Source organism: Mesorhizobium kowhaii (assembly GCF_042431665.1).
GTDB classification, from domain to species: Bacteria; Pseudomonadota; Alphaproteobacteria; order Rhizobiales; family Rhizobiaceae; genus Mesorhizobium; species Mesorhizobium kowhaii.
Genome location: NZ_JBHLYT010000044.1, coordinates 223,689 through 280,120 on the forward strand (window position 1 = coordinate 223,689; position 56,432 = coordinate 280,120).

General features: G+C 63.2%; 54 protein-coding genes (2 of these 54 cut by a window edge). 33 read left to right on the forward strand and 21 right to left on the reverse strand.

Annotated elements, in window-relative coordinates:
• From ACFFNA_RS25225 to amrB, 4 genes are all read left to right on the forward strand, one after another.
• Positions 1-152, forward strand: the final stretch of a protein-coding gene (locus ACFFNA_RS25225) for a hypothetical protein (protein WP_378922476.1). Its footprint begins 229 nt before the window's first position; 152 of the gene's 381 nt are visible here — the last part of the coding sequence; its start codon lies beyond the left edge, outside the window; its stop codon occupies positions 150-152.
• Positions 149-856: a DUF4760 domain-containing protein gene (locus ACFFNA_RS25230; RefSeq protein ID WP_378922478.1), complete on the forward strand. Its 708-nt coding sequence runs from the start codon at positions 149-151 to the stop codon at positions 854-856. The genes ACFFNA_RS25225 and ACFFNA_RS25230 overlap by 4 nt, the downstream gene beginning before the upstream one ends.
• A 50-nt stretch (positions 857-906) precedes the next feature.
• Entirely contained in the window at positions 907-3,885 is a 2,979-nt protein-coding gene (locus tag ACFFNA_RS25235) for a WD40 domain-containing protein (protein WP_378922480.1), read from the forward strand.
• A gap of 95 nt (positions 3,886-3,980) precedes the next feature.
• Positions 3,981-5,603 carry an AmmeMemoRadiSam system protein B gene (gene amrB, locus ACFFNA_RS25240; RefSeq protein ID WP_378922482.1) on the forward strand — a complete coding sequence of 541 codons (1,623 nt, stop codon included), beginning with the start codon at positions 3,981-3,983 and terminating at the stop codon, positions 5,601-5,603.
• Here amrB and ACFFNA_RS25245 read toward each other — a convergent pair whose 3' ends face one another.
• Positions 5,604-7,436, reverse strand: coding sequence for an MORN repeat-containing protein (locus ACFFNA_RS25245; protein ID WP_378922484.1), 1,833 nt, complete (start codon positions 7,434-7,436; stop codon positions 5,604-5,606). It abuts the gene before it with no gap.
• 150 nt (positions 7,437-7,586) lie between these two features.
• Positions 7,587-8,567, reverse strand: a complete 981-nt coding sequence (locus ACFFNA_RS25250) for a trypsin-like serine peptidase (RefSeq protein ID WP_378922486.1) — start codon at positions 8,565-8,567, stop codon at positions 7,587-7,589.
• On the opposite strand from ACFFNA_RS25250, the gene ACFFNA_RS25255 reads away from it, so the two are divergent.
• Together ACFFNA_RS25255 and ACFFNA_RS25260 are read left to right on the forward strand one after the other, a co-directional pair.
• Complete coding sequence (locus tag ACFFNA_RS25255) at positions 8,566-8,916, forward strand: hypothetical protein (RefSeq protein ID WP_378922488.1); 351 nt, start codon at positions 8,566-8,568, stop codon at positions 8,914-8,916. The genes ACFFNA_RS25250 and ACFFNA_RS25255 overlap by 2 nt on opposite strands.
• 116 nt (positions 8,917-9,032) lie before the next feature.
• On the forward strand, positions 9,033-10,127 hold the full coding sequence (locus ACFFNA_RS25260) for a S1 family serine peptidase (RefSeq protein ID WP_378922490.1): 1,095 nt from the start codon (positions 9,033-9,035) through the stop codon (positions 10,125-10,127).
• 78 nt (positions 10,128-10,205) lie between these two features.
• Here ACFFNA_RS25260 and mgrA read toward each other — a convergent pair whose 3' ends face one another.
• From mgrA to ACFFNA_RS25295, 7 genes are all read right to left on the reverse strand, one after another.
• On the reverse strand, positions 10,206-11,252 hold the full coding sequence (mgrA, locus tag ACFFNA_RS25265; RefSeq protein ID WP_378922492.1) for an L-glyceraldehyde 3-phosphate reductase: 1,047 nt from the start codon (positions 11,250-11,252) through the stop codon (positions 10,206-10,208).
• A gap of 121 nt (positions 11,253-11,373) precedes the next feature.
• Entirely contained in the window at positions 11,374-12,516 is a 1,143-nt protein-coding gene (locus ACFFNA_RS25270) for a Gfo/Idh/MocA family protein (RefSeq protein ID WP_378922494.1), read from the reverse strand.
• Positions 12,517-12,527: 11 nt separating this feature from the next.
• Positions 12,528-13,274, reverse strand: coding sequence for a sugar phosphate isomerase/epimerase family protein (locus tag ACFFNA_RS25275; RefSeq protein WP_378922496.1), 747 nt, complete (start codon positions 13,272-13,274; stop codon positions 12,528-12,530).
• 53 nt (positions 13,275-13,327) lie between these two features.
• Positions 13,328-14,425 carry an ABC transporter ATP-binding protein gene (locus ACFFNA_RS25280; RefSeq protein WP_378922612.1) on the reverse strand — a complete coding sequence of 366 codons (1,098 nt, stop codon included), beginning with the start codon at positions 14,423-14,425 and terminating at the stop codon, positions 13,328-13,330.
• Positions 14,426-14,430: 5 nt separating this feature from the next.
• A complete protein-coding gene (locus ACFFNA_RS25285) occupies positions 14,431-15,357 on the reverse strand; it encodes a carbohydrate ABC transporter permease (protein ID WP_378922614.1) in 927 nt (308 codons plus the stop codon).
• 2 nt (positions 15,358-15,359) lie between these two features.
• Positions 15,360-16,247, reverse strand: coding sequence for a carbohydrate ABC transporter permease (locus ACFFNA_RS25290; RefSeq protein WP_378922498.1), 888 nt, complete (start codon positions 16,245-16,247; stop codon positions 15,360-15,362).
• 81 nt (positions 16,248-16,328) lie between these two features.
• Positions 16,329-17,567 carry an ABC transporter substrate-binding protein gene (locus tag ACFFNA_RS25295; protein WP_378922500.1) on the reverse strand — a complete coding sequence of 413 codons (1,239 nt, stop codon included), beginning with the start codon at positions 17,565-17,567 and terminating at the stop codon, positions 16,329-16,331.
• 405 nt (positions 17,568-17,972) lie between these two features.
• Between ACFFNA_RS25295 and ACFFNA_RS25300 the strand changes: the two genes are divergently transcribed.
• Positions 17,973-19,025, forward strand: coding sequence for a LacI family transcriptional regulator (locus tag ACFFNA_RS25300; protein ID WP_378922502.1), 1,053 nt, complete (start codon positions 17,973-17,975; stop codon positions 19,023-19,025).
• A 59-nt stretch (positions 19,026-19,084) separates the two neighbouring features.
• On the opposite strand, the gene gnd is transcribed toward ACFFNA_RS25300, so the two are convergent.
• The 6 genes from gnd to ACFFNA_RS25330 all read right to left on the reverse strand — a co-directional run bounded on the left by gnd (position 19,085) and on the right by ACFFNA_RS25330 (position 25,018).
• Positions 19,085-20,512, reverse strand: coding sequence for an NADP-dependent phosphogluconate dehydrogenase (gene gnd / locus ACFFNA_RS25305; protein ID WP_378922504.1), 1,428 nt, complete (start codon positions 20,510-20,512; stop codon positions 19,085-19,087).
• A gap of 163 nt (positions 20,513-20,675) precedes the next feature.
• Positions 20,676-22,313 (reverse strand): copper resistance CopC/CopD family protein, encoded by a 1,638-nt coding sequence (locus ACFFNA_RS25310; RefSeq protein ID WP_378922506.1) that lies wholly within the window; start codon positions 22,311-22,313, stop codon positions 20,676-20,678.
• 56 nt (positions 22,314-22,369) lie between these two features.
• The gene (locus tag ACFFNA_RS25315; RefSeq protein ID WP_378922508.1) at positions 22,370-22,888 is read right to left on the reverse strand and encodes a YcnI family copper-binding membrane protein; all 519 of its coding nucleotides are present in this window, start codon (positions 22,886-22,888) and stop codon (positions 22,370-22,372) included.
• Between the two features lie 40 nt (positions 22,889-22,928).
• Positions 22,929-23,522, reverse strand: coding sequence for a copper chaperone PCu(A)C (locus ACFFNA_RS25320; protein ID WP_111548837.1), 594 nt, complete (start codon positions 23,520-23,522; stop codon positions 22,929-22,931).
• 97 nt (positions 23,523-23,619) lie between these two features.
• Positions 23,620-23,976, reverse strand: a complete 357-nt coding sequence (locus ACFFNA_RS25325; RefSeq protein ID WP_378922510.1) for a DUF2946 family protein — start codon at positions 23,974-23,976, stop codon at positions 23,620-23,622.
• A gap of 139 nt (positions 23,977-24,115) precedes the next feature.
• On the reverse strand, positions 24,116-25,018 hold the full coding sequence (locus tag ACFFNA_RS25330; protein WP_111548839.1) for a GntR family transcriptional regulator: 903 nt from the start codon (positions 25,016-25,018) through the stop codon (positions 24,116-24,118).
• Between the two features lie 229 nt (positions 25,019-25,247).
• On the opposite strand from ACFFNA_RS25330, the gene ACFFNA_RS25335 reads away from it, so the two are divergent.
• From ACFFNA_RS25335 to ACFFNA_RS25360, 6 genes are all read left to right on the forward strand, one after another.
• Complete coding sequence (locus tag ACFFNA_RS25335) at positions 25,248-26,753, forward strand: UxaA family hydrolase (protein WP_111548840.1); 1,506 nt, start codon at positions 25,248-25,250, stop codon at positions 26,751-26,753.
• 125 nt (positions 26,754-26,878) lie between these two features.
• Positions 26,879-27,877, forward strand: coding sequence for an aldo/keto reductase (locus tag ACFFNA_RS25340; protein WP_378922513.1), 999 nt, complete (start codon positions 26,879-26,881; stop codon positions 27,875-27,877).
• 339 nt (positions 27,878-28,216) lie between these two features.
• Complete coding sequence (locus ACFFNA_RS25345; protein ID WP_378922515.1) at positions 28,217-29,209, forward strand: ABC transporter substrate-binding protein; 993 nt, start codon at positions 28,217-28,219, stop codon at positions 29,207-29,209.
• A 158-nt stretch (positions 29,210-29,367) separates the two neighbouring features.
• On the forward strand, positions 29,368-30,921 hold the full coding sequence (locus tag ACFFNA_RS25350; RefSeq protein WP_378922517.1) for a sugar ABC transporter ATP-binding protein: 1,554 nt from the start codon (positions 29,368-29,370) through the stop codon (positions 30,919-30,921).
• Positions 30,918-31,883 carry an ABC transporter permease gene (locus tag ACFFNA_RS25355; protein ID WP_111548844.1) on the forward strand — a complete coding sequence of 322 codons (966 nt, stop codon included), beginning with the start codon at positions 30,918-30,920 and terminating at the stop codon, positions 31,881-31,883. The genes ACFFNA_RS25350 and ACFFNA_RS25355 overlap by 4 nt, the downstream gene beginning before the upstream one ends.
• Before the next feature lie 71 nt (positions 31,884-31,954).
• Positions 31,955-32,971, forward strand: a complete 1,017-nt coding sequence (locus ACFFNA_RS25360; protein ID WP_378922519.1) for a zinc-binding alcohol dehydrogenase family protein — start codon at positions 31,955-31,957, stop codon at positions 32,969-32,971.
• Between the two features lie 102 nt (positions 32,972-33,073).
• Here ACFFNA_RS25360 and phnF read toward each other — a convergent pair whose 3' ends face one another.
• Positions 33,074-33,823 (reverse strand): phosphonate metabolism transcriptional regulator PhnF, encoded by a 750-nt coding sequence (gene phnF, locus ACFFNA_RS25365; RefSeq protein WP_378922616.1) that lies wholly within the window; start codon positions 33,821-33,823, stop codon positions 33,074-33,076.
• 110 nt (positions 33,824-33,933) lie between these two features.
• Between phnF and phnG the strand changes: the two genes are divergently transcribed.
• The 13 genes from phnG to phnE (ACFFNA_RS25430) all read left to right on the forward strand — a co-directional run bounded on the left by phnG (position 33,934) and on the right by phnE (ACFFNA_RS25430) (position 44,781).
• Complete coding sequence (phnG, locus tag ACFFNA_RS25370) at positions 33,934-34,395, forward strand: phosphonate C-P lyase system protein PhnG (protein ID WP_378922521.1); 462 nt, start codon at positions 33,934-33,936, stop codon at positions 34,393-34,395.
• Positions 34,395-35,006, forward strand: coding sequence for a phosphonate C-P lyase system protein PhnH (gene phnH / locus ACFFNA_RS25375; protein WP_378922523.1), 612 nt, complete (start codon positions 34,395-34,397; stop codon positions 35,004-35,006). The genes phnG and phnH overlap by 1 nt, the downstream gene beginning before the upstream one ends.
• A gap of 1 nt (position 35,007) precedes the next feature.
• Positions 35,008-36,120 (forward strand): carbon-phosphorus lyase complex subunit, encoded by a 1,113-nt coding sequence (locus ACFFNA_RS25380; protein ID WP_378922525.1) that lies wholly within the window; start codon positions 35,008-35,010, stop codon positions 36,118-36,120.
• Entirely contained in the window at positions 36,117-36,536 is a 420-nt protein-coding gene (gene fosX, locus ACFFNA_RS25385) for a FosX/FosE/FosI family fosfomycin resistance hydrolase (protein ID WP_378922527.1), read from the forward strand. The genes ACFFNA_RS25380 and fosX overlap by 4 nt, the downstream gene beginning before the upstream one ends.
• A complete protein-coding gene (locus ACFFNA_RS25390) occupies positions 36,533-37,432 on the forward strand; it encodes an alpha-D-ribose 1-methylphosphonate 5-phosphate C-P-lyase PhnJ (protein ID WP_378922529.1) in 900 nt (299 codons plus the stop codon). The genes fosX and ACFFNA_RS25390 overlap by 4 nt, the downstream gene beginning before the upstream one ends.
• On the forward strand, positions 37,429-38,205 hold the full coding sequence (gene phnK / locus ACFFNA_RS25395) for a phosphonate C-P lyase system protein PhnK (protein WP_378922531.1): 777 nt from the start codon (positions 37,429-37,431) through the stop codon (positions 38,203-38,205). Before ACFFNA_RS25390 ends, phnK begins: the two co-directional genes overlap by 4 nt.
• A 2-nt stretch (positions 38,206-38,207) precedes the next feature.
• Complete coding sequence (gene phnL, locus ACFFNA_RS25400) at positions 38,208-38,915, forward strand: phosphonate C-P lyase system protein PhnL (protein WP_378922533.1); 708 nt, start codon at positions 38,208-38,210, stop codon at positions 38,913-38,915.
• Positions 38,912-39,529, forward strand: coding sequence for a DapH/DapD/GlmU-related protein (locus tag ACFFNA_RS25405; RefSeq protein ID WP_378922535.1), 618 nt, complete (start codon positions 38,912-38,914; stop codon positions 39,527-39,529). Before phnL ends, ACFFNA_RS25405 begins: the two co-directional genes overlap by 4 nt.
• 88 nt (positions 39,530-39,617) lie before the next feature.
• Positions 39,618-40,328 (forward strand): DUF1868 domain-containing protein, encoded by a 711-nt coding sequence (locus ACFFNA_RS25410; RefSeq protein WP_378922537.1) that lies wholly within the window; start codon positions 39,618-39,620, stop codon positions 40,326-40,328.
• Between the two features lie 121 nt (positions 40,329-40,449).
• Positions 40,450-41,298, forward strand: a complete 849-nt coding sequence (phnC, locus tag ACFFNA_RS25415; RefSeq protein ID WP_111548853.1) for a phosphonate ABC transporter ATP-binding protein — start codon at positions 40,450-40,452, stop codon at positions 41,296-41,298.
• Between the two features lie 92 nt (positions 41,299-41,390).
• Positions 41,391-42,299 (forward strand): phosphonate ABC transporter substrate-binding protein, encoded by a 909-nt coding sequence (phnD, locus tag ACFFNA_RS25420; protein WP_378922540.1) that lies wholly within the window; start codon positions 41,391-41,393, stop codon positions 42,297-42,299.
• A gap of 54 nt (positions 42,300-42,353) precedes the next feature.
• Positions 42,354-43,310, forward strand: a complete 957-nt coding sequence (gene phnE, locus ACFFNA_RS25425) for a phosphonate ABC transporter, permease protein PhnE (protein WP_378922542.1) — start codon at positions 42,354-42,356, stop codon at positions 43,308-43,310.
• Positions 43,311-43,413: 103 nt separating this feature from the next.
• Positions 43,414-44,781 (forward strand): phosphonate ABC transporter, permease protein PhnE, encoded by a 1,368-nt coding sequence (gene phnE / locus ACFFNA_RS25430; RefSeq protein ID WP_378922544.1) that lies wholly within the window; start codon positions 43,414-43,416, stop codon positions 44,779-44,781.
• A 158-nt stretch (positions 44,782-44,939) separates the two neighbouring features.
• Here the strand turns inward: phnE (ACFFNA_RS25430) and ACFFNA_RS25435 are convergent, their stop codons facing one another.
• The 3 genes from ACFFNA_RS25435 to ACFFNA_RS25445 form a co-directional block, all read right to left on the reverse strand.
• On the reverse strand, positions 44,940-45,791 hold the full coding sequence (locus tag ACFFNA_RS25435; protein ID WP_111548856.1) for a sugar phosphate isomerase/epimerase family protein: 852 nt from the start codon (positions 45,789-45,791) through the stop codon (positions 44,940-44,942).
• A gap of 40 nt (positions 45,792-45,831) precedes the next feature.
• On the reverse strand, positions 45,832-47,019 hold the full coding sequence (locus ACFFNA_RS25440; RefSeq protein ID WP_111548857.1) for a Gfo/Idh/MocA family protein: 1,188 nt from the start codon (positions 47,017-47,019) through the stop codon (positions 45,832-45,834).
• Between the two features lie 136 nt (positions 47,020-47,155).
• Positions 47,156-48,211: a sugar phosphate isomerase/epimerase family protein gene (locus ACFFNA_RS25445; protein WP_378922547.1), complete on the reverse strand. Its 1,056-nt coding sequence runs from the start codon at positions 48,209-48,211 to the stop codon at positions 47,156-47,158.
• A gap of 400 nt (positions 48,212-48,611) precedes the next feature.
• Between ACFFNA_RS25445 and ACFFNA_RS25450 the strand changes: the two genes are divergently transcribed.
• The 5 genes from ACFFNA_RS25450 to ACFFNA_RS25470 are packed head-to-tail and all read left to right on the forward strand — an operon-like array spanning position 48,612 to position 52,866.
• Positions 48,612-49,499: a sugar phosphate isomerase/epimerase family protein gene (locus tag ACFFNA_RS25450; RefSeq protein ID WP_111548858.1), complete on the forward strand. Its 888-nt coding sequence runs from the start codon at positions 48,612-48,614 to the stop codon at positions 49,497-49,499.
• Positions 49,500-49,559: 60 nt separating this feature from the next.
• Positions 49,560-50,729 (forward strand): mandelate racemase/muconate lactonizing enzyme family protein, encoded by a 1,170-nt coding sequence (locus ACFFNA_RS25455; protein ID WP_378922549.1) that lies wholly within the window; start codon positions 49,560-49,562, stop codon positions 50,727-50,729.
• Between the two features lie 2 nt (positions 50,730-50,731).
• Entirely contained in the window at positions 50,732-51,448 is a 717-nt protein-coding gene (locus ACFFNA_RS25460; RefSeq protein WP_111548962.1) for a FadR/GntR family transcriptional regulator, read from the forward strand.
• A 5-nt stretch (positions 51,449-51,453) separates the two neighbouring features.
• Positions 51,454-52,434 carry a hydroxyacid dehydrogenase gene (locus ACFFNA_RS25465; RefSeq protein WP_111548860.1) on the forward strand — a complete coding sequence of 327 codons (981 nt, stop codon included), beginning with the start codon at positions 51,454-51,456 and terminating at the stop codon, positions 52,432-52,434.
• Between the two features lie 42 nt (positions 52,435-52,476).
• Complete coding sequence (locus ACFFNA_RS25470; RefSeq protein ID WP_111548861.1) at positions 52,477-52,866, forward strand: hypothetical protein; 390 nt, start codon at positions 52,477-52,479, stop codon at positions 52,864-52,866.
• A 17-nt stretch (positions 52,867-52,883) separates the two neighbouring features.
• On the opposite strand, the gene ACFFNA_RS25475 is transcribed toward ACFFNA_RS25470, so the two are convergent.
• Positions 52,884-54,179, reverse strand: a complete 1,296-nt coding sequence (locus ACFFNA_RS25475) for an amidase (RefSeq protein ID WP_378922552.1) — start codon at positions 54,177-54,179, stop codon at positions 52,884-52,886.
• Positions 54,180-54,299: 120 nt separating this feature from the next.
• Between ACFFNA_RS25475 and ACFFNA_RS25480 the strand changes: the two genes are divergently transcribed.
• A complete protein-coding gene (locus ACFFNA_RS25480; RefSeq protein ID WP_378922554.1) occupies positions 54,300-54,647 on the forward strand; it encodes a GFA family protein in 348 nt (115 codons plus the stop codon).
• Positions 54,648-54,786: 139 nt separating this feature from the next.
• Here ACFFNA_RS25480 and ACFFNA_RS25485 read toward each other — a convergent pair whose 3' ends face one another.
• A complete protein-coding gene (locus ACFFNA_RS25485; RefSeq protein WP_111548864.1) occupies positions 54,787-56,001 on the reverse strand; it encodes an MFS transporter in 1,215 nt (404 codons plus the stop codon).
• Positions 56,002-56,186: 185 nt separating this feature from the next.
• Between ACFFNA_RS25485 and ACFFNA_RS25490 the strand changes: the two genes are divergently transcribed.
• Positions 56,187-56,432, forward strand: the start of a protein-coding gene (locus ACFFNA_RS25490; protein WP_111548865.1) for an AraC family transcriptional regulator. It continues 741 nt past the right edge of the window; the window shows 246 of its 987 coding nt (coding positions 1-246); the start codon lies at positions 56,187-56,189; the stop codon falls past the right edge of the window.

Genomic DNA, 56,432 nt, shown 5'->3' on the forward strand with positions numbered 1-56,432 from the left:
AGGCGTTGCCGTCGCCGAACAAGGGGGCGGCGGAGCCCGACGTGCAGTTCATGATTTCGCGCCTGCAGCTGGAATGCCTGAAAAAGAAGCTGGAGGCGCCAGGCATCGTGCTGGATCCTTCCGCCATCATCGATCTGGACAGCTGCCAATGAAAAAACCGGCGGGCAACACCAGGCAAACGGCAGCTGCCGCACCCGCAAAGGCGCCAGCCACGGAGCCGGCTTTGCCGGAAACCACAGAGGGTTTTCCCTGGCCGAGCAGCCACGAGATCAAGAAGGAATCGAACCCGTTCACCGACCGTGACTGGCGCATGCTGGTCTATGCCTGGTCGGGTATGCTGGTGCGCTTGGCCATCATCTTCACCTTGATGTTCTCGATCTACCAGTTCCTCGCCAACCAGGAGCAGAAGCGCGTCGAGCAGACCATGTCGCTGGTTGAGCTCTGGGAAACCAAGGACTACCAGCAGGCGCAAAGGGCGCTGAAAGATCGCCTTGCGGCCCTCAACGCCAAATACGACAATCTGCTCAGCGCCAACCCCTCGCCGACCGAGGAGCAGGTGTTCCGGCAGCGGATCGGCATCGAGGCGATGACCGCCAGCGGTGGCGACATGCCACTCGCCGATTTCAGCGAAAATTTCGACCGCATTGTCTATTTCCTCAACCGCCTGTCTTTCTGCATCGACGGCGATCTGTGTTCGCGCAAGGTGACCGACGCTTATTTCCGCGACTATGCCGTCTCGTTCTGGAGTTATTTTGCCGGCTATGTCGACAAGCAGCGCAAGGCGGGTTCACCCACTTTCGCCACGGCGATCGAGACCTATGTGCGCAATGGGCAGCCCGCGGCCGAAGTCAAATAGCCATGGGAGGAGCAGCTCGCCGCCTCATGTGTGCCTGCTGCTGGCTGGCCATGGCCGGTGCGCTTGCTGTCGCATCGGCTGCTCACGCCGAAGAGGCGGCCGACTTCCACCTCGATCTCGACACCGGCGGTCACAGTGCGCAGGTCACCGACCTCGCCTTCACGCCCGACGGCGATGACATCGTCTCGGCATCGAACGACAAGACCATCCGCATCTGGGATTGGCAGAGCGGGGTGACACTGCGCACCATTCGCGGTTATCTCGGCAATGGCAGCGACGGCAAGATCTTCGCGGTCGCGGTCTCGCCGGATGGCAAGACGATCGCCGCCGGCGGCTATTTCGGCGCCAGCCTCGGCGACAAGCCGCCTTATGGCGATGTCAGACTGTTCGACTTCGCCACCGGCAAGATGAAGGCCGTGTTGAAGGCCGCCGACTACGCGACCTACGACCTCGCCTTCTCTCCCGACGGAACGATCCTGGCCGCCGGTGGCGCCGACGGCGTGGTCTATCTCTGGCGGCTGGACGACAAATCCGTGACCGGCTGGACGCTGGACAAGAAGCTCGATGCCGATTCCTGGCACATCGACAAGCTCGCCTTCGTTGCCGCGGGGACCCGGCTGGCGGCGACCACGACCGACAACGGCATCCGGCTCTGGGACGTCGCGAAGGGCGAGGAGATCGCCTTGCCGGCCGAAGCCGAGCCGCTGCGGGATATCAGTGTCATGGCGCTGGCCGTGTCGCAGGATGGCAGCCTGTTTGCCACCGGCAGCAAGGACGGGCTGGTGCAGCTCTGGCACGCTGCCGACGGCACGCTGCTGCGCGCCATGCCGAAGCAGGATTTCCTCATCGGCTCTCTGACCTTTGCCAAGGGGTCGCGGCTGGTCGCCTCCTGCGGCTATCGCTGCGCCGACAGGCATCGCTCCATCGTCTGGAACACCGACACCGGCGAGAAGGCGCTCGACTACACCGGCCATGACGGCACGGTCTATGCCAGCACCGCCAATGCCGACGGCTCGCTGGTGGCGACAGCCGGCGGCACGCGCAACGCCATCCAGGTCTGGGACCCCGCAACCGGCGAGCGCAAGGCCCTGCTGCAGGGAGTGGGCGAACCGGTGACCGCCGTCGGCATCGATACGGCGAACGACGTCATCGCCTGGGGCAATGCCAACCCTTGCCCCGAGCGCGTGTCCTGTCCGGAGGAACAAGGCGCACTGGACAACAGGTTGGTGCTGCCCACCGCCGAGCGTTTCTTCGACGACCCGCAGCCGCTTGCGGAGCCGGACTCGTTTGCCCGCGCCGCGTCGACAGACGGCCAGTGGTCGCTGCGCACCAGGGAGGGAGGCAAGGACGCGCTGGAAAACGCGGTGCTGGAGATCGCCAATGGCGGCAAAATGGTGCGCAGCATCGAGAACGATGCCACCAAAGGTTTTGTCCATTCAGCCTACACGCTGATCGACAATGGCCTTGGCCTGATCACCGGCGGCAATGACGGCACGCTGATCGAATACAGGACGGCGACCGCGAAACTGTCGGGCGAATTCACCGGCCATACCGGCGAAATCAACACTATGGTGGCTTCCGAGAAAGCCGGCCTGCTGGTTACCGGCAGTGCCGACCAGACGCTCAGGCTCTGGAATCTGAAGACGCACGAGCTGATCGTGTCGATGTTCTTTGCCGGCTCGCAATGGATCGCCTGGATGCCGCAGGGCTACTACTATTCCTCCGATGAGGGCGACAAGCTGATCGGCTGGCAGGTCAACCAGGGCCGCGACCATGAAGGCCGCTTCATCCGCGCCGGCCAATTGAAGAAATATCTCTGGAGCCCGGAAATGGTGCGCCGCGCGATCATCCTCCGCAGCGCCAAACAGGCGGTCAAGGAGATGCGGCCGGGCGTCGACAATGAGCTGCAGAAGCTGCTGCAGCGCAAGCCGCCGGAATTCGACATCCGCCTCGCCGAAGACCAGAGCAAGGTCCGTGACGGTTATGTCGCCGTCGAGATCACCGGGGCCAGGCAAGCCGGGACCGATGTCGCCGGCTTCTCGATCCTGTCGAACAGCCGCAATGTCGGCGACGTCACCGCCCGCTCGGTGGACGGCAACAGCACCATTGTCGAGATACCGGTCGAGAATGGCGAAAACACCATCCGCATCACCGGCACCAACGAATTCGGTTATATGACCGAACGCAGTGTGACGGCGCTGGCAAGAAAGACCGAGAAGGCCGAGGCCAAGGGCAAGCTCTATGTCGCGGTCATCGGCGTCGACAAATATCCGTTCCTGACCGACGCCTGTTCGGGCCACGCCTGCGACCTGCGCTATCCCGTCGATGATGCCACCGAGTTTCTCAAGGTGATTTCGCAGAAATCGGCACCGCTGTTCTCATCGATGGAGACGCTGGTTCTGGTCAACCGTGAAGCGCTCGACGAGGCCCCCGACAAGGCCAAGCAGACCTACGCCGTCGCCAGCGCCGACACCGTCATGGAGCCCGACTCCGACACAATTGACGACCAGCTTGCCGATTTCCTCGACAGACCGGGCGAGCACGACACCACCATCACCTTCGTCGCCGGCCACGGCATCAACATCGACGAGGACTATTATTTCATCCCGACCGACGGCCGCAAACAGGATGCGGAGCGCTGGAAGCGCTCCTCGCTTGTCGACTGGTCGGACATCCAGAAATCGGTCGAGCGGGCCAAGGGCATGCGCTTCATGCTGCTCGACACCTGCCATGCCGCCAACGCCTTCAACCCGCGCCTGGAAAAGGACGCGCAGGACGCGCGCATCGTCGTGTTTTCGGCCACCGCCGCCAACAACACCGCAGCCGAACTGCCCGAACTTGGCCACGGCGTGTTCACCTATTCGATCCTCGAGGGCCTGCGCGGCAAGGCCAGGACGTCCGACGGCGGCGTCACGCTGTTCGGCCTTGCCGACTACATTTCACGCGAAGTGGTGCGGCTGACGTCGTCGAAGCAAAAGCCGTTCTATTATGTCGGCGGCGTGGAGAACATTGTGCTCGCCGAGCCATGAGGGGACTAGGGCTGCGCCCAGGCAAACTGCCGGTCAACGTTCTGCTGACCTTGATAATTATTCTGCTCGCCCTCCCTCCCTCTAAAGCTTTTGCCGTGCCTGTCGTATGCCCGCAAGGCACCAACAACTTCCCGCCCTTCTACGACGACGCCACGCTGTTCAAGGATGCCATCGCCAAGGTCGCGGATGTCGAGCCTTCCAACCAGCGGCTGACCGGCATCACCGTTCCGCATCACCTTCTGGCTGCCGACCTGGTGGCGCTGGGTTTCCGGGCGGCGTCCAGCTTCCGCTACAAGCGGATCGTCATCCTGTCGCCGGACCATTTCCACAAGACGCACAAATTGTACGCCACCACGCTGCGCGGCTTCGATACCGTGCTTGGCCCGGTGGCGGCCGACGCGCAAGCGGTGCGCCAGCTCGAAACGCACGGTGACATGGTCGAGGAGTCCTGCCTGTTCGACAAGGAGCATGGCGTGCGCGCCATGCTGCCTTTCCTGCACCATTACTTCCCCGAGGCGAAAATCGTGCCCGTCGCGATGTCGGTCAAGGCGCGGCGCGGCGACTGGGACAGGCTGGCCGAGGCTCTGAAGCCGATCGTCGACCAGGACACGCTGATCGTCGAATCCACCGACTTCTCGCACTATCTGCCGCAGCACGACGCACGGCGCTTCGACCAGCAGACGCTGAACATGCTGGCCGCCGGGTCGCTCGACGGCATCGCATCCCTTCGCCAGCCGGATCACGCCGATTCCGTTGGCGCGCTCTACATCCAGACCAGGCTGCAGCGCGAGTTGTTCGGCGCCCAGCCGCTGGTCGTCGCCAATGAGAACTCGCAGGAGCACACGTCGGACTATGTCGAGCGGACCACCAGCAATGTGGTGGCGCTGTTCGGCGCCTTCGCTCCCGGCTTCAACAACCCGACGCGACCGAAGGACAGGATCTACTATCTCGCCGGCGACGTGAATTTCGGCCGCGCGATGAAGAAGATTCTGGTTCGCGACGGCGTTGCCGACCGGATCGTCGACAGCGTTCTGGCCCTCACCGGCTCACGGCCGCTGATCGTCAACCTCGAAGGCGTCATCCTGCCCAACGTGCCGGAAGCGATCGACGATATGACGCTGGCGATGCCGCAAGACCTGGCTGTCGACATGCTGAAGAGGCTACATGTCGCCGGCGTCGGCCTCGCCAACAATCACGCCTATGATCTCGGCCCGTCAGGATATGCCGAGACGCTGCGCGCGCTGGACGAGGCCGGCATTGCCCATTTCGGTCAAGGCGAGACGCTGGCGCTTGCCGATCTCGATCTTGTCGGCCTGACCGACATCGACACCAACGGCTCGAAGAACACCGACCTGCTCACCCCTGCCCTGCTTGACCGGCTGCTGCACGAGGATGCCGAGCGGCCGGTGGTCGCCTTCGTCCATTGGGGCCGCGAATACAAGACCGAACCGTCGGCGCGTGAGGACATGCTTGCCGACCAGATGCGGCTGCGTGGCGTCTCGGCCATCGTCGGCGGCCATCCGCATGTGTCGAGTGAGGCGATTGTCCCGCTTGCCGGCGGCGATGTGGCGGAGGTCTATTCGCTCGGCAATTTCCTCTTCGACCAGAGCGCCGAGCGGTCGTCGGGATCGATGCTGGAACTGCGCGTCTTCGCCCAGGGCACAATCTTCACCCGGCTTTTGCCGCTGCCCAACTATTTCGAGATGGGCCGGAAATAGTTAGCCGCAGCCGACCATGTCGCGCGGCAGGTAACAGGCCGCCGGCTCGGTCTTGGTCTCGAACAACGACTGTTTCGGCCGGAAGTAGAAGAGGGTCACCGGCTTGCTCTCGCGCACGCTGCCGTCGGCAAAATGCGCGGCGATGCTGAAGCTATGGATCGACGACATCGACGACCACATCTTCAGCCGCGCCGTGTAGGCGCTGATCTTCTTGTTGCCACGCACCGGCATGGCGATGGTGTAGTCATGCTTGCCGATCGGGAACTCGATGTTCTGGTAGCGCATCGCTTCCGGCGTGCCACCGCCGCCATCGCCGCATTCGGCCATCGCTTCCGGCGTCTCCAAAACCGCCATGGTGATGGAGGTGCGGAACGGCTCGCTCTGCTGGTAGACATGACCTTCGTCATCCGCCCAGGAATAGTCGAACTTGCCGATCGCATTCAGCGTCATCGCCTGCTGCATATTGCCAAGATAGTCGGCGACCTCACCGAACTTGATCTTGTTGGTCAGCTGGCTGCGGCAGACATTGAGACTGTCCACCGAAGGACAGGGAAACCGCCCCGTCTCCAGGCTGGCGGTGTCGACGCCGGCCTCTGCGAGCACGCTCTTGATCGACACGTCGACGCCTTCGCCAAAACTGCCGACGTCCTTGCTGAACATGCGGCTGGGATCACCGGTCGGATTGCCTTCGTCATCGATCGTGGTGAACTGGATAGACATCTTCATGTCATTGGCGTCACCCCAGCCATTGTTGACGATCGAGAAATCCGGACGGAAGCCGACGCAGCCGAAATGCTCCGATATCGACAGCATCGGCTTGCGGTAGGCATCGCTGGCGGCGACCTTCATTTCCAGACTGTCGAGCTTGACCCTGGATTGGTCTGATGTCTTCAGGTCGACCTCGGCAAAGGCCGGCGCGTCCTCCCAGTCCTTGCCTTCATAGACATTGCTGGTGGTGACCTGGCCGGTGCCGTTCCAGCTGTCATTATACTGGTCCGCCTGCGGATAGATCGCGATATCCTCATCGCGCGCCAGATGCTGGTACTGCATATCGGATTGCTGGGTCATGCGCTGGTCGACCGCGACGCCGATCTCGACCTTGTCGGCGTCGCCGCCGCCGGTCTGCGCCTTGAGCAGCCCGCCGACCCTGGCATCGGCCAGCACGTCGGGGCGGGAGCCACCAACCTGCTTGCCCATTGCCCATTGCGACTCGTAGACGGTGCCTCCGGCCAGTCGCGTGCGGCCCTTGCCGTTCTTCAACCCGTCGACAAATGAGCCGGCAAATATCTCGCCGGTCTTCGACAGCAATCGGCCTTCACCATTCGGCACGCCGGCGACGAACTGCCCCTCATAGCGGTTGCCGTCGGCATCGACATGGATGCCCTTTCCGTTGAGTTCACCGGCCAGCCAATGCCCGTCGAAAACCTCGCCCGAGCGCAGCTCGAGCCGGCCTTGCCCGTCGGGCCGGCCATTCCGAACGTCACCGAAATAGCTGGAATAGATGGTTTTGGGATCATAGCTCGCCGAGCCGCGCACCCGCCAGACCAGCCTGCCCTTGCCGTTGATGGTGCCGTCTTCGGCGATCGTCCGGTCAGGTGACTGGCCGGCCGCCGGCTCCCAGACGAAGTCGAGATTCTTATCCGGATGAAAGTCCCACACACGGACCATCCTGCGCAGCACCGAGCGCGTGTCTGCCTGGTAGAGGATCTGCACCCGTACCGCCCACGCGCCACCGGCAGGTGCGGTCGCCGGATCGGCGAAAGCCGGTGAAAGGATCAACGCGGCCAGCATCGATGCGGTCGCGATCCCGAACACTGCCCTTGCCCGCGCCATCCCTTGAGCCCCTTTGGATGCCAACCCCTTGGCCCCTTAAGCGTAGTCGGCGAGCCGGCCTCGTGCAAGAGAAGCCGCATGGGAAGCATCAGCATGAAAAAGGCGGCGGGATTGCCCCGCCGCCTTATCTCCACAGTGAATGCGCAGCGATTATTTATACAGGCTGTTGATCCACTGGATGTTGGCGGCGTTCAGGCGCACGGCGGTGTTCGCGTCGGGGCTTTCCGCCACGTTGACACCGGTGATGATGCGCTGCTTGGAGTTGTTGTCATAGGCATAGACCGAGCTGCCGCTCGACCCCGGGAACGTGTCGCAGTCATACTGGAAATATTCCGGGGCGATGTTTTCGGCGTGCACCTCGCAGTTCGCCTTCCACATCGTGCCCATCGGCTTGTCGCCGGGATAGCCGACGAGGTTGGCAGTGAAGTCCCCAAGATCGTCATAATTGGCATAGCCCAGCCAGCCGAGGTTGGTGCCGACGTCCTGCTTGAGGGTTATGATGCCGAGATCCCACGGGATGACCGAACCATAATAGCCCTGGTAGTTGTCGATGAAGCCCTGCAGCACATAGGCGCTTTCAAAGGTGAAGGCACCGAACGGTGCGTCGTCGGCAGTGCTGCCGTTGAGGCCTGGCACGAACAGATACTCGGAGAGCCAGTCCTTGTCCTCATGGCTGTAGAGGCAGTGCGCCGCGGTGAGCACGGTACGCGGGCCGATCAGCGTTGCCGAGCAGCTGCCATAGCTGCCTGTCTTCGCCGATTTGGCTTCGAGATATCCGATTGCCGAGAACGGATAGGTCTTGGTGTTCTTGACCTGCTCGCGATCGTCGGCGCCGAAAACCTGACGACCGGCTTCGCCCTCGCCAAGGTCAGGATCTTCGGTCTTGCGCGGAGCCGCGTCTTTTCCGTTGGCCGGCGCATTCAGTTCCTTGATGATAAGGTCCCGCAACGCTTCGCTCGGCTCGATCTTGATCTCCTTGCCATCGGCGGAACGTCCGACGATGCCATAGGATTTGACAGCCGTTGCCTCGTCAGCAAGCGGCGCAGCGCGGCTGTCTTCGTCAGTCAGCTTCGGCGACGCGATTGGTTTTGCCCGCCCGGGCTTGTAGTCGCCTGAAGTTACGTCCCGCATGCTTTCACCATTACCGGCGCTGGCGGAGCCAGGATCGGCGGCGAAAACAGGGACTGTCCACATTGCAGTGGAAAGCAATGCGGACGCAATGATAGCGTTTGTCAGTTTTGTCATGGTGAGACTCTCCCAAAAGTCAGCAAGGACTGGATCAAAATACAGAAATATTGTCGAGATCGTGGTGAAGTCGAAAAATGAGTTTGGTTACCGGTACCTGAACCTGATCATCACCCCATGCGGTCTGTCGAAGGCCCCCGCCAAAGACATCCGCGCCGGTATACTGCCTAAATTAATACAACATTGGAATGACAATTCGCTTCCACGTAGCCCGTGGGGGGCTATAGGGTTTTGAACGGGTTCCGCACGGGAACGCAATCCGCGAAGCAACGCCTGACTTGCCGGCGACTGTTTCGTTGATCATGCGCCGGGGGCTGGCTCGTTCGGGAACGTGTCTCAGGAGGATTTCAGGTGCACATCATCCATCGGTTCAGGCCGATCGCCGCCGCGTCGGCGTTCGCCATCGCCTCGGCTCTTGCCACCGTCAGCGCCAGCCAGGCGGATGACACAGCCAGGCCCGAAGCGGCGGTCTCGCCGATGAAACGCGTTGCAGATGCCAAGGCGAAGGCTGCGGCGGAAAATCCCGACGGCGCCGATCGCGTCTATGGCGGCAACCAGGCCGAAAAGGGCGCCTATCCATTTCAGGTCGCGCTGCTCACCACCGACAGGCTGGACGAGAACCCGGCCTCGCAGGCCAACGCACAATTCTGCGGCGGCAGCCTGATCGCGCCGCAATGGGTGCTGACGGCAGCCCACTGCCTCAACGACAAGGGCCAGCCGATTTCGCCTGACTCCGTCACCGTGCTGACCGGCGCCACCGATCTCAGCGAGGGCAAGCGCCACAAGGTGGTGGAGGTCATCGTCAACGAGGGCTACAGCGAGCAGACGCTCGACAACGACCTCGGCCTGCTCCGGCTTGCCGAACCAGCCGACGCGCCGGTCATCAAAGTCACCCGTGACGCCACACCCGATGCCGGCAAGACCACCGTCACCGGCTGGGGCAAGATGGAGGATGGCACTTTTCCAACCACACTGATGGTTGCCGACCTCGACCTGCAGCCGAACCAGGCCTGCAACAGCGGCATCAAGGCCATCTATGCGCATGATCTGAAGGCCGCCCTTGGCGATCTCTCTCACCGTATGCGTTATTCGGAGAAAGGCATCGACGCGGCCGCCACTGCGATTGCCGCCGACATGACCGACCCGCTGACCGGCAACATGATCTGCGCCGGCACCACCAGCGGCGTGCGCGATGCCTGCAATGGCGACAGCGGCGGCCCGCTGTTCATGACCGGCGCCGACGGTCCGGTCCAGGTCGGCGTCGTCAGCTGGGGCGAAGGCCCGGCGGACGGGAGTGCGGCCTGCGGCCACAAGGACGCCTACGGCATCTACACACGGCTGGCCAACTACACCGGCTGGATCGAGGCGAAGATGAAGACCCCAGCTCCAGCGCCGACCAAACCCAAGGCGGGACTAGGCACCGCCCAGAAACCAGCCACACCCTGAAGCGAGAGCATTTCGCTTCACATGAAAAACGGAGGGATGGGTTCCCGCCGTTTTATTTTGCCAGCTTAACGAGCGAGCTTACTTTCTCGGCGGACCTTTGCGCTCGGCGGAAGCCGCCCACAGGTTGATGTCGGACTCGCGCGCATAGCTATCGATCTCGGCAAGTTCGGCATCGCTGAAGTCGAGCACCTTGAGCGCGCCAACGCAGTCCTCGACCTGCTCCGGCCGGCTGGCGCCGATGAGTGCCGAGGTCACCTTGCCCTTGCGCAGCACCCAGGCCAGCGCCATCTGCGCCAGTGTCTGGCCGCGCTTGCCGGCGATGGCGTCGAGCGCCTTGATGTTGGCGATGGTCTTGTCGTTGATGAACGCCGTCTTCAGCGACTTGCCTTGTGAGGCGCGGCTGCCTTCGGGGATGCCGCCAAGATATTTGTCGGTCAGCATGCCTTGCGCCAGCGGCGAGAACACGATCGAGCCGACGCCGAGCCCTTTGAGCGTATCGAGCAGGCCGTCTTCCTCCACCCAGCGGTTCAGCATCGAATAGCTCGGCTGGTGGATGACGCAAGGCGTGCCAAGCTGCTTCAAGATATCGGCGGCCTCACGCGTGCGCTGCGAATTGTAGGACGAGATGCCGGCATAGAGCGCCCTGCCCGAGCGCACGGCATGGTCGAGTGCGCCCATCGTTTCTTCCAGCGGCGTATCGGGATCGAAGCGGTGCGAATAGAAGATGTCGACATAGTCGAGCCCCATCCTCTTCAGGCTCTGGTCGAGGCTGGCCAGCATGTATTTGCGCCCGCCCCATTCGCCGTAAGGCCCAGCCCACATCTCGTAGCCGGCCTTGGTCGAGATGATCAGCTCGTCGCGATAGCCGGCGAAATCGGTGCGCAGGATCTCGCCGAAAGCGGTCTCGGCCGAGCCGGGCGGCGGGCCGTAATTGTTGGCGAGGTCGAAATGCGTGATGCCGAGGTCGAAGGCCTTGCGCGCGATCGCCTGCTTGGTCTTGTGCGGTGTGTCATTGCCGAAATTGTGCCACAGCCCCAGCGAGATCGCCGGCAGCTTCAGGCCGGAGCGACCACAGCGGTTGTAGATCATGTTCTCGTAGCGGTTTTCGGCGGGGGTGTAGGGCATGGGAAAATCCTCAAATGGAAGCGAGCCAGTCGGCTGCCATCACGACAACGCGGCGAGTCGGCTCTGCCCCTCACCCTTACCCTCTCCCTGCCGGAACGGGGAGAGGGTTGAGGTGCGCGGTCTACTTCTTCTTCGCCAGCAGCGCCTTGGCTTCCTCGACGCCAAGTGCGGCCGGCCGTTCGCAACTGGTCTGCATGGCGACGAACTTGCCGGTTTCACCGGAGCGCAACAGGCCGGTCATCACGTCGACGGCATGCAGCGCGAGTTCCATGGAGCAACGGTGCGGCCGGCCTTCCGCGATCGCCACCGCCATGTCGGCGAGGCCGGCGGTACGGTAGTTGGCCATCATGCCTTGCGAATGCATCTCGTTGGGAACGCCGAACGGGTGCTTCCATTTCGGCAGCTTCTTGACCGGCTTACTGTCTTCGGTGAAGCGCACGTCGCCGCCGAAGAAATTCGGATCCGGCACGAACACCGTGCCCGCCTCGCCATACAGTTCCATCGGCGCGTGACCATGGGCCCAGACGTCCCAGCTGGTGTTGAGCGTGATCACGGCGCCGTTCTCGAACTCCAGCAAGCCGTGGATGGTCGTCGGTGTGTTGACCGGGATCTTTTCGCCCGCGCGCGGCTTTGAGCTGATGGTGCGTTCCTTGGCTGGCGTCGACGCGAAGGCTGCGACCTGTTTCACCGGCCCGATCAGCTGGATCAGATTGGTGATGTAGTAAGGCCCGATGTCGAGCACCGGTCCTGCGCCCGGTTGGAAGAAGAAGTCAGGATTGGGGTGCCAGTGCTCCATGCCGTGGCCCATGACGTGGCAGGTGCCGCTGGTGATCTTGCCGAGTTTGCCGGTGTCGATCAGGTCGCGGACCAGCTGATGCGCGCCGCCCAGGAACGTGTCGGGCGCCGAACCGATGCGCAGGCCTTTCGCCTCGGCGCGTTTCTTCAGGTCGAGCCCTTCCTTGACCGACAGCACGAAGGGCTTTTCCGAATAGACGTGCTTGCCCGCGTCGAGCACCTGCTTCGACACCTCATAATGTACCGCAGGGATGGTCAGGTTGACGATGATGTCGATGTCATCGGCCTTGAGCATATCGTCGACGGTTTCAGCGCGCAGCTTGAACTCCTTCGCGCGCGCCTTCGCCGCATCCATGTTGATGTCGGCGCAGGCACGCATCTCGATGCCGCGAAACAGCGGCGCCAGCGAAAAATACGCCTTCGAGATGTTGCCGCAGCCAATGACGCCGATGCCAAGTTTCTTTGCCATGCTGATTGCTCCTAGTAGGTCTTGACGGCTGCGATCGAGCGGCGGGCGAAGCGCTCGATGTCGTTCGGGTTGTCCTGTTCCATGACGTAGTATTGGGCCGCACTCTTGGCGCGCAGCACCTTGAACAGGCCGGCCCAGTCGATCGTGCCATGGCCGACATCCGACCAGCCATCCTCGTCCAGCCCCTCACCGGGCTTGGCCATGTCCTTGACGTGAACAGCGCTGATGCGCTTGCCATGTTTGTCGATCCACGCCAACGGATCGTCGCCGCCACGCACCACCCAGGCGACGTCCATCTCCCAGCCGATGTCGGGTGCCGCCGTGAGGATGAGATCCTGCGGCACCGAGCCGTCGGCGAGCTTCTTGAACTCGAAATCATGGTTGTGCCAGGCAAAGCCGTAGCCGGCCTTCTTTGCGGTCTCGCCGACCTTGGCCAGACGCTCGCCGAAACCGCGCCAGCCGGCCGCATCGGATGGCCGCTGGTCGGGCATCAGAAAAGGACAGATGAGCAGTGTGATGCCGAGCGCGTCGGTAATTTTGCGCACGCCGTCGAAGTCGTTCTCGAGCGCGTCGATCGAGAAATGCCCGGTCGGCATGGCGAGCCCGTTCTTGTCGAGTTCGGCGCGGAAGGCCTTGGGATCATCATAGACGCCACCGAAGCCTTCGACCTGGGTGTAGCCGAGCTTGCCGAGCGTCTCGAGGACGCCTTCCCAGGGCTGGAAATTGCGGGCGCTGTAAAGTTGGAATGACCAGTTCATCGTCTCTGTCCGTTCTGCTTGTGGATTGTCGTTGGGAGAGTGGTTCTCGGAAGCTAGATGCGGTTGCCGGTTGCGCTATCGAAGAGCGAAGCGCGCATCGGATCGAAACCGACCGTCACCGCCTCATCGTTTTCGGGCGTGCGTTCCGAGGTGACTCGGACGCTGAAATTCTGCTGGGCAAGCTTGAGCCAGACCAGCGTGTCGGAGCCCATAGGTTCGACCACCTCGACATTGGCGGCTGTCGAGAACGGCCAGCCCGTGCCACTGTTCAGGCTCACATGCTCGGGCCTGATGCCGAATACGGCCGGGCCGGGAGCTGGATGCCCGGCAAAGTCATAAGTGCCGAGCGGAATCTTGAGAGTGTCGGCCACGAACCGCCAGCCGCCGTCCGCGTTCTCGAGTTGCCCATCGATGAAATTCATCGCGGGTGAGCCGAGGAATCCGGCGACGAAGCGGTTGACCGGGCGGTTGTAGATGGTCTGCGGCGCATCGAGCTGCTGGATGATGCCACCCTTCATCACCGCAATGCGGTCGGCCAGCGTCATCGCCTCGATCTGGTCGTGGGTGACATAGATCATGGTGTTCTGCAGCTTGCGATGCAGCAGCTTGATCTCGACGCGCAGCTCGGCACGCAGCTTGGCGTCGAGATTGGAGAGCGGCTCGTCGAACAGGAACACGTCGACATCGCGCACCAGCGCCCGTCCGATCGCCACGCGCTGGCGCTGGCCGCCGGAGAGCGCCGCTGGTTTACGCTGCAGCAGCGGCTCGATCTGCAGGATCTCGGCCGCCCGCGCGATCCGCTTGGCGATCTCGTCCTTCGCTGTTCCAGCGACACGCAGGCCGAAGGACAGGTTCTTCTCCACCGTCATTTGCGGGTAGAGTGCATAGGACTGGAACACCATGCCGATACCACGGTCCTTGGGTTCTTCCCAGGTGACGTTCTTGCCCTTGATGAAGATGCGGCCTTCGGAGACGTCGAGCAGGCCGGCAATGCAGTTGAGCAAGGTCGACTTGCCGCAGCCGGAGGGGCCGAGCAGCACGATGAACTCGCCCTCGGCGACATCGAGATTGAGCGTCTGCAACACCGAGACCGCACCGAAATTGAGCGACAGGTTCTGAATCGAAACGCTGGTGCCGTTGGCTGCCGTCATCGCCATCACCCTTTCACCGCGCCGGCCGCGATACCGCGGACGAAAAGCTTGCCGGAAATGAAATAGACGATAAGCGGCACAAGCCCGGTCAGGATGGTGGCGGCCATGTTGACGTTGTACTCCTTCACGCCTTGCACCGAGTTGACGATGTTGTTGAGCTGCACCGTCATCGGATAGGTGTCGGGGCGGGTGTAGACGACGCCGAACAGGAAGTCGTTCCAGATGCCGGTCACCTGCAGGATGACGGCGACGACGAAGATCGGCAGCGACATCGGCAGCATGATGCGCAGGAAGATGCCCCAGAAGCCGGCGCCGTCGACACGCGCCGCCCGAAACAGTTCTTCCGGCATCGAGGAAAAATAGTTGCGGAACAGAAGCGTCAGGATCGGCATACCGAAAATGGAATGGACGATCACCAGCCCGCTGAGGCTGCCATAGAGGCCGATCTCGCGCAGGATGATGACGATCGGATAGATCATCACCTGGTAGGGAATGAAGGCACCGACGATCAGGATGACGAAAAACGTGTCGGCGCCCTTGAAGCGCCAATTGGCCAGCGCGTAACCGTTGACCGAGGCGATGGCAATCGACAGCAGCACCGACGGCACGGTGATGCGCACCGAATTCCAGAAGCCGCGCGAAAGCCCGTCGCAGTTGAGGCCGGTGCAGGCCGACGACCACGCCTTGACCCACGGCTCGAAAGTGATCTCGAGCGGCGGCGAGAAGATGTTGCCGAGCCGGATCTCCGGCATGCCCTTGAGCGAAGTGACGACCATCACATAGAGCGGCAAGAGGTAGTAGGCCGCCATGACAAAGAGTGTGCCGTAGAGGAAGATGTTGCGGCGCGAAAGCATACGGCGCGGTTTCGGGCCGTGTGCCCCGGCGATGTCCTGGCTGGAGGTCGCGATTGTTGGAGCGGTGGTGTTTGCCATGCTCATTTGCGCCGCCCGAATTCGATATAGGCCCATGGCACGATGACGATCACCACCGAGAGCAGCATCATGGTCGAGGCGGCAAAACCCTGGCCGAGGTTCTGGGCGAAGAACATGTAGTCATACACGTACTTGGCCGGCACCTCGGAGGCGATGCCCGGGCCGCCGCTGGTCTGGGCCACGACGAGGTCATAGACCTTGACGATGCCGGAGGCGATGATGACGAGCGTGGTGATGAAGACCGGCCGCATCATCGGGATGACGATGAACAGATAGGTTTTCCACATCGGTATCCCATCCACCCGAGCGGCCTTCCAGATGTCCTCGTCGATACCACGCAGGCCGGCCAGCATCAGGCACATGATGAGCCCGGTGCCTTGCCAGAGTGCCGCGATCGATATGCCGTAGATGACGATGCTGGAATTGTAGAGCGGGTCGAAGCTGAAGCTCTCCCAACCCAGCCCCCGCACCACATGTTGGATGCCGAAATCCGGATTGAGCAGCCACTGCCAGACAAGGCCGGTGACGATGAAAGAGAGCGCAAAGGGATAAAGGAAGATGGTTCGGAACGTGTCCTCGAAGCGTATCTTCTGGTCGAGCAGCGCGGCAAGGAGGAAACCGATGACCAGTGAAAATACCAGCGAGATCGCGCCGTAGATCAAGAGATTCTCGATCGAGATCAGCCAGCGCGGCGTCACCCACAACCGGTAATACTGGTCGAGCCCGACGAAATTCAGCCGCGGCAAGAGCTTCGAATTGGTGAAGGAATAGAGCACCGTCCAAAGGGTGCCGCCGACGAAAACCACCCCGGCGGTGAGGATCATCGGGATCGAGGCGACCTTCGCATTAAGGTTGCGGAACAGCGGGTTGGGGCGTTCGCTCTTGCTCATCTCGTCAGCCGGCTGGGTAAGGGCGGTGCGATCCCGGCCCTGCATTCGCAAGGCCGGGATCGAGGTGGGTTGCCTCCAACGTCAGTCTGCCGAAGCGATGAGGTCGGCGAAGCGCTTCTGCGCCTCTTCCACGGTCAATTCCGGCTTGGCGAAGAATTCGGCGAAAAGATCTTCCTTCTGCTTCTGGGTGTCCTGCGAGAGCAGCTGGTCCGTCCACGGTATGACGGCGCCCTTGGCGAGGATGGCGAGGCCCTTCTTCATGCAGTCGTTCGCCGCATTGAGATCGACGTCGCCGCGCACCGGCAGCGAGCCCTTCTTCAGGTTGAAGGCGACCTGCGTCTTGGGATCGAGCAGCGTCTCGGCCAGCACTTCCTGCGCCTTGGACTTGTCGGCATCCTTGAGCAGCGGGAAGTAGAAGGCGTCGCCGCCGGTAGCGATGACTTCGTTCAGCCCAAGGCCCGGCAGGCAGGTATAATCCTTGCCGGCGGTCTTGCCGGCAACCTGAAACTCGCCTTGCGCCCAGTCACCCATGATCTGGCCGCCGGCCTTGCCGGTAATGACCATGTTGGTGGCCTGATTCCAGTCCTGCACATTGGTGTTCTTTGCCATCTTGCGGGCATCATCCGCGGCCTTGAAGACCTTGGCGATTTCGGGACCGGCGGCGAATTTGGCATCCTTGTCCTTGTAGACCTTGAGGAATGCATCCGAGCCGCCCACCGCAGCAAGCAGAACGTCGAAGGCGCCGGAGGACTGCCAGGCCTGCCCGCCGACGGCGAGCGGGACGATGCCTGCCTTCTCCAGCGCCGGGGCGGCGGCCACGAATTCATTCCAGTCCTTCGGTACCGGCACGCCGGCCTTCTCGAAGGCCTCGTTCGACAGCCACAGCCACTGCCAGGAATGGATGTTGACGGGCACGCAATAGATCTTGCCGTCGATGGTGCAGCTGTCGAGCAGGCTCTTCGGCCGCACGACCTCCGTCCATTTGCCCTTGGTGGCGACGTCGGTAAGGTCGCGCATCAGGCCGGCCTGCACCAGCTCTTCCGCCTGTCGGCCGTGATTGAACTGGGTGGCGCCCATCGGATCGCCGCCGGTGATGCGGCTGATCATGATCGGCCGCGCCGTGCCGCCGGAACCGGCGATGGCACCATCCACCCAGTGATTTCCGGTTGCGTCGAATGCCTTGGCGAGTTCCGCAACCGCCGCGGCCTCGCCACCTGAAGTCCACCAATGGGTGACTTCCAAGTCCGTAGCGGCGGCCGGACCGGCAAATTGCAGGGCAGCGGTCGCTGCCAGCGCAGCGGTCAAAAGTCGGTATCGCATTTCGGTTCCTCCCAGAATCTGAAACGTTACAGATTTTCGATACGGGAATTGCGTGGGCTGCGCAACCCATGAACGAAGCGAGCTCGACATTTTTTCGAGTTGCGAACAAATTCGCATGAACAGCCGCTCTCATGTGCACTGCAACATGGATCACTGCACTGCAAAACATCGAAATAGCACGTGAAAGCCGGCAATAGGCGGCGGCTAGGGCGATTTCTTCTGGAATCCCAATGGGTTTCGCAAAAGAGCCGTCCACCTCGCCACCAGCGGTCGGCATCGCGACATTGGCAATCTGTAACGTTTCAGTATATTGACGCTTCGCTGGGGCTGGAACGCATATCGTATCGCTATGGCGGCGATTGCCGACCCGGCCTGCGACTGCTATGCGCCTGACGGGCGGGACGAATGGACAGACGGCGTACGGAAAAGAACGAGGAGGCGTTGGCGCAAGGGCGGCCGACGTTGAAGACGCTTGCCTTCATGACCGGGCTCGGCGTCACCACCGTGTCGCGAGCCCTGAAGGACGCCCCGGAAATCGGCGCCGAAACCAGGCGCCGTGTCCAACTCGTCGCCAAGCAGATCGGCTACCGGCCGAACCGCGCCGGCGTGCGCCTGCGCACCGGCAGGACCAATGTCATCAGCCTCGTGCTCAACACCGATCGCGAGATCATGAGCTTCGTCTCGGACATCATCTACGGCGTTTCGGAAGTGCTCGCCGAAACGCCCTATCATCTGATCGTCACGCCCTATTCCCGCTCGCAGGATCCGATGGAGCCAATCCGCTATCTGGTCGAGACCGGTTCGGCCGACGGCGTCATCATCTCGCGCACCCAGCCGAACGATCCGCGCGCCCGCTATATGCTGGAGCATGGCATGCCTTTTGCCACGCATGGCCGCACCGACATGGGCCTCGTCCACCCCTACCATGACTTCGACAACCATGCTTTCGCGGTTGCAGCCGTGCACCGGTTGGCCAGCATGGGCCGGCGCAAGCTGGCGCTTCTGTCGCCGCCGCCCGGGTTGACCTACTATGGCCACACGCTGAACGGCTTTGCCGATGCGCTGAGCGAGGTTGGCGCCAGCGAAATTCCATTCAACACCGTATCGATCGACCATACGATCGAGCAGATCAGAAGCCGGACCGCACAGGTGATGCGCCGCGAAAACCGGCCGGACGGCTTCGTCAGCAGCGCCGCCGCCGCGACACTCGCCATCGTCGCCGGCATCGAGGATGCCGGCCTCAAGCTCGGCCGCGACGTCGACGTGGTGTCCAAGCAGTCGTCGGACCTGCTGCACCTGTTCCGCAGGGAATTGTTGGTCGTCAACGAGAATTTCCGGCTGGCGGGCTCCGAGCTTGCCCGTTCCGTGCTGGGCTGGATCGGTGGCGCCGCACCCGGCTCGTTGCAGAGCCTGAGCGCAGCCAGTGACGTTCTATCGCTCAGCCAGGCAGTGCCCTAGCTCCTTGGTTGACGCAACTCCGGACGGAAAAACCGTTTCAAACTTTTCCTGGAGTTGCTTTAGCCAGCCGCACCACTGCCCCATGGCCCGTGGAATGCCCCCGGTCCGTCGATGCGCTCGAAGCCATGCGCGCCAAAGAAATCGCGCTGCGCCTGGATCAGGTTCGAGGTGCCGCGGCCCTGGCGGTAGCTGTCGAAATAGGCAAGTGCGGAAGACAGCGCCGGCACCGGCGAGCCGGCCTCCGATGCTCTTGCCACGACACGCCGCAGCGACGGATGCGCTTCCTGCATTAACGAGATAAAGGCCGGCGCCATCAGAAGATTTGTCGACGCGCCGCTAGAACCGAACGCCTCGGCCATGGTGTCGAGCATCTGCGAGCGGATGATGCAGCCGGCCCGCCAGATCCTGGCGATGGTCGGCATCGGCAGGTTCCAGTTGAACTCCTTCGAGGCGCCGCTCATCACCGCGAAACCTTGCGCATAGGCGGCGATCTTGCCGGCGAACAGCGCCAGTTCGAGATCTCCAAGCAATGCGTCCCTGTCACCGGAAATCTTCGTCACGCCGATGTTGCCATAGGCTTTTTCCGCCGCCAGCCGCTCGTCCTTGATCGACGACAGCACGCGCGCCGCCACCGCCGCCTCGATCGCGGTCGCCGGAATGCCGAGCTGCTGCGCCTCGATGACCGACCATTTGCCGGTGCCCTTCTGGCCGGCGCGATCGAGGATGATGTCGACCACCGGCTTGCCGGTCTTCGGATCGTCTGATGCCAGCACCTTGGCGGTGATCTCGATCAGGTAGGAATTGAGCCTGCCCTTGTTCCAATTGGCGAACACCGCGCCAATGTCCTTCGGCCCCATGCCGAGGCCGTCGCGCAGGATGCCGTAGATTTCGGCGATCATCTGCATATCGGCATATTCGATGCCGTTGTGGATGGTCTTGACGAAATGGCCGGCGCCGTCGGTGCCGAGCCACGCTGCGCAGGGCTCGTCGTTGAATTTGGCGGAGATCGCGGTCAGCACGTTCTCGACGCGTTTCCAGGAATCCTCGGTGCCGCCGACCATGATCGACGGTCCGTGGCGCGCGCCCTCCTCGCCGCCGGACACGCCCATGCCGATGAAAGTCAGACCCGAGCCAGAAAGCTCGGAGAAGCGCCGCATCGTGTCGCGGAAATTGGCGTTGCCGGCGTCGATGACGATGTCGTTGGCCGACAGCACGCCGCGCAAGGCTTCGATCTGTTCGTCGACCGGCTTACCGGCCAGCACCATGATGATGATCGGGCGCGGCGGTCGGATCGCGGCGGCGAGTTCCTCCAGGCTGTAGCACGGCACCACCATGTCCTTCAGCGCGCCGGCATTCTCGACGAAAGCGTCGGTGCGTGCCCTGGTTCGGTTGAAGACAGCGATGCGGTGGCCGTGTTCGGCGATGTTGAGCGCCAGGTTGGAGCCCATCGTGCCAAGGCCGATCAGGCCGATTTCGGCTTTTTCCATCGTTTCTTCCCTGCTTTCGAATCTTGTTGGTTGAAGCCCCGCGATTTGCGGGGATGCCCATTCTTGGGCGAGATGATTGACGGGCCTTTCGGGCCGCGTCAACCGCCTCGCCGAATTGTGTTGCATCGGCCGAGCCCGTGCCGAGGCGCTTGGCGGTCCGGCTTTACGGCCTGATGTCTACGGGTGCTTCGATCTTCACCATCTCGAAGTCCGAGACCAGGATGTCGATACGCACCGTCCAGCGGCCGGGAACCGGGATGACGAGATTGTCGACACGCCAGCTGCCATCGCCGGGCTTGGTCGCGGCGCGTTTGAGCGGCTCGATACCGGAATCGGGCTTCGACAACACCAGCGTCACCTCCTTGGCATCGAGCGGCCCGAAGTCGCCGGTCATGATGATCATCGAGGCGACGACCGATCCGGCATGGCCGGGCGTGATGCTGAGATCCGCCATCGCTTGCAGCGCGTGGATGTGGACCGAGACTGGTTGCGCCGCCGCGATCGCCAGTGCCCGTGGCGGCGGCGTGAAGCGCCAGCCTGCGGCGACACCGAAGATGGCCAGCACGATCAGCATTTCGACGCCGATCGAGCGGGCGAGCCTGCGCTGCACTTCCGTCGCTCCGGCCTCGGCCGATGCCGTCAGTTTCCAGCGGTTGACGGCGGCGAGCGTGAACAGAAAGACCAGCAGCCCGAGCTTGATCAGCAGCAGCTTGCCATAGGCGGTGTTGACCAGTGCCGCCGGCGTCTGCACCTGGATGACGGCAAGCACGATGCCGGCAGCGACAAGCACAGCCACCACAGGCACGATCATGCGTGAGAACCGCCGCAGGAATGGCGTGGCCTCCGCCGACTGGCCTTTCAGCGCCAGGCCGAGCGGCATCAGTGCCCCGGCCCAGAAAGCGATGCCGACGCCGTGCAGGAACACCATCGGTCGCGTCAGCCATTGCGGTTCGGCGGCACTGGCATGGCCGCTGGCGGCCAGCGCAACACCCACCCCGGCAAGTCCAGCCAGCGCGACTGGCTTGGCGGCCACGCGCGGCCCGGCCAGCGACAGCAGGCCGAGCCCCAGCGCGATCAAGGCGACCAGCACCGTCCAGCCGAAGCTGGTGTCGAGCCCGGTCCACCAGATGACCGGCTGCGCCAGATGAGAGAGCGGCGCGCCGAGCGCATCAAGCCCCTGCAAGCCGAGCGACAGCGGTGCCGCGACCAGCCCGCACAGGATTGCCGCGACGACGAAGCGCCGACCGGCCGACCAGCCATGGGTCAGCCAGGCAAGGGCGAAAGCGCCGCCGACGCCAAGGAAAAGGCCGATGTAGAGAAGAACCTTGCCGAGCCAGATCGCCGACCGCTGCGGCCAGTCGACGGCCTCGGCCACGATCGGCGGCTCTGTTGGCGCGCCGATGGAAAACAGCAATGAGCCGCCGACCGGATGACCGTCGGCGGAGATGACGCGCCAGCTCAACACATGCGTGCCGGATTTGAGGGTCTGCGGATTGTCGATTTCGACCGTCTGGTCGCTGAGGCGGAAGGCGGTCAGCGGAACCGGCGTGCCATCGGGCTTCACCAATGTCAGCACCAGCGGCGAGACCGGCTCGCTGAACGTCAATGAGAATTGTGCCGGACCCTGTGCCAGCACCGCGCCGTCGGCCGGGTCGGTCTTGATCAGCGCGGCATGGGCAAGCGCCGGACTTGTCGAGGCCATGACGATGAGCAGCATGACCACGGCCAGCAGCCCACCGGCAAGCCGGCAGACGAGCTTGCTGCTTATGTGAATCTTCCGCCGTGAGGATATCGCGTTCATGCCATTGCCATGAAATGGCGGCGCATTCTGCGAACGGAGCGCGCCGCCGAAAGCCATTATTTCTTTGGCAACAGCTTGATGCCGGGCGCCGGGCTTTCCAGCGCGTCTTCATCCTGCCCTGCTGCCGGGATCTCGATCCAGCGATCGGCAGCGCCGTCGCATTCCTGCACCACCGGGAAGTAAAGCTTCTGGCCCACGGGGAGATCCGCCGTCAGCGTCGCGCGAAAGACGAACTCGTCGTAGAATTCATCCGGCAGGCTTCCGCCGCTCCAGTCGACTTCCTTGACCCCGTCGGTCACCGCCTGACCGTAGAGCTGGTAGGATTTGTCGTACTTGCCCTTCTTGACCTGCAGTGTCCAGCCAGGCTTCGGCATCGGCTTCACCGCGATCACCCCTTCCGGAATCTGCACGCGTAGGGAGATCGTCGCCTTGCCGTCGCAGCCATGCGGCACGCGCAAGATAGCCTTGTAGGTCGAGCCGACAGCCGCCTCCTGCGTTTCGAGCGTGATGTGCGCGAAGGCAGCACTTGTTCCGAGGACGAGAAACGCGCCGGCCGACAAAAGATACTTGTTCATGATGGTCCCTCTGATTTCGAAATTTGTCCGACTGGCGCGATCAATCGGCGTGGTCGTCCATGCCGCCACCCATGCCTTCGACGGCGAAGTCGACGCTGACGGTGCCGGCCTTTTCGAAGGTCAGCGTGGCGGAAAACTTCTCGCCCTGCTTGGGTTGCCGCTTCAGGCCTATGAACATCAAATGATAGCCGCCAGGCGCCAGTGCTACCTTGCCGCCAGCCGGAATCTCCAGGCCGCCGGCAACCGGCCGCATGGTCATGACACCGTCCTTGACGCCCATTTCATGCAGTTCGGCCTTGTCCGAGACATCGGAGGAAATCGACAGCAGCCGGTCCGACGTGCCGCCTTTGTTGGTGATGGTGAAATAGCCGCCGGCGACTTTGGCGCCGGTCGGCGTGGCGCGCGACCAGGGGTGCCCGATCTCAAGATCACCGATCTTGAACTCATGCGCGAAACCGGTTTGGGCGCTGGCGAACAACAGGGCAAGAGCCAGTACGGCAAGAGCAATTCCAGGAAAAGTGTGAAACGGTTTTCCGTCCGGAATTGCGTCAAAAAAAAGCTCGAGACGCGCCTCGAAGCTACGTCGAATGCTGCCGAGCATGGGGCGCGCGGCGGTGCGGAAAAACTGGGACATGGTTGCTCCATGAAGTGATGGTCGCGCCGTTGCCGGCCGCGAACAGTTTGATCTTTGGATGGGTACGCCCGCGAAAGGTTCCGCCGGGCAAACAGGCTCAGGCCGTCCGCGGCGGCGCGCGCGGGTTCGACGGCGAGCGCTCACGCGCGAAGTCGAGATGGATGGCCGCCGGAAAGACGAAGGCGACGGCCTCGAAGGAAAGTGCGCCCAGTGCAAGCCCCGCATCGGGCGGCGGCGCGAAGGCCGGCGAAAACATGCCGCAGCCGAGCACGCAGCATTCCGGCAGATGCGACGGCGGCGGGTTGCCGCCGGGAAGCTGGGTCGCACCCTCACGGGTACAGATGACGTTGCCGAAGGCATCGAGTTGTGACGCATTCGGCCCGGTGCCGAAGGCGAACGCACCGAGCGTCGACTGGAGCAGCAGCAAATAGGCCGCGACAAGCGCGACCGGCATGCTCCACCGTCTCCCCTCCTTGTTCAAATGACTTGCCTGTTCAAACGATCTGCCTCATCAAGCAATCACCTGAGAGATATCTACCACGGGTGGGGCAGGTCGAAAATCGGCAATTCGATGCTGCGGCAACGCGGCGCGATCAGGATTTTTGTGGCGGCCGGCTCTCCGGGATCGAGGTCAGCAATGTCTGGCGCGCCGACTTCAGGTGTTTGCGGCAGGCTGCGTCGACCTTGCCGAGGTCGCGCGATTTGAGCCCCTCGATATAGGCAAGATGCTCACCGATCGCGACTTCGTTGCGCTCGCGCTCCTGCGCCTTGTTCCACTGGTAGTGATAGTGGAAGATCATGGCGATGACGTCGTAGAAATCGACGATGAAGCGGTTGTGCGACGCACGGTGGATGAGCCGATGGAAGCGCTCGTCCAGCTCGGAGAATTCGTTGAAGCGGGTGGCGATCTCGCTTGCCAGCAGGCGATGCTCGTCTTCCAGACGGTCAAGATCGGCCCAGACCGCGCTGTCCTGCGGCAGAGCGGCGAAGGCCGCCGCCGAGCGCAGTTCGAACATTTCGCGGATTTCGGTCAGTTCCAGCGCGAAGGCACGGGTGAAGCCCTTCAGCACCCAATGGCTGTTGCGGCGCTTCTCGATCAGGCCGAAGCGGGAGAAGCGGATCAGGAACTCGCGCACGCTGGTGGTGCCGACGCCGATCTCGCGTGCCAGTTCGAGCTCATTGATCTGCATGCCGGCCTCGGCGCCGCCAGCGAGCAGCCGTCGCATGAACGACCGCTCGATGATTTCGGCCAGCGTGTCGGTCTCTTCCTCGGGGAAGAAATCGTCGGGGCGCGGTTCGCGCAGCACCGTCTTGGCGCGCTTGTTCCAGGCGATCAGCCCGGTCTCTTCCATGCGCGCAAGAATGGTGCGCACCGTGGTGCGGCTGACGCCGAGCAATGTACCCAGTTCCGGCTCCGAAGGCAGGCTGCGTGTTTCATCGAGCAGCCTGAGGCACCTGTTGTAGGCATCCTTGTAGACGTTGTTGCTCTTCGACATTCCTGACCCGTTGCACGCCGTCGCTTGCGGCTGCTGGCTTCAAGCGCAATATGACGTTCCCATGACCCCCGAAAAGCGAAATCGCTTTTCGGAACACCCAAGGACATGCGGAACTCCCCAGCGAAAAAACAATTGACGCAAAACTGTTTTTTCACGATAAAAGACATTATCTTTTAACAGGCGCGTGTCAATCCGCCCGCGCATCCCAGGATTACCCAGGAAACCGCCCGTGAACGCCTCCAACAGCATCCTTCTGTCCCCCGCCGACAATGTCGCCGTCGCCAACGGCCGCATCGAGATCGGCACCGCGCTGCCGGGCGGTGCCGTCGCCACCGCGCTGATCGAGCCCGGCCACAAGGTGGCGATCAAGCCGATCGCCGCCGGCGAGGCCGTGGTGAAATACGCCCAGGCAATCGGCCGCGCGACACAGGACATTGCACCGGGCGAGCATGTTCATTCGCACAATCTGATTTTCGAATCCGGCCGCTTGCCCGTCGTGCCGCCAAGCGAGGCCGAGCACGCGACGGACGCCGACCGCGCCCGCACCTTCATGGGCTATCGCCGCGCCGATGGTCGCGCCGGTACGCGCAACTTCATCGGCATCGTTGCCAGCGTCAATTGCTCGGCCACTGTCTGCCATGCCATCGCCGACGAAGCCAACCGGACCCTGCTGCCGAAATATCCTGGCATCGACGGCTTCGTCCCGATCGTCCACGGCCAGGGCTGCGGCATGAGCGGCACCGGCGACGGCATGATGGTGCTGCACCGCACGCTCGCCGGCTATGCCCGCCACCCGAATTTCGGCGGCGTGCTGATGGTCGGGCTCGGCTGCGAGGTCAATCAGCTCACCCTCTACGGCCAGAAGGGCGCCGCCGCCGGCAAACGCCACTTCAACATCCAGGACGCCGGTGGCTCGCGCAAATCGGTCGAAAAGGCGATGCTGGTGCTGGCCGAGATATCAGAGGAAGTCGGCCGGCTGAAGCGTGAACCGATCCCGGTCAGCGAGATCGTCGTCGGCCTGCAATGCGGCGGTTCCGACGGCATGTCGGGCATTACGGCCAATCCGGCGCTGGGCGCTGCTGTCGACATCCTGGCCGGCGTCGGCGGCATCGGCATCCTCTCCGAGACGACGGAAATCTATGGTGCCGAGCACCTGCTCGCCTACCGCGCGGCAACACCGGAGATCGCGCAGAAACTCGACGGTTTCGTCAAGTGGTGGGAGGATCACGTCGCCAAGCACGGCGCCTCGATCGACAACAACCCCTCGCCCGGCAACAAGCGCGGCGGCCTCACCACCATCCTGGAAAAGTCGCTGGGTGCGGTCGCCAAAGGCGGCCAGACGCCGCTTAACGGCGTCTTCGGCTACGCCGAAAAGGTCACCGGCAGCGGACTGGTGTTCATGGACACGCCCGGCTACGACCCGGTCTCGGCCACCGGCCAGGTGGCGGGCGGTGCCAACATCATCGTCTTCACCACCGGCCGCGGCTCATGCTTCGGCTGCCGGCCGACGCCGTCGATCAAGGTCGCCAGCAACTCGACCATGTATCACACCATGGAAGAGGACATGGACGTCAACTGCGGCGTCATCGCCTCCGGCGAGAAAACCATCGCCGGCATGGGCCGCGAGATCTTCGAACTGATCGTCGAGACGGCTTCCGGCCGCAAGACCAAGAGCGAAGACTTCGGCTATGGCGACAACGAGTTCGTGCCCTGGCATCTTGGCGCAACGCTGTAACTCTTTGTTCTTACGCAATTCCGGACGGAAAACCGCTACACACTTTTCCTGGAATTGCTCTAGATTGAACTGATATTTGGTAGACTGCCGAGCCGGACAACGGTCGGCAGCGGGGAGGTTTTCGTATGGACAAACGCCGCATCGGCCAGACCGCGCTCGAGGTCACCGAGATCAGCTTTGGCGGCGCCGCGATCGGCGGCCTCTACCGTGCCTGTTCGCGCGAGGCCGCGATGGAGACGCTGCAGGGCGCCTGGGAGGCCGGCTTGCGCTATTTCGACACCGCACCCTTCTACGGTTTTGGCCTGTCGGAACGCCGTGTCGGCGACTTCCTGCGCTACAAGCCGCGCGATTCCTATGTGCTGTCGACCAAGGTCGGCCGCCTGTTCCGCCCGGTGCCGGACGACCACGTTCCCGATCACTCCTATGTCGATCCGCTGCCCTTCGCGCTGGACTACGACTATTCCTATGACGGTATCATGCGTTCGGTCGATTTCAGCTATGCGCGGCTTGGCCTCAACAAGATCGACATCCTGTTCGTCCATGACATCGGCGTCTACACGCATGGCGTCGAGAGGACCAAGCTGCACTTTCGCGAGTTGATGGACGGCGGCCTCAAGGCACTCGAGGAGCTGAAGCGATCCGGCGTCATTTCCGCCTATGGGCTTGGCGTCAACGAGGTCCAGGTCTGCCTCGACGTGATGCGCCGGGCGCCGCTCGATTGCATCCTGCTCGCCAGCCGCTATTCCCTGCTCGACCGCAGCGCCGAAGCGGAACTGCTGCCGCTGTGCCAGGCGCAACAGACATCACTGGTCATCGGCGGCGTGTTCAACTCCGGCATCCTGGCGACCGGGCCGGTGCAAGGCGCGCATTTCGACTATCTGCCCGCCAACCACGATGTGCTCGACCGCGTCGGTGCGATGGAAAGGATCGCCACTGAGGGCGGCTATCCCCTGGCCGCTGCCGCGTTCCAGTTTCCCTTGCATGAGCCCGCGGTCGCCACGGTGCTGACCGGCACCGCCAAGCTGGCAAACCTGACGCGCAATCTCGAACTGCTCGACGTCGACGTGCCGGAGACGGAATACGCCAGATACCGCCCCTATACGCTGGTGCAGGAGCTGGCGTGAAACGCGCATCCACCCGCCCATGAACTGGTGACCCAAGCTTCACATTCTTGCGATCCTATAAAAGAATGAACATTCCATATTGACGAATATGTGGAATTAATATTCCATGTATTCACAACGGAAACGGGAGCGTTTGACGATGGCAAGGGAGGAGCAGCGCGGTGGATCTGCCCCCTGCCAGGCCTCGCGAGGACTGGCGTCAAACACCGCTTGCATCGGCCGGATCGATGCACTATCAAAACATGGCAACTGTTTTTTATTGATAAAGTTCTGTTTGGGCCACGCCTATCCGGACGGAGCTTCCGTAACGTTCACCGGGCGACTTAGGGAGGATTCCTAATGAAATTCGTGACCAGCATTCTCAACCGCCGCGCCGTGATGACGTTGGCAGCAGCTTCGATGCTCGCCGGCGTCATGCATTCGGCGCCGGTTTCGGCGGCGGACGTGACCATTCCGATCATCGTCAAGGACACCACGTCCTTCTACTGGCAGATCGTTCTGGCCGGCGCCCGCAAGGCCGGCAAGGATCTCGGCGTCAATGTGCCGGAGCTCGGCGCCCAGGCTGAAACCGACGTCAACGGTCAGGTGTCGATCCTCGAGAACGCCGTCGCCAGCAGCCCGGCGGCCATCGTGATTGCGCCCACCGAGTTCAAGGCGCTTGGCAAGCCGATCGATGAAGCCGCTGCCAAGGTCAAGGTTATCGGCATCGACTCTGGTGCCGACTCCAAGGCCTTCACCTCGTTCCTGACCACCGACAACGTACAGGGCGGGCGCGTCGCTGCCGACGGCCTCGCAGCCGCCATCGGTGCCGCCAACGGCGGCAAGGTCGAGGGCGACGTGGCCCTGATCACCAACGCACCTGGCGCCGGCTCGCTCGAGCAGCGCAAGCAGGGCTTCGTCGAACAGCTCAAGGCAAAATATCCGGGCCTCAAGCTGGTCGCCGACAAGTATGCCGACGGCCAGGCCACCACCGGCCTCAATATCGCCACCGACCTGATCACCGCCAACCCGAACCTCAAGGGTATCTTCGCCTCCAACCTGATCATGGCGCAGGGCGTCGGCCAGGCTGTCGCCGAAAACAACCTTGGCGGCAAGCTGGCGCTGGTCGGCTTCGACAGCGACGAGAACCTGATCAAGTTCCTCAATGACGGCGTCATTTCCGCCCTCGTCGTCCAGGATCCGTACCGGATGGGCTATGACGGCATCAAGACCGCGCTCGCCGCCTCGAAGGGCGAGAAGGTCGAGGCCAACGTCGATACCGGCGCCAACCTCGTCACCAAGGCCAACATGAAAGAGCCGAAGATCGACGCGCTGCTCAACCCGAAGCTCTGAGCCGTCGCATCCAAATCGTTTTCGGGGCCTCGCGCCCCGGAAACATCCACTGCCGGCACAAACGGCTTGGCAATCCACAAGCTTGAGCTAGGCTGCCTTTCGAGGCGTATCCTTGCCTCGCAGCGTGCCAATTGTAAGGCCAATCTGGGAGGATTGTCATGACGTCGACGGCGCAGGACCTGCATCCGGCACCCGTGCTGGAACCAGGGCGGACCATCCTCGAATTGCGCGGGTTGGAGAAGCGCTATCCCGGCACCCACGCGCTGAAGCCGGTCAACCTCGCTTTCAAGTCCGGCGAGATCCACGCCATCGTCGGCGAGAACGGCGCCGGCAAATCGACGCTCATCAAGCTTCTGACAGGCGTCATGCCACGCACCTCCGGAGAGGTGATCTGGGAGGGCCAGCCGGCAGCCTTGGCAACACCGCATGAGGCGATGGCACTCGGCATCAATGCCGTGCACCAGGAGGTCGTGCTCTGCCGTCACCTGACGGTGGCAGCCAACATGTTCCTCGGCGAGGAGAATTCGCGCTTCGGCATCCTGCAGCAACGCGCCATGGTCAAGGAAGCACAGAAGATCATCGACGATCTCGGCTTCGATCTGCCGGCGCATGTCACCCTGGGCGACCTCACCATCGGCCAGCAGCAGCTGATCGCTGCCGCCCGCGCTACCGTGCGAGGCACCAAATTCCTGATCTTCGACGAGCCGACCGCCTACCTGACCCGCAAGGAGGCCGACCAGCTCTTCACCCTGATCCGCCGGCTGAAGGCCGAGGGTGTGACGATCATCTACATCAGCCACCGCATGGAGGAAGTGTTCGAGCTAGCCGATCGTGTTTCCGTGCTGCGCGACGGCACGCTGGTCGGCACCAGGAACATCGCCGAGACCAACGACGCCGAACTGGTCAAGATGATGATCAACCGCTCGATCGAGCAGGTCTACCACAAGGAGCATTTCACCCCGGGTGCCGCGATCATCGAAGCACGGAACCTGTCCGGCAAGGGGTTTGAAAATGTCTCGATGACGGTCCGCGCCGGCGAGATCGTCGGGCTCTATGGCCTGATCGGTGCCGGGCGCAGCGAATTCGTCACCACGCTCTACGGCCGCCACCGCAAATCGGCAGGCCAAATTCTCTGGGAGGGCAAGCCGGTTCAGGTCAATTCCGAGCACGACGCGATCAAGCTCGGCATGGCGCTGGCGCCGGAAAGCCGCCGCGACCAGGGTCTTTGCCTCAACCTGCCGGTCGGCCTCAATCTCAACCTGCCGATCTACAAGCGCATCTCGAACAATTTGCTGATTTCGAGCGCGCAGGAGAAGACGCAAGCCGACCGCCAGATCGCCGACCTCCGCATCAAGACACCGACACGTGGCGCGCTGGCTTCCAGCCTGTCGGGCGGCAACCAGCAAAAGATCGTCATCGGCAAATGGCTGGCCCACGGCGCCAAGCTGTTCATCTTCGACGAGCCGACGGTTGGCGTCGATGTCGGTACCAAGGCCGAGATTTACCGCCTGTTCGGCGCGCTGTTGTCGAAGGGCGCCGGCATCATCCTGATCTCGTCCTACCTGCCGGAAGTCTATGAGCTCGCCGACACGCTGCATGTGTTCCGGCGCGGCAAACTGGTGGCAAGCCATGGCTTTCGCGCCGCCAGCCACGAGGACATTCTCACGCAGGCGCTCGCCGAGAAACAAGAAAAGCTGGGAGGACAGATATGAGCACCGAGGCGATTGCTGTCGAAAAACCGAAGCGCAACTATAACGTCCTGTTTGGGCTGACGCTTTTGGCGCTGCTGGTGCTGCTGTGGATTGTGCTCTCCGTGGCAACGCCAAGCTTCGCTTCGGGCAACAACCTCGCCAATCTTTTGCGCCAGGGTTCGATGATCGCCATCATGGCGGTCGGCCAGACCTTCGTCATCATCACCGGCGGCATCGATCTGTCGGTTGGCGCCGTGGTCGGCTTCGCCACAGTCGTCGTCGCCATGATGATCAATGCCGGCTTTCCCATCTGGCTCGCCATTCTGGTGACGCTGCTGGTCGGTGTTGCCATCGGCATGTTTCATGGCTTCGGCATCGTCAAGATGGGCCTGCCGCCCTTCATCATCACGCTGGCGACGCTGACCTCGCTGCGCGGCATCGGCCTTTTGATGACCAACGGCAATTCGATCAACATCAACAGCGACACCTTCACGGCGTTCTCGCGCAATTCCTTTATCGGCATTCCCAACCTGTTCTGGATGGTCATCCTGGTCGGCATTCCGGCCTATATTTTCCTCCACCACAGCCGCTGGGGCCGGTATTTGTTCTCGGTCGGCTCCAACGCCGAGGCCTCGCGTCTTTCCGGCGTCAATGTCCAGCGCACCATCTACATGGCCTACACGCTGTCCGGTCTGTGCGCGGCTTTCGTCGGCGTGCTGCTTGCCGCCCGCATCGGCATCGGCAACCCGACCCAGGCCGAGGGCTGGGAGCTGCAGGCGATCGCCTCGTCGGTCATCGGTGGCACCTCTTTGTTCGGCGCCGTCGGCTCGGTGCACGGGCCGCTGCTCGGCGCCTTTATCCTGGCCACCATTAACAACGGCGCCAATCTGCTCAACGTCAACTCGTTCTGGCAGCGCATCATCACCGGCGCGCTGATTATCATCATCGTCTACTTCGACGGGCTGCGCCGCCGCGGCAAGTAGGCCGACCTCAACGATCGCCGGCCCGACATGACTGACGGGCCGGCGATTTCATGAACAGACTGGATCGAAGCATGAAAGCCGTCGTCTGCCGCTCGCCCGGCGACCTTGTCCTGGAAGACTGTCTCGCGCCGGACGCGCCGCCTTCCGGCTGGGCGCTGGTGGCTGTCAGCCATGTCGGCATCTGCGGCACCGACTACCATATCTTCGAGGGCAAGCACCCGTTCCTCGCCTATCCCCGCATCATGGGCCATGAAGTGTCGGGAACGATCGTCGAGACCGGTGATGGTGTCGAGCTTGCCATTGGCGAACCGGTCATCATCAATCCCTATCTTTCCTGCGGCAAATGCATTGGTTGCCGACACGGGAAGCCGAACTGCTGCGTCAGGATCGAGGTGCTCGGCGTTCATCGCGACGGCGCCATGTGCGAACGGATCCTGGTGCCGGCGCAAAATCTTTATCCGGCAAACGGCCTGTCGCTGGCGGACGCCGCCGCCGTCGAGTTCCTGGCCATCGGCGCGCATGCCGTGCGGCGCGCGCAGGGGCAGCCCGGTGCCCGCACGCTGGTCATCGGTGCCGGCCCGATCGGGCTCGGCACCGCCATCTTCGCCCGCATCGCCGGGCTTGACGTGACATTGCTCGACATGAGCAGCGAACGGCTCGACTTCGCAGCAAGCGAGCTTGGTTTTCAGACCCTCGACGGCTCGCGCGGCGCGGTGGCCGATCTGGTCAGGGAAGCAGCCGCTGGTGAAGGCTTCGATGTGGTCTTCGACGCCACCGGCAACACCCAGTCGGTGCAGTCGGCCTTTGCCCACGTCGCGCATGGCGGGACACTGGTGCTGGTCAGCGTCGTCAAGGACGATATCGCCTTTTCCGACCCCGAATTCCACAAGCGCGAGATGACGCTGATCGGCAGCCGCAATGCGCTGCGCGCCGACTTCGACCACGTCGCCGCCTCGATCCGCAACGGCGCCGTGCCATTGGCCAAGCTCGTCACCCACCGCACCACGCTGGCCGATACACCACGCGATCTCGCCCGCTGGACACACGAGAAATCCGGTCTGATCAAGGCCGTGATCGAGGTCGGATAGAAGCAATTCCAGGAAACGTGTGAAGCGGTTTTCCCGGGAAAAGCGCGTAGCGCTTTCCCTTGGGAATTGCGTCAGACAATCCGGCCCGTCGCCAGCGTCAGCTCATAGCGCCGACAATTTGAGCTCGACCCGCTCGGCCGGGAAGCGCGACTCCGAAAACTGGATCGGCTGGCCGTCGGGCGTGACGTTGACTGACACCGTGACCAGCACGATGGCGCCGGGCTGCAGGTCGAGGTCGGCGAGGTCGGCCGCATCGGCATGACGCGCTGACAGCATGGTCGATTGCCTGAGATAATCGTCTATGCCGAAACGTGCCAGCGACGCGGTGATCGAGCCGGTTTCCGTCATGGCGGCATCGATGCCGGCAAAACGCCTGGCCTCGAACCAGCCGGCGGCGCGCGACACCGGGCGGCCATCGGCTTCGCCGCGCGTTTCCAGCCGGATCACATCCGTTCCCCTGGCAAGGCCAAGCCCCTCGGCGACGCGCTGGCTGGCCGGCTCGACCGACGAGGTAAGCAGGACGGTATGCCGTTCCGACGCCTGCCCTTGCAGGCCTGCCGAAAAGCGTGTGCGCGCGCCGATCGGATAGGACAGCCGCTTGCGCGACAGCACGAAGGTGCCGCGTCCTTGTTCGGCCCGCAGCACCCCTTCCTGCACAAGGGCAGCGATGGCGCTGCGCACTGTATGGCGGTTGACTCCATATCGCTCGGCAAGTGCTACCTCCGGCGGCAGCGCTGCATTCTCGGCGAAATCGCCGATGGCGATCGCATGCAGGATCTTGTCGGCAATCTGCCGCCACAGCGAGACACCGCTGCGCCGTTCGATGCTGTCCGCCACCAGCTGCCCGACCATGAATTGCCCCCAGCCTTCTATCCCTGTCATCGACCCGTCATGGACTCGCGTTAGATAATAGGTATAATTGTCTATATCAATAGACAAATTTAGACAAAGGAATGTTGCTCATGCGAGGACAGGAAGCCCACGACCAGGCCGAGCGCAAGGCCGCCATGGCAACACTGGCACAATCCAGCGGCGATGACATCGTCCGGCTCTGGAACGCTACCGGGCTGCCCTCAGACGCTGAGCTGCTGCGCGGTCCCGAGACCGGCCTGGTCACCGTGCGCGGCCGCATCGGTGGTGGCGGCTCCCCCTTCAATGTTGGTGAGACGACCGTTACCCGCGCCACTGTCCGGCTGCCGTCCGGACAGGTCGGCCATTGCTATGCGCTTGGCCGCGACAAGCAGAAGGCGAGGCTGGCGGCCATCGCCGACGCGCTGTGGAAGGACCCGGCCCGTCGCGCCGAGGTCGAGACCGGGCTCATAGCGCCTCTGCGGTCGGCTCTGGCCACGGCGCATGAACGGCGCCGCGCCGAGACGGCGGCAACGAAGGTGGATTTCTTCACCATGGTTCGCGGAGAAGACTGATGGACATCGCAGCGCAATCGATCGAGGGCAGTTTCGCCGATCCGGTCTTCAACGCCCAGACCGTGTTCCGCGCCGTCATGGACGCGATGGCGCGGCCGGGCAGCGTGCAGCCCCTGCCGGCCTTCGCCCGCCCGCCGGTGCCGCTTTCGGCGACTGCCGGCGCCGTGGCGCTGGCGCTTTGCGACAACGACACCCCGCTCTGGCTCGACCCGGCTTTGCAAGCTTCCGCCGCGATCAAATCCTGGCTTGGTTTCCACACCGGCGCGCCTTTGGCCAACACGCCGGCCGATGCACATTTCGCTTTGATCGCCACGCCGGCCGAGATGATGGCGCTCGACGGTTTTTCGCAAGGTACCCAGGACTATCCCGACCGCTCCACCACGCTGATCCTGCTGGTGAGGGATCTCGTCTCCGGCGCCCCGCTGCTGCTCGAAGGCCCCGGCATCGAAACCAGCGCCACGATCGCGCCGGCGCAGATGCCGCGACATTTCGTCGAGCAGTGGAAGCAGAATATCAAGCGCTTTCCGCGCGGCGTCGACATCATCCTCGCCACCGCCGAAGGCGTCGCCTGCCTGCCGCGCACCACGCGCATCAAGACGATGGAGGCCTGAGATGTATGTCGCGGTAAAAGGTGGCGAGGCGGCCATTGCCAACGCCCACAGCCTGCTGGCCGACCGCCGGCGCGGCGACCGTTCGGTGCCGGCCCTTCGCCTCGACCAGATCGTCGAGCAGCTGGCGCTCGGCGTCGACCGGGTGATGAGCGAAGGCTCGCTCTACGACCGGGAGCTGGCCGCACTCGCCATCGTCCAGGCGCGCGGTGACCTGATCGAGGCGATCTTCCTGGTGCGCGCCTATCGCACCACGTTGCCGCGCTTCGGCTACTCCAAGGCGATCGACACCGCTGCCATGCTGGTCGAGCGGCGCGTTTCGGCGACCTACAAGGACCTGCCCGGCGGCCAGCTGCTCGGCCCGACCTTCGACTACACGCACCGGCTGCTCGACCCCGAGCTTGCCGCCGGCGGCGATGTCGCCGAGCCGCTGCGGCGCGAGACGGACGCGCAAGCCATGCCGCGCGTCTCCGCCATCCTGGCCCGCGAAGGGCTGATCGAACCGGATGGCGAGATGCCGCGGGACCATGTCCCCGGCGACATCACCCGCGAGCCGCTGGAATTCCCGATGGCGCGCGACATCCGCCTGCAGGCGCTGTCACGCGGCGACGAAGGTTTTCTGCTGGCGCTCGGCTATTCCACCCAGCGCGGCTATGCCCGCAACCATCCCTTCGTCGGCGAGATCCGCATCGGCGAGGTCGAGTTGGAACTGGATGTGCCCGAACTCCCGTTCGCTGTCCCGCTCGGCACCGTGCGGGTCACCGAATGCCAGATGGTCAACCAGTTCAAGGGTTCGGCCAAGGCGCCGCCGCAATTCACCCGCGGCTACGGCCTCGTCTTCGGCCAGAGCGAGCGCAAGGCGATGGCGATGGCACTCTGCGACCGGGCGTTGCGCGCCAGCGAGTTGGGCGAGGACGTTGTCGCCGCCGCCCAGGATGAGGAGTTCGTCATCTCGCATTCCGACAATGTCCAGGCGACCGGCTTCGTCGAGCACCTGAAGCTGCCGCACTATGTCGACTTCCAGGCCGAACTCGACCTCGTGCGCCGCATGCGCGCCGAATACGACGCGCGCGAAAACCCAGTGAAGGTAGAAGAGAAGCGGGAGGCCGCGGAATGATCGAAGGCCTGTCCCATATGACCTTCATCGTCCGCGATCTCGACCGGATGACCGAAATCCTGACCGGGATTTTCGACGCGCGCGAGGTCTACGACAGCGGCGCCAGGCAATTCTCGTTGTCACGTGAAAAATTCTTTCTGATCGGCGACATCTGGGTTGCCATCATGGAGGGCGAGACGCTGCCCGAGCGCAGCTACAACCACATCGCCTTCAAGATCGATGACGCCGATTTCGACCGCTACGCCGACCGCGTCGGCAAGCTAGGGCTCGACATGCGTCCACCCCGGCCGCGCGCCGAGGGCGAAGGCCGCTCGATCTACTTCTACGACGACGACAACCACATGTTCGAACTGCATACAGGCACGCTTGCTGACCGGCTCGCACGCTACGCCAAGGAACTGGAGGTCGCATCATGACCGACATCGCCACCTACAACTTCGCCTATCTCGACGAGCAGACCAAGCGGATGATCCGCCGGGCGATCCTCAAGGGCATCGCCATCCCCGGCTATCAGGTGCCGTTCGCTTCGCGTGAGATGCCGATGCCCTATGGCTGGGGCACTGGCGGCGTCCAGGTCACCGCCTCGATCATCGGCCCCGACGATGTGCTGAAGGTCATCGACCAGGGCGCCGACGACACCACCAACGCGGTCTCGATCCGCGCCTTCTTCAAGAAGGTCGCCAATGTCGCCGTCACCACCGAGACGGTGAAGGCCACCATCATCCAGACCCGCCACCGCATCCCGGAACATCCGCTGACCGCCGGCCAGGTGCTGGTCTACCAGGTGCCGATCCCCGAACCCCTGCGCTTCCTCGAGCCGCGCGAGACCGAGACGCGCAAGATGCACGCGCTGGAGGAATACGGCCTCATGCATGTCAAACTTTACGAGGACATCGCCAGGCACGGCCGCATCGCCACCACCTATGCTTATCCGGTCGAAGTCGAGGGTCGCTATGTGATGGACCCGTCGCCGACGCCGAAATTCGACAATCCCAAGATGCACCGCTCGCCGGCCTTGCAGCTGTTCGGCGCCGGCCGCGAAAAGCGCATCTATGCGGTGCCACCGTTCACCGAAGTGGTCAGCCTCGACTTCGAGGATCATCCGTTCGAGGTGCAGACCTTCGACCAGCCCTGCGCGCTGTGCGCGGCCGAGAACGTCTATCTCGACGAGGTCATCCTCGACGACCATGGCGGCCACATGTTCGTCTGCTCCGACACCGATCACTGCGAGAAGCGGCGTGAAGAGGGTCATCGTGGCCATCTTGCCCCCGAAACCCATCTTGCCCCAGGAAACATGGAGCCGGCGCAATGACCGACGAACCGTTGCTGCGCGTCTCGGCGCTCTCCAAATTCTACGGCTCGCGCGTCGGCTGCGACAACGTCTCCTTCGACCTGTGGCCGGGCGAAGTTCTGGCTGTCGTCGGCGAGTCCGGCTCCGGCAAGACGACGCTGCTCAACTGCCTGTCGACCCGGTTGTTGCCGAGCTCCGGCACCGCCAGCTATCGCATGCGCGACGGCCAGTTCCGTGAGCTCTACCGCATGAGCGAGGCCGAGCGCCGCTTCCTGATGCGCACCGACTGGGGTTTTGTCCACCAGAACCCCGCCGACGGCCTGCGCATGACGGTGTCGGCCGGCGCCAATGTCGGCGAGCGACTGATGGCGGTCGGCGACCGCCACTACGGAAAAATTCGCGCCACCGCCGTCGACTGGCTGTCGCGCGTCGAGATCGACGAGGACCGCATCGACGACGAGCCGCGCGCCTTTTCCGGCGGCATGCGCCAGCGTCTGCAGATCGCCCGCAATCTCGTCACCGGGCCGCGGCTGGTGTTCATGGATGAGCCCACGGGTGGCCTCGACGTCTCGGTCCAGGCCCGCCTGCTCGACCTGTTGCGCGGCCTGGTCACCGACCTTGGTCTCGCGGCCATCGTCGTCACCCACGACCTTGCCGTCGCGCGGCTTTTGTCGCAGCGCATGATGGTGATGAAGGACGGCCGCGTCGTCGAAAGCGGTCTCACCGACCGCGTGCTCGACGATCCGCGCGCGCCCTACAGCCAGTTGCTCGTTTCCTCCATTTTGCAGGTGTAACCATGCCGACGCCTCTCGTTGTTTCCGACGTCGCCAAGAGCTTCACCATGCATCTGCGCGACGGCATCAAATTGCCGGTCATCGCTGGCGTGTCTTTCTCGATCAAGGCTGGCGAATGCACCGTGCTCGGCGGCCCGTCCGGTGCCGGCAAGAGCTCGATCCTGAAGATGCTCTACGGCAACTACGCCGTCGACGAGGGCCAGATCATCGTCATGCACGATGACGGGCTGATCGATCTCGCCACCGCCAGCCCGCGCACCGTGCTTGCCATACGCCGGCAAACGATCGGCTATGTCAGCCAGTTCCTGCGCACCGTGCCGCGCGTCTCGGCGCTGGATGTCGTCGCCGAACCGCTGGTCGAGCGCGGCGAGGACCGCGAGAGCGCGCGCGGCAAGGCACGCGCCTTGCTGGCGCAGCTCAACCTGCCGGAAAAACTCTGGGCGTTGCCGCCGGCAACCTTCTCTGGTGGCGAGCAACAGCGCGTCAACATCGCGCGCGGCTTCATCACCGAGCACCCGATCCTACTGCTCGACGAGCCGACCGCATCGCTCGATGCCAGGAACCGCGACGTGGTGATCGAACTCATCGCCGCCAAGAAAGCGGCGGGCGTCGCCCTGCTCGGCATCTTCCACGACCACGACGTGCGCGAGGCGGTCGCCGACCGCATCATCGACGTCACCGCTTTCGCGCCCGGAAAAATCGCTGCATGACCAGGAAGCTCTCGGAGACGCCGCTGATCCACCTGACAGCGGACGTGCAGAACTCGACGCTTGGCCGCTGGACCGAGATCGCCGACCGCAGCCGGGTTTCCGAGAGCACCCTCGGCGATTATTCCTACATAATGCAGGACTGCGCCGTCTGGTGCGCGACCATCGGCAAGTTTTCCAACATTGCAGCCAGCGTGCGCATCAACGCCACCAACCACCCAACATGGCGGCCGACGCTGCACCATTTCACTTACCGCGCCTCCGACTATTGGGACGACGCCGAGCATGAGAGCGAATTCTTCGCCCAGCGACGCGCCAAGCGGGTCACCATCGGCCACGACACCTGGCTCGGTCACGGCTCGACCATCCTGCCCGGCGTCACTGTCGGCGATGGCGCCGCGGTCGGCGCCGGTGCCGTCGTATCGAAGGATGTCTCGCCTTACACAATCGTTGGCGGCGTGCCGGCCAGGCCGATCCGAGAGCGCTTCGATCGCCGCACGGCCGAACGCTACCAGGCGCTCGCCTGGTGGGACTGGGACCATGCAAGGCTGCGGACAGCGCTCGATGATTTCCGGGAACTGTCGGCCGAGGCCTTCCTGGAGAAATACCGGGGATAGTCGCTCACATCATTGTCATGAGCGCGCCTGTTTCATATCCCTGACACATCGCCGGGGCAGGACGCGGTGTTCCCCCCTGGAGATCGCAATGCCTGTTTCTGTCAGACCCTCGCTCGCCGGATTCTTTGCCGGCTCCAATCCGAAGCCACCGGTTCATCGCGGCACGCGCTACGACACGTCAGGCAATTTCCTGATCGAGCCCGGCAACACCGTCGTCAGCCATCTCGTCAGCGGTTCGCCCTCCGAGGCCGTGGTGCTTGCGGTGCGCGACCGGATGCTGGCGATGCCCGACGCCGACCGGCTGGCCTTCACCCCCGTCTCCAGCCTGCACATGACGCTGTTCCAAGGCATCATCGAATATCGCCGCCGGTTGCCCTACTGGCCGCATGACGTGCCGCTCGACACCAGCATCGACGTCATGACCCGCCTCTATCTGGAACGCCTGAAGGGTTTCAAGGGCTTCGGCCCGTTCAACATCAAGGTGGTCGAAATCGTGCCGACCGGCCTCACCGTCGCCGGCGCGACGGACGAGGACGTGCGCATCATGCGCGCCTGGCGCGACGCGTTGGCGGTGCCGTTCGGCTACCGGCATTCCGATCACGACAGCTACGTCTTCCACATCACTTTCGCCTATCAGATCCAGCGTCTTGCGGACGACAGGGCGGCCGCATGGCAGCAACTGTTCGATGACTCTCTCGCGCTTTTCGCGCGGCAGGCTCCGGTGATCGAGATCAAGGCGCCGGCCTTCTGCGGCTTCAGGGACATGGAGCACTTCGAGGAGTTGCTGGTGCTCGGCTGATCGACGGCAACAGGCGCCTGTGGGCAGTAACAAAACTGACATCAATCCGACACCGCAGGTTCATGGCGCTGCGCTAGCGAAGTCTTAACAGACCTTCAACGCGACTGGACTGGAAACGACCATGTCAGCCACGCTCGAAATCCGCGGCGTCACCCGACGATTTGGCAAGAACACCGCCGTCAGCGATATCAACATCTCGATCCCGCAGGGCCAGATGGTTGGCATTATCGGCCGTTCGGGTGCTGGCAAATCGACCCTTCTTCGCATGATCAATCGTCTCATCGATCCCAGCCAGGGATCGATTTTTTTTGACGGCGCCGAGGTCTCCCAGCTGCGCGGTTCGCCGCTCCGGCGCTGGCAGCGCGACTGCGCCATGATCTTCCAGCAGTTCAACCTGGTGCCGCGCCTCGATGTGCTGACCAATGTGCTGCTCGGCAAGCTGAACCATCGTTCGACCATGTCAAACCTGCTCGGCATGTTTTCCCGCGCCGAGTGCGCCGAGGCGGTCGCCGCGCTCGAGCGGCTCGACATCGCCCGCACCGCAATGCAGCCTGCCGGCACTTTGTCGGGCGGCCAGCAGCAACGCGTCGCCATCGCCCGCGCCATGATGCAGCAGCCCAAGGTGATCCTCGCCGACGAGCCGATCGCGTCGCTCGACCCACTCAACGCCAAGGTGGTGATGGATTCGCTGCAGGACATCAATCTGCGTGAAGGCATCACCGTCGTCACCAATCTGCACACGCTGGACACCGCCCGCGCCTACTGCAACCGCATCATCGGCATGGCCGCTGGCAAGGTCGTCTTCGACGGCCCGCCGGAAGAGCTCAACCGCGAGGCCGTGCGTCTCGTCTATGGCGCCGACAGCAATGGCGGCGAAATCTCCGAGGCCATCACCTCGACCAGCATCGCCTACAAGCAAAAGATCACCGCATCCGCCGGACCGCTCGAGCCCGCATTCCCGGGATATTGAGAGCGACCTGGATCGCCAGCCCGCGTCAAGGGCACCTGTCAAAATAACGAACGCTACCGGCGCGGGGCCGGAACCTACAGGAGAGATATCCAATGTTCAGGAAGATGGTTTTTAGCGCCGTTTCCGTGCTCGCCATGGCGACCAGCGCGGCCCACGCCGCCGATATGAAGGAATTCCGCGTCGGCATCCTTGGCGGCGAGAACGAAACCGACCGGCTGCGCAACTACCAGTGCCTGGCCGACCACCTCAAGACCGAATTCGGCTTCGAGAAGGTCTCGCTGTTCCCCGCCGCCGACTATGACGGCGTCATCCAGGGCCTGCTCGGCGGCACCCTTGACTTCGCCGAACTCGGCGCCTCCGGCTATGCCAGCGTCTACATCAAGGACCCGAAGGCGGTCACCCCGATCCTCACCACCCAGCAGACCGACGGCGCCACCGGCTATTATTCGATCGGCCTGGCGCTCAAGACTTCCGGCATCACCGACATCAAGTCGGCCAAGGGCAAGAAGCTCGGCTACGCCGATCCGGATTCGACCTCCGGCTATCTGATCCCGCTGACCCAGATTCCGAAGGACACCGGCGCCTCGAACGAAACCTTCTTCGCTTCGACCCAGTTCAACGGCGGCCACGAGAACAATGTCCTCGCCGTGCGCGACGGCAAGGTTGATGTCGCGGTGGACGATTCCTCGGGCATCGGCGATTTCAAGAACGGCTACACCTCCGGCACCTTCCACAAGGAAGTCGCCAAGGGCGCCGTCGACCCCAACGACTTCGTCGAAGTCTGGCGCTCGGGCCTGATCCCGAACGGCCCGCTGGTCGTGCGCACCGCGCTCGGCGACGACATGACCGCCAAGCTGACCGCCTTCTTCACCGATCTGCCGAAGAAGGACCGGGCTTGCTTCGAGGGCGTCGAAGGCGGCGATTTCACCGGCTACGTTCCGGTGAAGCCGGACTTCTACAGCGTCATCGTCGAAGCCCGTAAGGCAGCCATCGGCGGCTGACGGCGAAATCAGAAGGGCGGTGTTCAAAGCACCGCCCTTTCTGTGTGTCCGATAATGACCCTTTCCGTGACAGCACCCTCCGGCGCCACCCACCAGATGGCCGATGCCTGGCGACGCCAGATATCGCTGCGCCGGCTCTATACAGTGCTCGCCGTCGGTTTGCTGCTTGCCGCGATGTTCGCGAGCATGTGGTTCGCCGACGAAGCCAATGCCGGGCACTTCTTCGACCGGCTGCCGCACATTCTGGATTTCCTGAGCTGGCTGGTCCCCAAGGATTGGAACGACGTCTGGCGGGCGCTGTTCGACATTGCCTCGCCGCATGACACCGGCACCCAGGAATTCAACTTTCCGCTCGGCCGTGTCTATGTCTGGGGCGGGTTCTACATCCCTGAATATTTCGAGCTCATGCTGACCACGGTGAACGTGGCCCTGGTGTCGACCTTTATCGGCTTCATCTTCGCCGTGCCGTTTTCCTTCATCGCCGCGCGCAACCTGACGCCGCATCCGGTGCTGAGGCTCGTCGTCAAGCGCTTCATGGAGTTGCTGCGCGCCTTTCCGGAGATCGTCATTGCCGGCCTCTTCGCGGCCATTGTCTCGACCGGTCCGATCGCTGCCATCATCGCCATCGGCCTGCATTCGATCGGCGCGCTCGGCAAGCTGTTCTATGAGATCAACGAGAACGTCGACATGCGCGCCGAGGAAGGCCTGAGGGCGGTCGGCGCCAACTGGTTCGAGCGGGTGCGCTTTGCCGGCCTGCCGCAGGTGCTGCCCAACTTCATGTCCTACACGCTGCTCCGGGTCGAGATCAATGTGCGCGCCTCGACCATCATCGGCGCCGTCGGCGGCGGCGGCATCGGCGAGGAATTGAAACTCTCGATCTCACGCGGCTTCGGCGCCAAGACACTGGCGCTGGTGCTGCTGCTGTTCACGACCATCTTCATTATCGACCAGTTTTCCGCCTGGCTGCGCCGCAAGCTGGTCGGCGAACAAGCCTTCCTGATGGGTGCTTAGCCATGATCCCGAAAAGTGGAATCCGGTTTTCGGAAAAGATCATGGCAAGACCAAGAGATAGAGCCCCATCCCGGCTCTATCGGGATGGATCAGGCTCTTGATCATGGCGACGATGACCGCCGACGAAATTCGGTCGATCGAGGAACGCTACCCGCAAGTATTCCAGCGGCCGCTGTACAAGCGCTTCGCCCCGCTGTTCCTGTTCGTCGGCATCCTGCTTTACCTCATCTATGCCTTGTGGTTCTTCAGCCTGCCGCTAGTGCTGCGGGAATCGCACTGGGAACGCCTGCCACTCTTCCTGTCACAGTGGGTCAGCTATGACCTGCAGCCCGAGTTCCGCCTCGACCAGCCTGAGATCACGCCGAAATACCCGCGCTTTTCCGCGCTCGGCGAGAACCCAAATCCAGACTGGGTCATCAAGAACGCGGAAGGCACCTTTAGCGTCCTGATTGACGGCCCCGGCAAGTCCGTCACCTTCGACAAGAGCAAGGCGACGATCGTGGCCAATGGCGAGACGGTGCCGGTGTCGCTGACCGACGGCAAGCCGGTGATCTCGGGCCCGGTGCCGGACTGGATCACCGCGCATGACGATGAGGTGGTGGCCAAGATGGGCTTCGCCGGCGAAGTGCGCGTCACCGTCGACCGCGTCAAGGTCCGCAAGCGCTTCCTCGGCTGGGCGAATTTCGTCTTCGACACGCGCTCGCCCTTCTTCGGCAAGTCGGCCGGTGAAGTGGCCTCGCTGATCGTGTCCGGCCCCGAACTCAAGCCCGGTACCTCGAACCTCGCGCTGGCGGAAGACAATATCTGGAACAACGCCCAGTGGCAGCACGGCGACGTCTGGACTAAATTGTTGCAGACCATTGTCATGGCCTTTCTCGGCACGCTGCTCGGTGGCATCGTCGCCTTCCCGCTTGCCTTCTTCGCCGCCCGCAACATCACGCCGAACGGGCTGCTCAGCCAGGTGCTCAAGCGTTTCTTCGACTTCATGCGTTCCGTCGACATGCTGATCTGGGCGCTGTTCTTCACCCGCGCCTTCGGCCCCGGCCCGCTGGCCGGCAGTGCCGCGATCTTCTTCACCGAGATCGGCACGCTGGGCAAAACCTATTCGGAAAGTCTCGAGAATATCGACGACAAACCGCGCGAGGGCATCAAGTCGACCGGCGCCAACGGCTTGCTGGTGCAGCGCTATGGGGTGATGCCTGAGGTCATTCCGGTCTTCATCAGCCAGACGCTCTACCAGTGGGAATCCAACACCCGCGGCGCCACCATCATCGGCGCCGTCGGCGCCGGCGGCATCGGCCTGAAATTGTGGGAAGCGATGCGCACCAACTCCAACTGGGCCAACGTCTTCTACATGGTGCTGCTGACGCTGGCCGTCGTGTTCATCTTCGACAACATATCCAACTTCCTGCGCCGCCGGCTGAGCCGGACCATCCACGACTACAATAGGATCCAGGCCGAGCAGGGTTAACGATCCCGGCGCTTCAGGGCGTGTTGAGATTCAGGTCAGGCCGAGTCGAAAATGCTGGGTTCCGAGCACCGCAACGGAGCGTACTTTTGGGTACGTGAGTACCGGAAGCGCAGGAACCCGGCATTTGCAGACCGGCCTCACCCGAATATCGACACGCCCTATGCCGCTTTCTTCCACCCATTCTTGATATGCTTGTAGCCGTCGCGATAGACGGCTTCCGGGCTCTCGGAAAAATCACGCCACACCTTGGTGGCCGCCGCCAGGTCCTTCAGCGAACGGCCGAACGCCTCGATCGTCAGCCAGTCGTCATAGCCGCTCTTGCGGATGGCGGAGAACGTTTCCTTCCACGGAATGTTGCCGCGCCCCGGCACGCCGCGATCATTCTCCGAGATGTGGATATGCACGACATTCCCGCGGTGTTTTGTATAGGCGCCGATCGGGTCAGCCTCCTCGATGTTGGCGTGGAACGTGTCGTACATCGCCTTGATGTGCGGCCGGTCGATGGCATCGACATGCTCGGACAGATCCGCCATCGTGTTGAGAAGATAGCATTCGAAGCGGTTGAGCGCCTCGAGCCCGATGGTGACGTTCCTCTTGCCGGCATGGTCGCCGATGGCGCGTTGCGAGGCGACCGAGCGCTTCTTCTCGGCGGCTGTCGGCCCGGAGCCGGAGAAAGCGCCGAGCGTCGAATGCAGCGGGCCGCTCAGCGTGCTGGCGCCGAGCGCATTGGCGCAGTCGATTGCCCATTTCATGTAGTCGACCCCAGCCTTGCGGGTCGCGGCGTCGGCCGCGATCAGGTTCATCGCCGGATCGCCCATCGCTGAAACCGCGGTCCGCTCCAGCCCGATACGGTCGAGCAGCTCACCCAATTTCTTGTAGTCGTCGGGCGTACCGGTGAAGATCGGTATCTCGACTCCATCGAAACCGGTTGCCTTGATGTCGCGGAGCAACGGCTCGTGTTTCTTCGACACCGCCGTCGTCCACAAGAACATGCACATGCCGATTTTCATCGACGCCTCTCCCCCCCTGGTCCCCCCAGATCCATTCAGACTAAAGCTTCGTCCAGGCCCCATTCTTCTTCGACGACCTCACGCAGGCCTCGATGAAGGCCATGCCCTCGACGCCGTCCTGAATGGTCGGAAAGACGACATCCTTTGCCGGCTTGCCGCCCTTCTTGCGCGCGGCGCGGATCGCGCGCGCGGCCTCCTGGTAGATGTTGGCGAAACCTTCGAGATAGCCTTCGGGATGGCCTGATGGTACCCGGCTGACACGCCCCGCCACCGGCAGCGCGCCGGCGCCATTGCGGGTGATCAGCTGCTTTGGCTGGCCGAACGGCGTGTACCAGAGATAGTTCGGGTCGGCCTGCACCCATTCCAGCCCGCCCTTCGAGCCATAGATGCGCAGCTTCAGCCCGTTCTCATGGCCCGGCGCCACCTGGCTGGCCCAGATCATGCCCTTGGCCGGATGCGTCTTGCCGGCTGGCTTGAAGCGCAGCATGACGTTGACATTGTCGTCGAGCTGTCGTCCCGGCACGAAAGCGTCGAGATCGGCTGACAGGGAATCGAGCTCCAGTCCCGAGACGAAGCGCGCCAGATTGTAGGCATGCGTGCCGATGTCGCCCAGCGCGCCGCCGGCGCCTGCCTGTTTTGGATCGCCGCGCCACGACGCCTGCTTCTGGCCGGTGGCGGCGAGGTCTTCAGTCAGCCAGTCTTGTGGATACTCGGATTGCACGATGCGGATGTCGCCGAGCACGCCCTTGGCCACCATCTCGCGGGCCTGCCTGATCATCGGATAGGCGGTGTAGTTGTGGGTGAGCACAAACACCTTGCCGGTCTTCTCGACCACGGCGGCGAGCTTCTTGGCTTCGGCTAGCGTCGTTGCCAGCGGCTTGTCGCAGATGACGTGGATGCCGGCCTCCAGGAAAGCTTTTGCTGCCGGCACATGGACATTGTTGGGGGTGACGATGGCCACCGCCTCGATGCCGTCGGGGCGTTTCGCTTCGGCCTTGGCCATCTCGGCGTAGGAGGCGTAGCTGCGATCCGGGTCGAGCCCGAGTTCGGCGGCCGAGGCCTTGGCGCGCGCAGGATCGGAGGACAGCGCACCGGCGACCAGCACGAAATCATTGTCCATGCGCGCCGCGATGCGGTGCACCGCACCGATGAAGGCGCCTTGCCCGCCGCCGACCATGCCGTAGCGGATCGGGCCGCCTCCCGTTTCCGACTTCGATGCGCCGACCATGTTTTTTCTCCCTCGTGTCTGAGATAGGGTCGATCCGCGCAGCGGATCGGGGTGGGTCGTAGAGGTAGAGCTCGGCATGAACCGACCCCACCCGGCCCTTCGGGCCACCCTCCCCTCGAGGGGAGGGACTGCGGCGCTAGATTCCCATCATGCCGCGCAGCACTTTCTTGTCGGTGGCGCCGCCGGCAAAGTCGTCGAATGCCTTTTCCGTCACCCGGATGATGTGATGCTGGATGAACGGCGCGCCCTCTGCCGCGCCGTCTTCAGGATGCTTCAGACAGCATTCCCATTCCAGCACCGCCCAGGAATCATAGTTGTACTGCGTCAGCTTGGAAAAGATGCCGCCGAAATCCACCTGTCCGTCGCCGAGCGAGCGGAAGCGGCCGGCGCGGTTGGTCCAGCTCTGATAGCCTGAATAAACGCCTTGCCGCCCGGTCGGGTTGAACTCGGCGTCCTTGACGTGGAACGCCTTGACGCGCTCGTGATAGATGTCGATGAATTCGAGATAGTCGAGTTGCTGCAACAGGAAGTGCGACGGATCGTAATTGATGTTGCAGCGCTTGTGGCCGCCGACCGCGTCGAGGAACATCTCGAAGGTGGCGCCGTCGAACACATCCTCGCCAGGATGGATCTCGTAGCCGACATCGACGCCATTGTCTTCATAGACATCGAGAATCGGCTTCCAGCGCTTGCCGAGTTCGGAAAACGCCTCTTCGATCAAACCGGCCGGCCGCTGTGGCCAAGGGTAGAGGTAAGGGAAGGCTAGCGCTCCGGAGAAGGTCACCGACGCATTCAGCCCGAGATTGCGCGAGGCCTTGGCGCCGAACTTCATCTGTTCGACCGCCCATTTCTGCCGCGCCTTGGGATCGTTGTGCACCGAAGCCGGTGCAAAGCCATCGAACTGCGCGTCATAGGCCGGATGCACCGCCACCAGTTGCCCCTGCAGATGCGTCGACAGTTCGGTGATCTCGACGCCCGCGTCGGCGCAGATGCCTTTCACCTCGTCGCAATAGGCCTTGGAAGAGGCCGCCTTTTTGAGATCGAACAAGCGCGCGTCCCAGGTCGGGATCTGCACGCCCTTGTAGCCGAGACCAGCCGCCCATTTGGTGATCGAAGCCAGTGAATTGAACGGCGCGGCATCGCCCGCGAACTGCGCCAGAAACAGTCCAGGGCCTTTCATTGTCGTCGGCATCGGCATCCTTCCTCATTTTCTCGCGACCGAGCATAGCGCCGATTGGAAGCAGGGCCAGCCACTTTGGTCTTTTCACACCGGGCGCTTGTGCGCGCCGCCATTCTGGTATTACCAAATGCGAGGATTTGGTCAAGCCTCGCAGTGCATCATCGGAGCCCTTCAGGCATGCGAAAAGGGGATATATATCTCAATGTAATCAATGAAATAATCCAGGTTGACTGTAGCAGACCGCCGCTTCTTGCCGTCCAGAAGAAATTGCTGTAGACCTCGCTTTAGGCCCAATTGGTCGAACCAGTTTGCGAGAAAAGGCTGGGGATGCCTTGGGGAGGAACCCTTGCGTCGCCTTTTGGCGACTCATGTCGCAGGCGAACCATAAAGACGAATTTGGGAAGGACAGATCATGCATCTTTCGACGCACAACTGGATGCGAGCGGAACCGTTAGAGACGACGCTCAAGCGCATCAAGAAATTCGGCTATGAGTCGATCGAGATTTCCGGCGAACCCGAGCAGTACAAGACCAAGGAGACGCGGGCGCTGCTGAAGGAGCATGGCATCCGCTGCTGGGGCGCTGTGACCTTGATGCTGGGCGAGCGCAACCTCGCCGCCAGGGACCAGGGCCAACGCGAGCGTTCCGTGCAGTATGTCAAGGACGTGCTGACCATGATCAGCGAACTCGATGGCGAGATCATCACGCTGGTTCCAGCGACGGTCGGCAAGGTGGTGCCGGACGGCACCGAGGAAGAGGAATGGAAATGGGTTGTCGACGCCACCCGTGAATGCTTCACCCATGCCAAGAAGGTCGGCGTCAAGATCGCTGTCGAGCCGCTCAATCGCTTCGAAACCTATCTGTTCAATCGCGGCGCCCAGGCCCTGGCGCTGGCTGACGCGGTCAGCCCCGAATGCGGCGTCTGCCTCGACGCCTACCACATCCACATGGAGGAATTTAACGTCCACGACGCGATCCGACAGGTCGGCAAGCGCCTGTTCGACTTCCATGTCGCCGACAACAACCGTTTCGCCGCCGGCCTCGGCCAGATCGACTGGCCAAAGATCGTCGCCACGCTGAAGGAGGTCGGTTACGACGGCGCGCTGACCAACGAGTTCGTAGCACCCGTCGACCGCACACCGGCCGCACCCTATCCCGACATGGTCGAGCGCCACCCGGTCGACATCTCGCCCGAACAGCTGAAGTTCATCCAGGATCACGGCTCCAGCGTGCTGACCGAGAAATTCTACACCGACCAGATGCGCATCACCGCTGAAACGTTGCTGCCGCTGATCAAGTAGCCGACTGCCTGTTGGGAATTTGCCCTTCCGCCCTGACCGGCGGCAGGGCCGGGGAAGACCATGCGCATCAAGTCCGTCCAAGCCTGGTGGATCCGCATCCCGATCGAAGCCGCTCGGCAACACCGCAGCGACTTCGGTCAGGTGACGACCTTTGACGCCGCCATCCTGCGCATCGAGACGGATGACGGGCTGGTCGGCTGGGGCGAAGGCAAGAACGCCGCCGGCAGCGCCGGCAGCTACGGGGCGCTTGTCCACATGCTGAACCATGAGGTCGGGCCGCAATTGATCGGCCGCGATCCGGCCGATATCGGCGTCATCTGGGAGATGCTCTACAACGGCGTGCGCCACGACAGCGCCGCCCGCGCCGGCCACGCCATGCCGCAACTGGCGCGGCGCGGCATGAGCATAGCTGCCATCAGTGCCGTCGACATCGCGCTCTGGGATATCCTCGGCAAATCGCTTGGCGTTCCAGTCTGGCGGCTGCTGGGCGGCCGCAAGCTCGACCGCATGCCGGCCTACGCATCCGGCGGCTGGGCGGCCGCCGATGCCATCGGCGAGCAATTGAAATCCTATATCGCCGGGGGCGGGTTCAAGGCGCTGAAGATGCGGATCGGCGCAATGGACGGCGCCGCGCATGTTTCCGCCGCCCGCGTCCGTGCCGCACGGCAGGCGCTCGGCCCCGATGTCGAATTGATGGTCGACGCCCATGGCACCTACACGGTGGCCGAAGCCAAGCGCTTCATTCACCTCGTCAACGATCTGGACCTCGCTTGGTTCGAGGAGCCGATCATTGCTGACGACAAGCCGGGCATGGCTGAAGTGCGGGCAAGCGGCGCCGTTCCGATCGCCACCGGCGAAAGCGAGGCGACGCGCTATGCCTTCCGCGACCTTGCCGTGCTCAAGGCCGCCGACATCTTCCAGCCGGATCCGGCCTTCTGCGGCGGCATCAGCGAAGCGATGAAGATCGGCACCATTGCCAGCGCCTTCAACCTGCGCTTTGCGCCGCATCTATGGGCCGGCGCGCCCTGCTTCTTCGCCGGGCTGCACATCTGCGCTGCTTCGCCGGCTAGTTTCACTGTCGAATATTCGCTCGGCGCCAACCCGATGATCCATGATCTGATCGAAGAGACTGTCGAAGCCAAGGACGGTATGATAGCGATCCCGGAAAAGCCGGGTCTGGGATTCACCATTTCGGAGCGGTTCCTGGAGGCGCACGCGCAACGCGGTTGACGATGAAAGAAAAGAACCTTCTCGCGGAACTCGCCGCCTACCTGTTCTCCCATTCGGACAAGGAGACCGGCCGAACGCCGTCGGAACGTGAGTTGGCGGAGCATTTCGGCGTCAGCCGCGGCCAGATCCGCGAAGCGCTCGCCATCCTCGAAGCCATGCGCATCGTCGAGCGCCGGGCCAAATCCGGTATCTACATCGACACCAAGCAAGCCAGCGTCGAGGCGATGGCGCTGTTTGCGCGCGCCGGCCTGCCGCTTGATCCGATCCAGATCTACGAGACGGTCGAACTGCGCAAGATCCACGAGATCAAGGCGGCCGAACTTGCCTGTTCGCGCGCCACCGAGGAGAATTTCGAGCGGCTGCGCGAAATCCTGAAAGCGTCGGAAGAGCGCATCGCCGCAGGCGAAGGCCTGGCCAAGGAAGACCGCGAATTCCACCTCGAGATCGTGCGCGCGACCAAGAACAGCGTCTTCCACAATGTCTGCAGCGTCTACTACATGATGGGCGAGCAGCGCCTGCCGATCTATTTCAACGACCCCGAGCGCAGCGTGCGCTCGCATGCCGAGCATATCCAGATCTATGAGGCGCTGCTGCGCCGCGATGGCAATCTCGCCCAGGCGCTGATGAGTGCTCATCTGCAGGGCGCCGAGAGCTACTGGAAAGGCCTGATCGAGGGCCACGGAGAGGAACCTCAAAGCCCGACGCTCGAAAGAGCCTGACCGACATGGCACGCATCCTCACTACACACCCCTTGCATCCGCGCGCCTCGGCCATGCTGGCCGGCGCCGGCGAGCTTGTCGTCGCCTCCGCTCTCGATCCAGGCACGCTGGCCGCCGAGGCGAAGAACGCTGACATCGTCATCGTGCGCGCTCCTCTGCCGCCACAGCTTTTCGAGGGTGCCGCGAAGCTGAGGGCGGCAATCCGCCATGGCGCCGGGCTCGACATGATCCCGATGGAAGCAGCGACCGCAGCCGGCGTGCTGGTGGCGAATGTGCCGGCGGTCAATGCCCGCTCGGTTGCCGAACACGTCATGTTTGCGGCACTTGCCCTGCTTCGCCGCTTCCGCATCGTCGACCGCGACCTGCGCGCGAAAGGCTGGCTCGCCGGCCGCGAGCACGCCAATTCCAACAGCGAGCTTGCCGGCAAGACGATCGGCATTGTCGGCCTTGGCGCCGTTGGCCAGGCGGTTGGCCATATCGCCGCACATGGCTTCGACCTGAAGGTGGTGGCAACGACGCGCAGCATGCAGCCGGCGCCGGAGAAAGTCGGCTTCCTGTCGATCGACGCCCTGGTCGAGCAGAGCGACATCATCGTTCTGTGCTGCCCGCTGACGCCGGAGACGCGCGGCCTGATCAACCGCGAGCGGATCGCCCGCATGAAGCCCAATGCGCTGCTGATCAACGTATCTCGCGGACCGGTCGTCGATGACGACGCGCTGATCGACGCCTTGCAGAAACGCCGCATCGGCGGTGCCGCACTCGATGTGTTTTCGACGCAGCCGCTGCCGCCAGGCCATCCCTATTTCGGCTTCGACAATGTCATCATAACCCCGCACATGGCCGGCATCACCGAGGAATCGATGATGCGCATGGGCGTCGGCGCGGCGGGGGAAGCCTTGCTGGTGCTGGCCAACAAACTGCCGGTCAATCTGCGCAACCCTGAAGTTGTCGATCACTACCGGCGACGGTTTTCGGCGAGCGTGTAGCACATCGCCGTTTCGCCTCATTTTCTGGCGAGGCTCGCTCCCATGTCCAGACTTCGCTCCGCGCTGTTGTTTGTTGCCACCGCTTCGACAGGCATCGTGCCGTCGCTTGCCGCAGCCGAGAGCAGCTATGTCTATTGCGACAACGGGCTGCGCTGCTTCAAGGCGCCCTGCCCGTCGAACAGTGCGCTCGATCTTGCCAACGGCACGATCATCAAGGGCGTGTCGATCGACAGCAGCGGATTGCCGCAGGCCGACAAGGCGATAACGGATCTTTCAGACGCGCTTTACGCTGGAAAGATCGTTGTCAGGGGGTCGATCGAGCATCGCACGCAGACCATCACCGGCAAGGAGTACAGCCTGCCCTGGCTGGTCGCGACCGGCATCGTACGCACCGCCAAAGACAGCGAACGCAAGCACTGCTCGTCGCACTGATACTCAGATCGGCCCGATCACGAGCCAAGCAGCGACTCTATTTCAGCGGCAATCCGCAACAGACGCCGGTCACGGCCGTTGCGCGCCACCAGCATCAATCCTGCCGGTCGCACCATGCCCGGCATCGGCAGCGAGATCGCACAAAGGTCGAACTGGTTGGCGACCTGCGTGTTGCGCAGCAGCAGGCCTTCGGTGCGGTCGCGCAGGTCGGCATCGTCAGTCATCGAAACGATAGTCGGCGCCGTCACCGGTGTGGTCGGCAGGGCCAGCACATCGACCGATGCGAGCCGCTCGTCCATGGCGACGGCGAGCGCGGCACGACGACGCATTGCCCTGATATAGACTGGCGTCGGCAGCATCGCTGCCCGCGACAAGGGACCGCTGACGTGCGGGTCGACCGGCACCGATGCCCCTGTCGCCAACCAGTCGGCATGGATCTCCGCCCCTTCCATGGCAGCGATCGAACCGCGCTTGGTCGCCGCGCGCATCTCTCCAAGCAGATCGTCTATCGACAGGTCCGCCACCCCCGCGCCCGCCAATTCGACCTCGCCGAGACATTGCTCGAACGCGGTCGCTACCTCGCCTTCCGTCTCTTCGAAAAGAATGCCACGCGGGATGCCTATGCGCAGCCCTGCGAGGGAAATCGACGTCAGCGCAGCCGCTTCCTCGCCGGCCATCACGGCGTCGGCGGCGGCGCACTGGGCGACCGTTCGGGCAAGCGGGCCGATCGAGTCCAGTGTGCCGGACAACGGGAAAGCGCCGGTGAGAGGCACGCGCCACGCGGTCGGCTTGAAGCCGACGACGCCGTTGAGCGACGCCGGAATGCGTATCGAGCCACCGGTGTCGGAACCGATGGAGATTTCGCTCGTCCCCTCGCCGACGGAAACGCCGGCACCCGAGGAGGATCCCCCAGCAATGCGGCTGGCGTCGGCGGCATTGCCGGGCGTGCCGTAATGCTGGTTGTCACCGATCGCGGTGAAGGCGAATTCGGTCATGTTGGTCTTGCCGACGATCACCGCGCCTGCCTGCCGCAGCCGGCCAGTGATGGTGGCGTCGCGAAGGGCGGGCGTGGCGGTCTTGAGCATCAGCGAGCCGGCCGTGGTCGTCTCGCCGGCGACATCGAACAGATCCTTGATCGAGACAATGGTGCCGTCGAGGGGGCCTAGCGTCACACCAGCTCGCTTGCGGGCATCGCTGGCGTCAGCCTCGGCCCGCGCGGCTTGGGCATAAAGCTTCACAAACACGCGTTCTTCGCCGGCACGGGCGGCAAGCCGGACGAGAATGGTCTCGAGATGATCACGGGCTGATTTCATTTTTCGGTGTCGGACTCCGGACGCCTTGAACGTCTTGAAGGTAGCGGCCAGCACCTGGCCTGCCGAGACTTAACCCGGCGCAGGCGGTTTTGCACCCTGTCGAATTCGAGGAAAAATCCGATGCTCTACCAAGGCAGCTGTCACTGCGGCAAGGTCGCCTTCGAGTTCGAAGCCGAGCTGACCGGCGCCGTGCGGTGCAATTGCTCGATCTGCTCGCGCAAGGGTGCCCTGTTGTGTGCCATCCCGCATGAAACCTTGCAGGTTCTGGCCTGGGGCGATGATCTCGGCACCTACACCTTCGGCAACCGTGCCATCGCGCACCGCTTCTGCCGTGCCTGCGGAATCCACCCCTTCGCGGAGGATGTCGGCGAAGGCCTTGAACACAGAGCCTACGTCAACATGCATTGCGTTGCGGATTTTGACCCTTCGACCTTGCCGGTCTTCGACTTCGATGGCCGCGCAGTCTGAACCTATAGCCTGTCGCTTCGGTTGCGTTGGCAAGGTTCGTTTGTCGCTGCCACATAACGGCGCCGGCCCGAAAACCATGATGGTTGTCGGGTCGATGCTTGGGGTCAGGGATGTTATCCCCAAATGGTGAGTCCGACGGCTACTCGGCTGGCTTCGGGCCGCGCAGGAACACCACGATAGCCGCCAGCAAGGTTGCCGTGCCGCAATAGGCGAAGGCGCTGGCCACGCCGGCATGATCGACCAACAGGCCACCGAAGACAGCGCCCAGGGCAATCGCCACCTGGAATGTCGCCACCATCAGGCCGCCGGCGCTTTCGGCCTGATCGGGTGCGGCCCGCACCAGCCAGCTCTGCAGCCCGACCGGCACCGCGCCGAAGGCAAAGCCCCAGACCGCAACGGCGGCGGCGGCGATCGTGTGCGAGGCGCCGAAAACCAGCATCGAGGCAGCCGCCACGGCAATCAGCAAAGGCGCCAGCGCAACAGCTGCCTTGAGGTTGCGTTCGGCCAGGATGCCGCCTGCGACATTGCCAAAGAAGCCGCCAACGCCATAGGCCAGCAGCACCAGCGAGATCGTCTCGATGTCGAGCACCGGGACCTTCTCGAGGAAGGGGCGGACATAGGTGAAGCCGGCAAAGTGTCCCGACGCGACCAGCAGCACGACCAGCAGCGCCACCCTGATGGAGGGACGCTCGAGCACATCGAGCAAGGTGCGGAAGCTTGCCACGCCCACGGGCGGCAATTTCGGAATGGTGGCCACCTGCACCAGCAGCGCCAGGGCGCCGACGACGGTGGCGATCATGAAGGCGGTGCGCCAGCCCCAGATGTCGCCGACATAGGCGCCGATCGGCGCCGCGCAGACCGTCGCCACCGAAACGCCGGTCAGGATGATCGACATGGCGCGCGGCATCAGCCGCATCGGCACCAGCCTAAGCGCCATCGCCGCCGACATCGCCCAGAAGCCGCCGAGCGCGACGCCGAGCACGACGCGGGCTAGCAGAAGCACGGTAAGCGATGAGGCAAAGGTGGCAAGAAGGTTCGACAGGATCAGGAACACCGTCAGCATCCACATCACCAGCCTGCGGTCCATGCGCCTGGTGATGATGGCCATGGTGGGCGCGGCAATGGCGCCGACGATCGCGGTCGCCGTTACCGCTTGTCCGGCCACGCCTTCGGTGACGCCGAGGTCGCGCGCCATTGGCGTCAGCAGGCTCGCGGGCAGGAATTCGGCGGTGACGAGGCCGAAAACCCCAAGCGCAAGCGAGACCACGGCGCCCCATGCCGGTTCGGTTCGCTCATCGGAGTCTGCGGGGTTCAGAAGTGTGGCGTCGATGACGCCTGTCGCGGGTTCGGCCATGGTCAGTCTCCGATCTGTTTGCGGCGCCAAATAGGGAACGACCGACTCGGGGCTCCACCCGCTACATGCCTTGCCATCGCGGCTTGGCTATGTGGCCGGTCTCCGATCCTGTTTGCAGCGCAGCATCTGGCTGCAGTGCAACATAGGGAGTGACCGCCTGGAGTTTCCATGCTAGAAACCCCATTATGTTTGACCATTCGTCCAAAATCCCGATCACCGGCGATCCACTGACAGACATCTTGCGCGGGCTGCGTCTCGATGGCGTCGAATATGGCCGCTGCGAACTGAAGGAGCCCTGGGGCATCCAGTTTCCGGCCCATCCGGCGGCGCGGTTCCATTTCATCGGCCGTAGAGGCTGCTGGCTGATGCAGCCGTCCGGCGAATGGGTGCAACTCAATGCCGGCGATGCGGTGCTGCTGCCGCGCGGTGCG

Bases quoted from the DNA above. Each gene is read 5' to 3' on its own strand.
- mgrA (WP_378922492.1), bottom strand. From the start codon at position 11,252: ATGCCCTACACCCCCGCCGAAAACCGCTACGAGAACATGATCTACAAC.
- ACFFNA_RS25300 (WP_378922502.1), top strand. From the start codon at position 17,973: ATGGACAGACGGCGTACGGAAAAGAACGAGGAGGCGTTGGCGCAAGGG.
- phnD (WP_378922540.1), top strand. From the start codon at position 41,391: ATGTTCAGGAAGATGGTTTTTAGCGCCGTTTCCGTGCTCGCCATGGCG.
- phnF (WP_378922616.1), bottom strand. From the start codon at position 33,823: ATGGTCGGGCAGCTGGTGGCGGACAGCATCGAACGGCGCAGCGGTGTC.
- ACFFNA_RS25390 (WP_378922529.1), top strand. From the start codon at position 36,533: ATGACCGACATCGCCACCTACAACTTCGCCTATCTCGACGAGCAGACC.
- ACFFNA_RS25235 (WP_378922480.1), top strand. From the start codon at position 907: ATGGCCGGTGCGCTTGCTGTCGCATCGGCTGCTCACGCCGAAGAGGCG.
- ACFFNA_RS25285 (WP_378922614.1), bottom strand. From the start codon at position 15,357: ATGGCAAACACCACCGCTCCAACAATCGCGACCTCCAGCCAGGACATC.
- ACFFNA_RS25410 (WP_378922537.1), top strand. From the start codon at position 39,618: ATGCCTGTTTCTGTCAGACCCTCGCTCGCCGGATTCTTTGCCGGCTCC.
- ACFFNA_RS25350 (WP_378922517.1), top strand. From the start codon at position 29,368: ATGACGTCGACGGCGCAGGACCTGCATCCGGCACCCGTGCTGGAACCA.
- phnG (WP_378922521.1), top strand. From the start codon at position 33,934: ATGCGAGGACAGGAAGCCCACGACCAGGCCGAGCGCAAGGCCGCCATG.
- ACFFNA_RS25290 (WP_378922498.1), bottom strand. From the start codon at position 16,247: ATGAGCAAGAGCGAACGCCCCAACCCGCTGTTCCGCAACCTTAATGCG.
- phnE (WP_378922544.1), top strand. From the start codon at position 43,414: ATGGCGACGATGACCGCCGACGAAATTCGGTCGATCGAGGAACGCTAC.
- ACFFNA_RS25450 (WP_111548858.1), top strand. From the start codon at position 48,612: ATGCATCTTTCGACGCACAACTGGATGCGAGCGGAACCGTTAGAGACG.
- ACFFNA_RS25275 (WP_378922496.1), bottom strand. From the start codon at position 13,274: ATGAACTGGTCATTCCAACTTTACAGCGCCCGCAATTTCCAGCCCTGG.
- ACFFNA_RS25330 (WP_111548839.1), bottom strand. From the start codon at position 25,018: ATGTCGAAGAGCAACAACGTCTACAAGGATGCCTACAACAGGTGCCTC.
- ACFFNA_RS25270 (WP_378922494.1), bottom strand. From the start codon at position 12,516: ATGGCAAAGAAACTTGGCATCGGCGTCATTGGCTGCGGCAACATCTCG.
- ACFFNA_RS25230 (WP_378922478.1), top strand. From the start codon at position 149: ATGAAAAAACCGGCGGGCAACACCAGGCAAACGGCAGCTGCCGCACCC.
- ACFFNA_RS25250 (WP_378922486.1), bottom strand. From the start codon at position 8,567: ATGCGGGACGTAACTTCAGGCGACTACAAGCCCGGGCGGGCAAAACCA.
- ACFFNA_RS25435 (WP_111548856.1), bottom strand. From the start codon at position 45,791: ATGAAAATCGGCATGTGCATGTTCTTGTGGACGACGGCGGTGTCGAAG.
- ACFFNA_RS25405 (WP_378922535.1), top strand. From the start codon at position 38,912: ATGACCAGGAAGCTCTCGGAGACGCCGCTGATCCACCTGACAGCGGAC.
- gnd (WP_378922504.1), bottom strand. From the start codon at position 20,512: ATGGAAAAAGCCGAAATCGGCCTGATCGGCCTTGGCACGATGGGCTCC.
- ACFFNA_RS25480 (WP_378922554.1), top strand. From the start codon at position 54,300: ATGCTCTACCAAGGCAGCTGTCACTGCGGCAAGGTCGCCTTCGAGTTC.
- ACFFNA_RS25280 (WP_378922612.1), bottom strand. From the start codon at position 14,425: ATGACGGCAGCCAACGGCACCAGCGTTTCGATTCAGAACCTGTCGCTC.
- phnH (WP_378922523.1), top strand. From the start codon at position 34,395: ATGGACATCGCAGCGCAATCGATCGAGGGCAGTTTCGCCGATCCGGTC.
- ACFFNA_RS25455 (WP_378922549.1), top strand. From the start codon at position 49,560: ATGCGCATCAAGTCCGTCCAAGCCTGGTGGATCCGCATCCCGATCGAA.
- ACFFNA_RS25340 (WP_378922513.1), top strand. From the start codon at position 26,879: ATGGACAAACGCCGCATCGGCCAGACCGCGCTCGAGGTCACCGAGATC.
- ACFFNA_RS25320 (WP_111548837.1), bottom strand. From the start codon at position 23,522: ATGTCCCAGTTTTTCCGCACCGCCGCGCGCCCCATGCTCGGCAGCATT.
- ACFFNA_RS25485 (WP_111548864.1), bottom strand. From the start codon at position 56,001: ATGGCCGAACCCGCGACAGGCGTCATCGACGCCACACTTCTGAACCCC.
- ACFFNA_RS25470 (WP_111548861.1), top strand. From the start codon at position 52,477: ATGTCCAGACTTCGCTCCGCGCTGTTGTTTGTTGCCACCGCTTCGACA.
- ACFFNA_RS25440 (WP_111548857.1), bottom strand. From the start codon at position 47,019: ATGGTCGGCGCATCGAAGTCGGAAACGGGAGGCGGCCCGATCCGCTAC.
- ACFFNA_RS25460 (WP_111548962.1), top strand. From the start codon at position 50,732: ATGAAAGAAAAGAACCTTCTCGCGGAACTCGCCGCCTACCTGTTCTCC.
- ACFFNA_RS25445 (WP_378922547.1), bottom strand. From the start codon at position 48,211: ATGCCGACGACAATGAAAGGCCCTGGACTGTTTCTGGCGCAGTTCGCG.
- ACFFNA_RS25380 (WP_378922525.1), top strand. From the start codon at position 35,008: ATGTATGTCGCGGTAAAAGGTGGCGAGGCGGCCATTGCCAACGCCCAC.
- ACFFNA_RS25345 (WP_378922515.1), top strand. From the start codon at position 28,217: ATGAAATTCGTGACCAGCATTCTCAACCGCCGCGCCGTGATGACGTTG.
- phnK (WP_378922531.1), top strand. From the start codon at position 37,429: ATGACCGACGAACCGTTGCTGCGCGTCTCGGCGCTCTCCAAATTCTAC.
- ACFFNA_RS25295 (WP_378922500.1), bottom strand. From the start codon at position 17,567: ATGCGATACCGACTTTTGACCGCTGCGCTGGCAGCGACCGCTGCCCTG.
- ACFFNA_RS25245 (WP_378922484.1), bottom strand. From the start codon at position 7,436: ATGGCGCGGGCAAGGGCAGTGTTCGGGATCGCGACCGCATCGATGCTG.
- ACFFNA_RS25255 (WP_378922488.1), top strand. From the start codon at position 8,566: ATGCTTTCACCATTACCGGCGCTGGCGGAGCCAGGATCGGCGGCGAAA.
- ACFFNA_RS25475 (WP_378922552.1), bottom strand. From the start codon at position 54,179: ATGAAATCAGCCCGTGATCATCTCGAGACCATTCTCGTCCGGCTTGCC.
- ACFFNA_RS25355 (WP_111548844.1), top strand. From the start codon at position 30,918: ATGAGCACCGAGGCGATTGCTGTCGAAAAACCGAAGCGCAACTATAAC.
- ACFFNA_RS25315 (WP_378922508.1), bottom strand. From the start codon at position 22,888: ATGAACAAGTATCTTTTGTCGGCCGGCGCGTTTCTCGTCCTCGGAACA.
- phnE (WP_378922542.1), top strand. From the start codon at position 42,354: ATGACCCTTTCCGTGACAGCACCCTCCGGCGCCACCCACCAGATGGCC.
- phnL (WP_378922533.1), top strand. From the start codon at position 38,208: ATGCCGACGCCTCTCGTTGTTTCCGACGTCGCCAAGAGCTTCACCATG.
- fosX (WP_378922527.1), top strand. From the start codon at position 36,117: ATGATCGAAGGCCTGTCCCATATGACCTTCATCGTCCGCGATCTCGAC.
- phnC (WP_111548853.1), top strand. From the start codon at position 40,450: ATGTCAGCCACGCTCGAAATCCGCGGCGTCACCCGACGATTTGGCAAG.
- ACFFNA_RS25360 (WP_378922519.1), top strand. From the start codon at position 31,955: ATGAAAGCCGTCGTCTGCCGCTCGCCCGGCGACCTTGTCCTGGAAGAC.
- ACFFNA_RS25465 (WP_111548860.1), top strand. From the start codon at position 51,454: ATGGCACGCATCCTCACTACACACCCCTTGCATCCGCGCGCCTCGGCC.
- ACFFNA_RS25325 (WP_378922510.1), bottom strand. From the start codon at position 23,976: ATGCCGGTCGCGCTTGTCGCGGCCTATTTGCTGCTGCTCCAGTCGACG.
- ACFFNA_RS25310 (WP_378922506.1), bottom strand. From the start codon at position 22,313: ATGAACGCGATATCCTCACGGCGGAAGATTCACATAAGCAGCAAGCTC.